The sequence below is a fragment of the Actinoplanes sp. NPDC020271 genome, from assembly GCF_044388125.1.
GTDB lineage: Bacteria > Actinomycetota > Actinomycetes > Mycobacteriales > Micromonosporaceae > Actinoplanes.
Window position 1 is genome coordinate 55,988 of sequence record NZ_JBIRWQ010000011.1, and the last position, 57,671, is coordinate 113,658.

Here is a 57,671-nt window from a genome sequence, read left to right on the forward strand (position 1 = left end):
ACGGCTGAGATGGAGGACGTGGATCCGGCCGTGCGTCGTCGGTGATCGACACCGGGACATCCCCCCTCAATGACCATGCCGCCATCACGATCGAACTACCCTCACACGGACCGTTCGGCCGAACTCACCAGGACTTCAGCAGAAACAGTCGATCAGAGGGATGGCCCACTCTACGAACCCGGCTGCCACCTGCCCAACTGCCGCGGTGGACGAGTCTCTGGACAAGCTGTGGACAGAAGCCCCGAAGCTGTGGGCAGGCCTGTGCACACCGTGTGGACAACTCTTGGGGAAAGAGCCTCAGCAGCACTTTTCCAGCCACATCCTGTGGAAGGCAGAAAAGCTGATAGATCTGCGAAAATACCGGGTCGGGTGAGCAAGCCGTCGCTGTGAGGCGTTGCGGTTCCGCCTCCGGCACGTCACCCTTTCCAGGTGGACCAACGGGAGTGGGACTACGGCGCCCGCATGTCGCGCGACAGGCGCGCTGCGGAGGCTTGGCCCGTTCCGGAACCGGAGATCGACGAGTCCGGCACCCGATGGTCCGCCTTGACCGATACCGGCAGCATGACACCGAGCCCCGAGGCACTCACCTGGCAGCGCCGGGCCGACGCGTGGGCGCAGCAGAGCGAGGTCGAGCCCTACTCCGGTGGTGGCCAGGCCGTCGAGCCGGCTAACCGCTGGTCCGACGTCGCCTCCACCGGTCGTCCCACCTTCCCGGCCGACGGCGCCGGCTGGCGCACGCAGACCTCGGAGTGGCGGGCCACCGGCGCGCGCTGGCGGCAGACCACCGAGTGGCGTTCCTCCACCGGCTCCCACGTCTGGCGCTCGACCACCGAGGCCTGGCGGCCGGAGAGCGAGGCAGCGGCCTCCGGCGACCGGTCGGGCACGCCTGACCGCCCGACCATCTCCGGCACCGCCTGGCCCACCCCGGCGCTGGAGTCGGGCCGGGAAAGCACCCGCGACATCTCGTCCAGCTGGTCGCAGACCCCGTCCTGGCAGCGGGACGCCGATCCGCCGGGCCGGGCCGCGACCACCCCGGTCGAGCAAACCTGGAGCAGTTCCAGCACCCCGTCGTGGCAGCAGTCCGGCCAGACCTCCTCGTGGCGGCAGCCGCCCGCCCAGACGCCGTCGTGGCAGCAGTCGTCGCCGCCGGCCCCGTCCTGGCAGCAGCGGCCGGCCGATTCCTGGTCCTCGTCCGAGCCCGCCAGCGGTTCCTGGTCCACGGACAGCGGCACCGCGTCCTCGTCGTGGGACACCGGCCGTCGCTCCCCGAGCGAGAGCACCAGCTGGGACACGGGCCGCCGCTCCCCGGGGGAGAACACCACCTGGGACACCGGCCGCCGAGCTGCGGGCGAGAGTGGCGGCTGGGACACCGGCCGACGGTCCCCGGGGGAGAACACGACCGACGTCGCCGGTTGGAGTCGTGCCGACGGTCCGGGCTGGCAGAGCGGCCCGCGCGACGACGGCCGGCACTTCGTCCGGGAGGACGACCGCGCCGCCTGGCGCCGCGCCGACGACGAATGGTCGACCCGCCGTGGCCGCCGCCGAGCCCCCGAGCCGGACGAGCAGCCTTCCGGGGGAACCGGCTGGTCCGGCACTCCTGACCGGGACAACTGGGCCGGTCACGCCGACACTGGCAACATTCTCGCGCCGGGCTCGCCCGCACCCGATCCGGGCCCGCCGGCGCCGTCCTGGGGCAGCCGGTCGCTGCGCCGTGACCCCGAGTCCGCCGACTCGCCCCGTCGCGGCTATGCCGCGGAGCCGCCCAGCGGCGCCTATGGCGAGACCAGCGGTGCCTACGGTGAGCGCAACACCGGACAAACCCCGATTCAGTTCGGCGTACGCCCCCCGTCCGCCCGCCGAGCGCCCGACGACGCCCCGCCGGCCGGTCCGAGCGGCTCGTTCGACAGCGCGGCCGCCTCCGGCCTGCCGGAGCGCCAGCGTGACCAGGACCAGCGTGGCCAGGACCAGCGCGACCAGGGCCGGCGCAGCCAGGACCAGCGTGATCAGGACCAGCGAGGTCCGGGCCGACGCGCCGCCCGCCGTCCGCAGCGGTACAACGCCAACCCGACGAACTGGCGCGAGGACACCTCCTCCTGGGATGCCGAGCCGGACACCAGCAACTGGACCCGCGACCCGGACACCGGCCAGTGGAGCCGCGGCGAGGAGGACCCGCGCGTGCTGGCCTGGCGCGCCGAGGCGGCCCGCCGTGAGCAGATGCGGTCACGTGCGGACGGTGCCGCGGCCGAGCCGCCCAGCGGCCCGAACGGCTGGGGCGGCGGCCGTCGTGGCCGTCGTGACGACGAGCCCACCGGCCCGGTCGGCGGCGTGCCCGGTGGCCCGCTGCCCGCCGACGGCATGCCGGACGGTCCCGGCGCCCGCCAGCGCAGTGCCATGCCTGCGCCGCGCAGTGCCATGCCGTCGCAGAGCAGTGGTGGCTGGTCGACCGGTGGGGCGATGCCCGGCCCGGCGACCCCGCGCAGTGCGATGCCCGGCGGCACCCCGTGGAACGGTGCGGACCAGCCCGACCCTTCGTCCTCCGGCCGCTTCCGGGCCGAGCCGTTCGAGTCGGGTCCCTATCCCGCTCAGCGCAGCGCTCCCGAGGCGTACCCGAATGGAAACGGCGGCCGGCGACGCGCGCCGGAGCCGGAACCCGAAGAGTGGCCGGGCCGTCAGGCCCGTCGTGACGACGACTATCCCGCGGAGGGCTGGCGGCAGGGCCCCACGCCGCCGCGTCAGCGTGAGCTTCCGGCTGGGCGTTCGGACTGGTCGGAGCCGGGTTACGGCGCTCAGCGCGAGCTGCCCGCCGGGCGTGAGCCGCGGTCGAACGGCTACCCCGCGGCCGAGCCGGAGAACTGGTCGGATCGCGCGCCCAGGTCGAACGGCTACGGCGGCCCCGAGTCCGACCGCGGCCCGCGGCAGAACGGCTACGGCGCTCCTGAGCCCGACCGTGCTCCGCGCTCGGGTGGTTACGGTGCTCCGGCCCCCCGTCAGGGTGGGTACGACGATGCGTCCTGGTCCGACACGCGTCAGGTGAGCGGCGCGCGGGAGCTGCCGCCCGGCGGTGCGTCCCGCGAGCCCGCCTACGGCATGCGTGAGCTACCGGCCGCGCCGCAGCGCCGGGACGCCGGCTACGGCGAGCAGGACTGGCGTGACCAGCGCAAACCCGCCTATGGCGCGCAGCGTGAGCTGCCGGGTGGCCCGGCCTCCTGGGCCGGGCAGGAACCGCAGGCTTCCGACGAGGAGACCGACCGGTACGGGGTTCCCCGCCGGCGGGATGACCGTGATGACCCCCCTTTCGGGGGTGGGGGCGGCGGACCCCGTGGCCAGGGTGATCGTCGAGCTCCGGAACCGCCGGCCGGGCCCTCGTGGAACGATGGTGGTGGCCAGGCCAGCAACGGCTATCGGCGCGGTGCCGCTCCGGACGGGCCGGGCTATCGCGGCGGACCGGCCGACGGCAGTTTCCGTGCCGGGGCGGATGCTCCCGGCGGTGACTGGCGGGCCGAACTCAACGGCGGTGCCGCCGCACCCACCTCGGGCGTTGCCGGCTATCGCACGGCTGCGGGCGGGGACTGGCGCACCGATCTGAACGGTGGTGGCACCGTCACCAGCGCGGCCCCCGTCTCGGGGTACCGCGCCACCGCGACTCCCGGCGGCGACTGGCGAGCCGAGCTCAACGGTTCCGCCGCTGTCGCGTCACCGGGGCTGAACGGCGCGGGAGTTGCCGGGCCGACGACCAACGGGTCGGCCCCGGCGATCGGCGCCGCACCCGCGTCCGGTGACTGGCGGGCCGAGCTGAACGGTGGTGCGCCCGGCCCGGCCCCGGTCTCGGGCGCGGCCGGCTACCGGTCCGGCGTGTCCACCGGCACTGCCCCGGTCTCCGGTGCCGCGGGCTACCGGCCCGGTGCGGCCCCCGAGACGGATTGGCGTGCCGGTCTCAACGGCACCGCCACCGCGCCCACGTCGGGCGCCGCGGGATATCGGGCGACTGCCGGCCCCGACTGGCGTACCGACCTGGGCGCTGCTCCGGAGGTCGCCCCGGTCTCCGGTGCCACCGGCTACCGCGCCACCACGACCGCCGCGCCCGCCGCCGACGACTGGCGGCGTGAACTCACCCGCGACGCCGCGCCCGCCGACAGCGGACCGCAGCGGTTCAGCACATCGGACTTCCCGTCGTTCCGGCCGAGCGGCTCCGCCACGGTCGACGGCGGTGCGAACCTGGCCCTGAGCGCCACCTCGGTGATCTCGACCCCGGCGGCAGCCACGCCCGAGGAGGACACGTCGTGGCCGCCTCGCCGCGGTGTGAGCAGCGCCCTCTTCGAGAACACCGGATCCTACGAGCGGCGCCCGGTCAGCAGCGGCGTGCTCTCCGGCCGGCAGAACGACTTGCTCGACCCGGACGACGAGGATGAGGACGAGAAGTCCAGCAGTCCGCTCGCCGCGGTCGGCTACACCATTGTCTGGTACGGCGTTCCGGTCGTCCTGTTCGTGATCGGCATTCTCCTGCTCAACGGTGGTCAGCGCGCGCACGCCCTGCAGACGCTCGCCAACGCGGCCCCGGAGTTCGGCATCTCGCTGGCGTTGAGCATCGTGGTCGCCTTCGGCCTGCGCTTCGCCACCACCGCGTGGAAGTCCGCCAGCGTCGGCCTGGCCGCCGCAGTGGTCGGCGGTGGGCTCGCCACGGTGCTGGCCTCCGCCATCACCGGCAACAGCCTCAGCTGACCCACCGTCCGGCATCGGAACGGCAAGGGTACGCAATGACGCCCGGGGTGCCGGTCTGGCTGCTCGACGTGGACGGTGTGGTGAACGCCTACCGTGCCGGGTGGTACGGCGCGCCCCGGGTCGTGCAGGTCCACTCGGCCGCGGACGCTTACGACTACCGGATCCGCTACGAGCCCCGGCTCGTGCGCGCCATCCACCGGATCCACGTCCGCGGCCGGGCCGAGGTGACCTGGTGCAGCACGTGGTGCAGTGACGCGGCCGGGCTGGAACAGGCGTTCGGTCTTCCGGAGCTGCCCCGGGCCTTCGACGAGCCGGTGACCGGTCCCGCGGCCTCGCAGGCCAAGCTTGCAGCCGCTCGCCGGGTGATCGCGTCGGGGCGCCGGCTCGTCTGGACCGACGACGTGGAGATCGACCTGCACGCCGCTGTCTGCGCACCGTGGGTCGCGACCGGCCGTGCCCTGCTGATCAGCCCGAACGCGACCCGGGGCCTGCGGAGCCGGCACCTGCGCCGCATCGAACAGTTCCTCGACCAGCCCTGACCTGGTTCGGTCGGATCCCGGAAAGCACGAACGGCACGCCGGACGAACCGGCGTGCCGTTGCGTGGTGGTGCGAGGACTTACTTGGCGCCGACGACGTTCACCGGGAACGTCGCGGTCACCTCGGGGTGCAGCTTGACCTGGACGTTGTACGAGCCCGTGGTCTTGATGTGACCGGGGAGCTCGAGACGACGACGGTCCAGCGAGGGGCCGCCGGCGGCCTTGACCGCGTCGACGATCTCGGCCGGGGTGATCGAGCCGAACAGGCGGCCACCGTTGCCGGTGCGCGCGCTCAGCGTGACCTTCAGGCCGGAGAGCTGCTCCTTGACCTCGGTCGCCTGGCCCAGGTCGCGGATCTCACGGGCCTCACGGGCCCGCTTGATGACGACGACCTGCTTCTCGGCGCCCTTGGTCCACTGAATGGCGAAGCCCTGCGGAAGCAGGTAGTTACGGCCGTAGCCGTTCTTCACCTCGACGATGTCGCCGGGCGTACCGAGACCGGAGACTTCCTGCGTGAGGATGATCTTCATCTGGGTGACCCTCCTCAGCGCGCCGTCGCCGTGTACGGCAGGAGCGCCATCTCGCGGGCGTTCTTGACCGCGCGGGCGATCTGCCGCTGCTGCTGAGAGGTCACCCCGGTGACGCGACGGGCACGGATCTTGCCCCGGTCGGAGATGAACTTGCGCAGCAGCGCGGTGTCCTTGTAGTCGATGTAGGTGATCCCGTCCTTGTCGAGCGGGTTCACCTTCTTCTTCGGCTTGCGAAGCGCAGCAGCCTTGGCCATTGCTCTTTAACTCCTGAACTCAAGAAAGCCCGAGGGCTTAGAAGGGAGGCTCGTCGTCGAACGAGGAGTTGTTGCCACCGCCGGAACGGTTGCTGGAAGCGGGCGCAGCCGTGGCCCACGGGTCGTCGTAGTCGTTGCTGTTGCCCCGACCACCACCACCGCCGCCACCATTGAACTGCTGCCGATTACCGCCGCCGCCACCACCGGAGGCACCGAAGCCACCACCGCCGCCGGAACGACTCGCCTTCTGCACCTTCGCCGTGGCGTAGCGCAGGGACGGGCCGATCTCGTCGACCTCGAGCTCCATGACGGTGCGCTTCTCTCCCTCCTTGGTGTCATACGTCCTCTGACGCAGACGGCCCTGCACGATGACCCGGGCGCCGCGCTGCAGCGACTCGGACACGTGCTCGGCGGCGTCACGCCAGATGCTGCACGACAGGAAGAGTGGCTCGCCGTCTTTCCATTCGCCCGACTGCCGATCAAGGGTCCGCGGGGTGGAGGCGATGCGGAATGAACAGACCGCCGCCCCCGATTGGGTGAAGCGCAGCTCAGGGTCGTTGGTCAGGTTGCCAACCACCGTGATTACGGTTTCTCCAGCCATGAAACTTCTCCTCGCCGCTCAAGTCGTTGACGCAAAGGGTCTCAGGACCCTCTGACAAAAACGTCTCAGCGGGTCTCGGGACGGATGACCTTGGTCCGCAGGATGGACTCGTTGAGCTTGAGCTGACGGTCCAGCTCGACCACGGCCTCGGGCGTCGCCTGCAGGTCGACGACCGCGTAGATGCCTTCAGCCTTCTTGTTGATCTCGAACGAGAGCCGGCGACGGCCCCAGACGTCGAGCTTCTCCACCGAGCCACCCGAGTTCCTGATCACGTTCAGGTACTGGTCGAGCGACGGGGCCACGGTGCGTTCCTCGAGCGAAGGGTCGAGGATCACCATGAGTTCGTAATGACGCAAGACATTCACCTCCTGTGGGCTATACGGCCACGGTCTCTCCGTGGCAGGAGGTCTTGTGTCGCACGCAGAAGAAAGCCGTGGGAGAAGGAACGCCCACGGCGAACAGTCTGCGAACCGAGCCAGCATACCCAGGCCGGGCGCTGTGTCCCAAAACGAAGACCCCGTCCGTGTGGACGGGGTCCTCGTTGCTGCAGAGCCGCGGGGCGTCCGGCCCGGTTCGTTGGGTGGGACCTGGGGAGGAACGACCACACCGATGAGGTGGGCACGGTCGCCCCGCGGAGCCTTACAAGGAAAACCTTACGCCAGATTTGCCCGGGATGCACGTTGCGACACGATTGCCCGAATAGCCGCTGTCAGCACACCGAGCATGCAGACGATCGCGGTCATACCGAGCAGCCCGATCGGTCGGCCGGTGCGCAACGGCCCGACCGCCGCGACCGGCTCGGCCGCGGGTGCGGCAACCGGCTCCTCCGACCGCGCGAGAGGGTCGGCGGCCGAGGACAGCGAGAGGGCATCGGCGCTGGTCACGCCGGGCACCGCGCCGTCCGCGTGCGCCTGCTTCCCGCGACCGCCCGGCGGCATGCCGGCAAAGGCAGGGTCACGAGCTTCGGCCGTACGGGCAATCCGGTCTTTGATCTGGTGGGAAGTCGCCCCGCCCGGCGCGGCGGAAGCGCTGCTGGAGGCACCTGTCCGCGCCCGCTGGTCGTCCTGGGCGTGGAAGCGGCCCTGTCCCGCCGTCTGCAGCGGGCGCACCCGCGGTGACCTGGTGTCCGCCCGCGCGGAGCCGCCCCTCGACGACTGCCCCGGGGCACCACCGACGCGCGACGGCAGCGTCATCCGGGACGAGTCGCCCGGCCGCGGGTCGGCCAGCGTCGCCGAGGCCGAGGGCACCGCGGTGACCAGCATCGGCACCGGGTCGTCGGAGCCCGAGCAGTCCGGCATGAGGATCACCGGCGTGATGCCGCGGCGGAACAGCACCTCCGCGGCACCGTTGTCCGGAATGACACCCCCGGGGCGGCCGGCCAACTCCAGACGCGCGTCGTGACCGGTGCGGTTGATCACGTGCAGGGTGCTCTCGGCGGGCACCGTCAGCTTCTCCACGTTCGGCTGGGAACCGCAGGAAAATCCCAGCATGCCGCCGTCGAAGATGATCCGGCGATCACCCGGCGCGAACTGGTCGGCGCTGGCCGTGCCGTTGGTGAGCAGCGGCACGCCGAAGATCAGGCCGCTGGCGACCAGCGCCGCCATCCGGTATCGGAACTGCCGCGACATGCACATCTCCCAGTTCGCCGCCGGACACACCGGCAATCGGTCAAACGTGATCGATGGGGCTAACGAGCCGGATCCGAGGCCGGTGACGCTTCCCGGAAAGTGTCGGACGGGCGTCGTAGGCTCGTCCCATGCGCATCGGAGCCCATGTCGATCCCGCCGACCCGCTGGCCGAGGCCGCCGCCCGCGGCGCTGAGGCGGTGCAGTTCTTCCTCACCGACCCGCAGAGCTTCAAGAATCCGGAGCCACGCGCCGACGCGGAGCGGCTGCAAGCGTCCGAGGTGGACGTCTTCATCCACGCGCCGTATCGATTGAATCTCGCGTCGACGAACAACCGGATTCGCATCCCGAGCCGCAAGCTGCTGATGACGCACGCCCGGGCAGCCGCCGCGATCGGCGCGAAAGGCCTGATCGTGCACGGTGGGCACGTCGAGGGCGGCGACCTGGACGCGGGCTTCGTGAACTGGAAGAAGGCGTTCGAATATGCGGCGAACGACGGCGGCTTCCCGCTCCCGATCCTGATCGAGAACACCGCCGGCGGGGACAACGCGTGCGCCCGCCGCTTCGACAACCTGGCTCGGCTGTGGGACGCGGTCGGTGAGTTCGGGGCCGGCTTCTGCCTGGACACCTGCCACGCGTTCGCCGGCGGGGAGGACCTGGTCGGCATCGTCGACCGGATCAAGGCGATCACCGGACGAATCGACCTGATCCACGCGAATGACTCCAAGGGTGGATTCGACTCAGGCCAGGACCGGCACGACAACCTGGGGAATGGAAAGATCGACCCCGAATTGGTGGTCGCCGCCATCCGCGCCTCCGGAGCCCCGGCCATTGTGGAGACTCCGGGCGGGGTGGAAGGGCAGCGCGCCGACATCGCCCTGCTGCGTGAGCGGTCGGGCGCCTGACGTCACTGGTCCGGGGAGAGTCATGACCGAGCAGCCGCAACCGCTCTCGACCAGATCGGCCGGTGACGCCGCGAAGACGCCGGAGCCGAGCCGGCCGAGGAAGAGGCGACTCTTCGGGATCTTCGGGTCCGGGAGGAGCGGTCGCCGGGGCGGTGACGTGGGTGCGGTGGCGCCGGTCAGTTCGGTGCCGTCAGCCGGCACCAAGCCGAGCACTGCGCCGCCGAGCGACGCCAAACCGCCGAGCGACGCCAAACCAGCGGACGACATCAAACCGTCGGGCGACGCCAAACCAGCGGACTACATCAAACCGTCGGGCGCGGTGAAGCCGTCGGGCGAGGTCAAGCCGTCTGCCTCTTCGAGCGGCGAGCGCGCTTCGAGTGGCTCGGCGTCGAGCGATGCGCCCTCCGGTAAATCGGATAAGTCCGGCGGTGAAGCAGCGAGCAGCAAGCCCGGCGCGGCCGACAAGGCCAAAGATGACAAGACCGCAACGAGGAAGGCAGCCGCCGATAAGGCGGAGGCATCGACCGCGGACAAACCTGCGACGGTGCTCAGCGCTTCGGAGAAGACCAAGGAAGAGCCGGCGGCGGCAAAGGGCACTGAAACCGGAAAGGGCCCGGCCAAGGATCCACAAGGGACCGCTGGCGGCGTGCGGGGCAAGCGGCGGCGCAGGGAACTGCCGGAGACCCGGCCGCCGGGCGTCCCGCAGGATCCCTGGGCCGCCTTCGCTGATGCCGCCGCCGAGAAGCCGCCGGGGCGGATCCGCCGCGCGTTCCGGGCGTTCGGCCGCGGACTCATCCATGAGTACTCGCTGGCGATCTACCTCTCATTGATCTTCGCGGCCGCCTTGAGCTGGCCCACGCTGCGGAACCCGCTGCACACCCTGCCGCAGGATCTCGGTGACCCGTCCCAGCAGGCCTGGCAGGTCTCCTGGCTGGGTCACGTGCTGCAGACCAACCCGGTCAAGCTGTGGCAGGCCAACGCCTACTTCCCGACCACGGACGCTCTGGCGTACGGGGACAGTTTGCTCGGCTACGCCCCGGCCGGCCTGCTCGGGACGGGGCCGGAATCGGCCGTGCTGCGCTACAACATCCTCTTCGTGCTGGCCCATGCGCTGCTGCTGTTCGGCGCCTACGCCCTGGTGCGGCAGCTCGGCGCACGACCGACCGGTGCGGCGGTGGCCGCGGCCGCTTTCGCGTATGCGCCGTGGCGCCTCGCCCAGGAGGGCCACCTCAACATCGTGTCGGCCGGGGCGATCCCGCTCGCGCTGGCGCTGCTGGCTCGGGGGCACGGCTGGTCCATCCGGTACGGCTTCCGGCCCGACCGCCGTAACTCCGCCTGGGCCGCGCTGGGGTGGTTGGTGGCGACCTGGCAGCTCAGTCTGGGCTTTGCGCTGGGGGTGCCGTTCGCCTATCTGCTGGGTGCGATCGTGCTGGTGCTGATGATCGTGGTGCCGATCCGGCGATTCCGGCAGTTCTGGCGGGCGTGGCGCGTGAAGTCCAAACAGGCTTCGGAAAAGCCCGACTTGAAGACGCAGGGCGCGGAGAAGAAGAGCTCCGAGACCACGAAGCCGGATGCGGCGCAGCCCAGCAGAGCGCCCCAAGAGGATAAGAAGAATGCTCTGGTCGAGGCGTTGAGCAAGCCAGGGCCAGAGCTGAGCAAGCCGGGAACTGAGCAGAGCGGGCCGGGCGCAGACAAGACCGGCAAGGACGACAAGGCTCCGGCCGACAAGAAGGCAGGGGACAAGACTGCAGGCGGCAAGGCTCTGGGTGGCCAGAGCCCGGCGGAGCCGGACGAAAAGGTCGGTCCCAAACCAGGACCCAAGTCGCCGGAAAGCGCGAACGCCGTCGCCAAGACCGAGCAGATCGCCGACAAAGCAACGCAGATCAAGAAGGCCGAGCCGAGCAAGGCCGAGCCGGGCAGCCCCGAGGCAGGCAGCCCCGAGGCAGGCAAGGCCGAGGCAGGCAAGGCCGAGGCAGGCAAGGCCGAGGCAGGCAAGGCCGAGGCAGGCAAGGCCGAGAAGAAGGAAGAGCCCGGCGCGGACAAGCCGACCGCAGAGTCCCCTGGCAAGGGCACTCCAGACAAGCCTGAGCAGGGCAAGACCGAGCCGGCCAAGGACGCCACCGAGAAGGACAAGCCCGGCAAGGACAAAGAAGAGAAGAAGGAAGCCGGCACGGACTCCACGGCCAAGACCGGACCGCGCGGCAAACGGCGCCCGGCCGGACGACCGGAGCGAACCCGGACGCGGGCGCGCAAGCCCCGCCGTCCCACCAACGCCGTGCTCGGCTGGCGACTGCTGCTCACCGACTACCTGGGCGTGCTCTTCTTCGCCGCCGTCGGTGTGGTGCTGGCGATCCCGTACGTGCGGGTGCCCGACATGAGCACCCGGGCCGAACAGATCAGGAGCTTCTCCCCGCCGCTGCGCAGCCTCCTGATCGGCCCGGCCGAGTCCCGGATCTGGGGCGCGGCACACGCCACCCCGCGGGCCTCCCTGGGCTGGGCGGCCTCCGAGATGTCGCTGCTGCCCGGTTTCATGCTGTACGCACTGGCGCTGGCCGGCCTGCTCTTCTCGATCTGGCGATGGCGGCAGCGGCTGTTCCTGATCGTCGGCCTGGCCGTCGCGGTGATCCTGACGCTGGGCACCACGTTCTTCGGCGGACGCTGGACGTACTTGCCGCTCTTCGGGCATTTCGGGGCCTCGTTCGGCCAGGTCGTCCCGGGCCGTCTGATGATCTGGGTGACGCTGATCCTGGCGATCCTGGCGGCCGGCGCGGTCGACGAGTTCGTACGCCGCACCGAGCACCTGGCGGCCCAGCGGACGCCGGCCCGTCCGGGCCCGTTGCTGCGGCTGGCGACGCTGCTGCCGCTGTTCCTGGTGCTCCTGGAGGGCTGGAGTGCGACCGCCCATCCGGTCTCGCCGGCCCAGCCGGAGGCGCTGCGCTCGGTGGGCGGCCCGATGCTGGTCCTGCCGACCGACTCGCTCCGCGACCAGACCGTGCAGCTGTGGACCACCTCGCGGTATCAGCAGGTGGCGAACGGTGGCGGCAACGTCGCCGTGGCCCAGCAGGCCGAGCTGCGCAAGCAGGTGCTGTCGTTCCCCGATCTGGCGAGCGTCTCGTACCTGCGCTCCATCGGGGTGGGCACGGTGGTCCTGATCCGTTCCGAGGTGGCCGGCACGCCGTGGGAGCAGGCCGGTGACCTTCCGGTGGACATCCTCGGCATTCGCCGCGAGGACCTCACCGACGCGGTGGTGTTCCGACTGAACTGAGGCCTGAACCGAGGGACTGAACGAGGCACAGGAAAGGGGCACACCGCGCGGTGTGCCCCTTTTCCGATCGACGTGACGCCCGGCGGTCCCGGCCGGATGATTCCGTCTAGACCTTGATGACCGCCGGCGGTTCCGGCGGCAGCGCAACCTCACCCAGCGTCGGCCGCCCGTAGCCGAGCGACCAGCGCAGCCGCTGCACCCAGGACGCATCCGGTCCGTCCAGCAGCCCGGCGTCCGGGTCCCGGTCGTCGTAGCTCTGCCGGACCACGTCCAGTTCCGGCCGCCAGATCTCCCGGATCACCAGCCCGCACAGGATCGCCACGGTGATCAGCCGCAGGGTCGAGGCCAGCACAAAGGTGCCTTCCGGGATCACCGCCTTGCCGCCGGCCCCGATCAGCTCGGCGTAGAAGGCGGTGAAGTACCCGATCTCCGCCACGGTCCACGCGATCACCGCGCCCCATTTCGGCCGGGCCAGCACGATCAGCGGGAGCAGCCACAGCACGTACTGCTGGGACCAGACCTTGCTGAAGATCAGGAAGAACGCCACCACCAGGAACGCCAGCTGGGAGAGCCGCGGTGGTTTCGGCGCGAGCAGTCCGAGCGCCACGAGGAAGACGCAGCCGAGGCCGAACAGCGCGTACGTCAGCGTGTTCAGCGTCGGAATGTGGTCGGCGAGCCACTGGAACGGCCCTTGGTCTCCGGCCGACCCGCTCTTCCATTTGCCGTCCAGGTACCGCCCGATGTACCAGAGCGTCCCCCAGTCCACCGGCCGCGTCGAGTTGAGCCGGAAGAACCGCAGCCAGGCCTCGTGGTGCCAGTAGTAGACCGGGAAATTGACCACCACCCAGGTGATCACCGTGCCGGCGGCCGCGCTCACGAACGGCCGGATCCGCCCGCTGCGCAGCGCCAGCACCAGCAGCGGCCCGAGGATGAACAGCGGCCACAGTTTGGCCGCGGCACCGAGCCCGAGAAAAACCCCGGCCCACACCGGTTGCCGTCGCACCCACAGGTAGAGGCCGATCGCCGCGAACCCGATCGCCAGGAAGTCCCAGTTGACCGTCGCGGTGACCAGCAGGATCGGCGAGAGCGCGAAGATCGCCGCATCCCAGGGCCGTCGTCGCCGCAGCGCGAGGATCACCGCCACGGTGGCCACTGCGAGCAGCGACAGGATCAGGGCGTTGAGGTTGTAGAACCAGGTGCCCTGGTTGATGCTGGTGTTCTTCTCGGTCCCGTACCAGTGGACGGGCAGGCCGAGCGCGCCCATGAAGTATCCGGTGACGACCGGGTATTCCACCTCGTGGTCGACGTACGGCACCTGGCCGTCGTTCAGCCCTTCGGCGTAGTAGAGGGCGAGGACGTCGGTGTAGCAGAAGCGCGTGTATTGAACGTTGTTCTGCCATTCGCCGGTGACGCACGGCGATTTCTGTACCCAGGAGAGCGCCAGGATCAGGCAGGTCAGCGCCAGCACGAACCGCGGGGCGGTCCAGAACCGGCCGGGCCGTGCATCGGGGCGGGTCGCGTGCGAGCCGAGCGGCCCGCCGATGAACTGCGACAGGCCCCGCACGAAACCGTCCGAGGTGGCGCTCGGGACGTCGGGCCGGTCGGTGGACGGTTGCGTGCTCATGTCTTGGCATCATGCCGCATGAACCTCAGAGTTCGGACGCCGCCCGCAGGCGGCACACCGATGAAAACCGGTGGAAAAAGACGGCGCCCACCTCGTCGAGGTGGGCGCCGTCGAGTTCGGGTCGAACGTCAACCGCCGTTGTTGTTACCGCCGCCGTCGTTGTTCCCGTTGTTGTTACCGCCGCCGTCGTTGTTGCCGTTGTTGTTACCGCCGCCGTTGTTGTTACCGGAGTTGTCGCCGGTGTTCCCGGTGTTGCCGGGGTTCAGTCCCGGGCAGAGTGCCGCGATCGCCGTGGGACCGTTGCAGACGGCGCTGTTGTCCTGCTGGACCGGCTGCTGGACCGGCAGAGCCTGCCCGTTGCCGAGCGAGTCGTCGCCACCCGGGATCCGGTCCGGGAACTTCGCCTTGTCCCAGTCCTTCTTCTTGGCCACGGCGTCGAGGAAGTCTTTCCAGATCTCCGCCGGGGTGTTGGACCCGAACATCTTCTTGCCGTTCGCCTCGGTCAGTGCGACGCGGTTGCCCTTGCCGCCGACCCAGACCGTGGCCGCCAGCTGCGGGATGCCGCCGACGAACCAGGCATCACCGTTCTTGTTGCTCTCTTTGTTGCTGAGTTCCCAGGAGCCGGACTTGCCGATCGCGTCCCGGCCGTTGGCCAGGGGGTGCTTGGCGTGGTCCGGGATCTTCTCCAGCACCGCGGTCAGGTCGGACATCTGCGCCGAGTCGAAGACCTTGGTGCCGCTCTTCGAAATCGTCTTCAGGCTGGTCAGCTTGCCGGTGGCCGGGTCGACCGAGGTGATCGACTTGATGAAGTGCGTCTGGTGGCGGACGCCCTGCGCGACGATCGTCGCGACGCCGGTGGCGTGGTCCAGCGGGAGGACGCGGAACTGGCCGAAGCCGATCTCGTCGCTGAAGTTCTTGGAACCCCACGCGGAGGCGTCGGTCTTGTTCAGGTCGATCCGCTTGCCGTCGTTGTTCCAGATGTAGTTGATGCCGGCGGCCTTGGCCGCCGCGACGACCTTGCTCGCGCCGAGCTGGTCGGCGATCCAGTAGAACGGGAAGTTGTACGACTTGACCGTGGCCTGCTCGAGGTCACAGCTTCTGATGTTGTGACCGCCGTCGTTACAGGTCTTGTCGTTGTCCTGACCGGCGTTACTGATCTTGCCGCCGCCGACGCGTTCCTTCTCGCCGTCCCACAGCGTCTTGAAGGAGTAGTTGGCCTTCAGCGCCGCGGAGAGGGTGTAGATCTTGAACGACGACGCGGGGGACTGACCACCGGACTCCATCACGCCGCTGCCGTCACCGGACATGTAACCGGCGTAGTCGATGCCGTTGGGATCGTCACCGCCGTAATAGCCGAGCACCTCACCGGTGTTGGGATCGATGCCGATCACCGCGGACTGGAAGTCCTTCGACCGACCGTTCAGCGGCGAGGTCTTGCTGCTCGCCGAGCCGGCCGCTTCCGCCGCCGCCTGGATGTCCTTGTCGATCGTCGTGACGATCGTCAGGCCACCCTTCTTGATCTGGTCGTCGGTGATGTTCAGCTGGTGCAGCTCGTTGGTGACGTGCCGCATGATCATGCCGACCGGCTTGTTGTCCGCGCAGGTGTTGCAGGCGGCGCTCTTCTTCTTGGCTTCCGGGTACTTCCGGGCGTCGTACTGCGCCTGGGTGATCGCGCCCATGTCGAGCATGTTCTTCATGGTGTATTCCCAGCGCTCTTTGGAAGCGGCCGGGTTGATCAGCGGGTCGTAGCCCTGGTGCGACGCCGTCGGGTACGGCTGCTTGATGATCGAGGCGATCACCGCGGCCTCGTACGGCGTGATCTGGGTCTTCGGGTCCTTCTGGTCCTTGATGATGGTCTTGCCGAAGTAGCCCTGAGCCGCGGCCTCCGCGCCGTACCGACCCTCACCGAGGTCGATGTAGTTCAGGTACAGACCCATGATCTGGTCCTTGGAGTACTTCGACTCCAGCTTGCGGGCGATCACCGCCTCGCGCAGCTTACGGCTGTAGCTGATGTCCTTCAGCTCGGCGACGTGCCGCGCGTACTGCTGGGTGATCGTGGACGCGCCCTGCTTGTCGCCGCCGGTGAAGTTGTTCCACGCGGCGCGGGCGATGCCCTTCATGTCGATGCCGTTGTGGTGGTAGAAGTTCTTGTCCTCGGCGGCCGCGACCGCGTCCGACATCACCTTGCTGATGTTCTGGTACGGCACGTTGATGCGGGGCTCGCCCTCTTTCGCGAGGATCTGGCCCTGAGCGTTCTTGATGACGTTCATCTGCTCTTCCGCCTGGGGCGTGGGGAGCTCGACGTCGTCGAAGAAGTAGGTACCGCCGACGATGCCGGCGCCGATCAGGATGACCAGCACGGCGGCCGCCGCGGTGAGGATGTTCGCACGACGATACTTCTTGTCGGCTTTGCTGCGCGGGCGCTTGCCCCCGCCACCGCCGCTGACGCCCCCGCCACCACCGCCGGAGCCGGGCGGCGGCACCGAGGCGCGGCCGCCGACTCCCGCAGCGCCGACCGAGGCCCGCGCACCGACCGAGGCGGCACCGACCGAGGCGGCACCCACCGAGGCCCGGCCGGGGCTGGCCGAGCCGACCGAGGCGCGGCCGCCGACCGGCGCGGCGCCCACCGACGCACGACCACCGACTGGGGCGGCGCCTCCGACCGAGGCCCGGCCGGGGCCGGCGGAGCCGACCGACGCCGAGCCCGCTGGCCGCCGGTAGGCGTCAGGGGCGGGACGGTCGTCATCGTCCGGGCCGGAAGCAGCGAACGACCCGGGCACTTGGGCCCGGGCTCGTGCGTTCTGCGGTTCGCCGTACGGATTCATTCCTTCACACCTACCGTTCGCGGGGGCGCGGCCGGGCTGTCCGGGATCGGATCCCGGCGACCGTGCCACGAGCGGGCGTACTCTTCGGATGTCTGAAATGACCGACTCCGGTGCTGGGTGCCCGACCCGGTCCTAAACGTGTCCACGTTAACGACATCGATCCGGTTCACCGTCGGCCCTCCCGGACGTGTGAATCCGAACCGGTCTTCCACTGCATTTCGGGCTCGTCCTCACCGAGCGCCTCCCGGCCGAGCACGTAGCGCTCGATCAGGTGGTTCCAGGAGCAGGAGCGGCACACCTCGACCACGAACACCTGGCACTCACGGAGCGTCATCGCGAGCACCGGCAATTCGGCCACCTTGTGGGCCTGGCCGGCCGACTGCTTGAGCTCGTCGCCATAGACGTAGTGCACGAGAGTCAGGTTGTCGCGACGGCAGATCGGGCATCGCTCGTCGGTCGGCTCGCCGTGAAAGGTCGCCGCGTTCTTCAAATACGGCGACGCATCACATACCTCAAGTGCACTGATGCGGCCATTGCGCACGTCACGGAGGACTGCCCGCCTTTGAAGCGAGTAGTCCACCACCTGTCGCTGCGTACGCATGGCGAAGAGAGTACGCGGTCGTCGCTCCCACGGCGACCGCCATCACACAGCGTGGCGCGGCGAACGCGCAGGATGCCGAGTTGCGTGCGGCCGCAACCCGATCTACGGTGACGATGTATCGGGCCGATACATCGGGGCACACACTGAGGGAGGGTCGAGGTGCTGGAGTTGGCGATCCTCGGGCTTCTGCAGGAAGCCCCGATGCACGGATACGAGCTCCGCAAGGAGCTGGCGTTGAAACTCGGCACGCTCCGTGCCGCGATCAGCTACGGGACGCTGTACCCGACTCTGAAGCGGTTGAAGCTCGCCGGCTGGATCAGCGAAGCCGAGGCGAACAACCACGAAATTGTTCCCCCGATGACCAGCAAACGAGGACGCGTTGTCTACAAGATCACGGCGGAGGGCAAGGAGCGCTTCGCCGAGTTGATCGCGGCTACTGGGCCGGAAACGTATGACGACGCCGGCTTCGGCGTGCACATGGCCTTCTTCTCCCGCACCGACACGGCCACCCGGTTGCGGATCCTGGAGGGCCGCCGCCGGCGGGTCGAGGAGCGCCGGGAGGGGCTGCGGGAGATTCTTGCCCGGGCCGCCGACCGCCTCGACGCGTACACGCTCGAGCTGCAGCGACATGGACTGGACGCGTGCGAGCGCGAGGTCCGCTGGCTCGAGGAGCTGATCACCAACGAGCGGTCCGGCCGCACCCCGGCCTTCCGCAACCGTGCCGGGCTGGCCGGCCCCACGAATCCCGCTCCCGCAGGTGGCGCGCCACCGTCGGGGACGGCACCCCCAGAATCACCGCGTCCGCACTCGGACCGGCCGTGATGAACAACAAGGAGGCAAACGCGATGGGTTCCGTCCGCGTCGCCATCGTCGGTGTGGGTAACTGCGCCTCGTCCCTCGTGCAGGGCGTGGAGTACTACAAGAACGCCGACCCCAACGACCGCGTCCCGGGTCTCATGCACGTGACCTTCGGCGACTATCACGTATCCGACGTGAAGTTCGTCGCGGCGTTCGATGTGGACGCCAAGAAGGTCGGCATGGACCTCTCGGAGGCGATCGTCGCCAGCGAGAACAACACCATCAAGCTGACCGACGTGCCGCCGACCGGCGTCACCGTGCAGCGCGGCCCGACCTTCGACGGTCTGGGCACGTACTACCGCGAGATCATCGAGGAGTCGACGGCCGAGCCGGTCGACGTCGTCCAGGCCCTCAAGGACGCGCAGGTCGACGTTCTGGTCTCCTACCTCCCGGTCGGCTCCGAGCAGGCCGACAAGTTCTACGCGCAGGCCGCGATCGACGCGAATGTCGCGTTCGTCAACGCGCTGCCCGTCTTCATCGCCTCGGACCCGGAGTGGGCGCAGAAGTTCACCGACGCCGGCGTGCCGATCGTCGGTGACGACATCAAGAGCCAGGTCGGTGCCACCATCGTGCACCGCGCGCTGGCCAAGCTGTTCGAGGACCGCGGTGTCGAGCTGCTGCGCACGTACCAGCTGAACTTCGGCGGCAACATGGACTTCATGAACATGCTGGAGCGCAACCGTCTGGTCTCGAAGAAGATCTCGAAGACCCAGTCGGTCACGTCCCAGATCCCGCACGAGATGATCAAGAGCGACGTGCACATCGGCCCGTCGGACCACGTGCCGTGGCTCGACGACCGTAAGTGGGCCTACATCCGCCTCGAGGGCCGGTCCTTCGGTGACACCCCGCTGAACGCCGAGCTCAAGCTCGAGGTGTGGGACTCGCCGAACTCGGCCGGCGTGATCATCGACGCCGTCCGCGCCGCGAAGATCGCGAAGGACCGCGGCATCGGTGGCCCGATCCTGTCCGCCTCGTCGTACTTCATGAAGTCGCCGCCGGTGCAGTACAGCGACCACGACGCCCACCAGGCCGTGGAGAACTTCATCAAGGGTGACGTCGAGCGCTGACCCACTGCGTGAAGGAAAGGCCGGCTCCCCTCAGAGCCGGCCTTTTTCACACCCTCACAACCCTTATTGGGTACGCCGTGAGCCCGCCCCCGGTTCACCCCCATGCGCGAGTCAACGCGACGCGCGCCTCCAGCTCCAGCAGTTTGCGTTTGCGCTCCAGCCCACCACCGAAGCCGACCATCTTGCCCCCGGCGCCCACCACCCGATGACACGGGACGATCACCGGCACCGGATTGTGGTTGCAGGCCGTGCCCACGGCCCGGGCGGCGCCCGGATCCCCCAGGGCGGTCGCGATCGCGCCGTAGGTGAGCATCTCCCCGTACGGAATCTTGGCGATCTCGCCCCACACCGCGCGCTCGAACTCGGAGCCGCCGCGCATCTCCACCGGCACCGTGAAGTCGGTGAGCTCCCCCGCAAAATAGCGCCTGAGCTGCTCGGATGCTGGATGTAGCGCATCCTCGCCGGCGCACGCGCCGAAGCGCACCCCGACCACGACGTCGCCCTCGACGACGACGCCGAGCGGCCCGATCGGTGACTCGACGACGAACATGCCCCAAGTGTGCCCCGGACCTATGACAGGAACTGACAGACGGTATAGCCGTCGGCCTCGTAGACCACCTCGGATCCGGCCATGGCCGCCGTCCCGTGCAGCGCGGTGAAGACCGCGTCCGCACCTCGTGGGCCGGAGCCGCGCATCAGCACCACGTGGGCGCCGACCGAGCGCGGCGACGCCAGGGCCTGTTTCCAGACGTTCTCGCGGCCGATCTTCGTACCGTCGTAGATGACCCGATCCAGGACGGGGAACGCGGCCCGCTCGTTGCCGACCAGGTCCAGCATGATCGGGCCGGTGGTGTGCCCCCGCAGGAAGTCGGCGACCCGCGCCTGGTCCTGCTGGGCCGACAGGTCCTCGGTCACCTCGCGGACGCTGACCAGGCCGTCCTGCCGGAACGCGGTGATCGAGAGCCCGGCCGTGCCGGTGACGACGATCACCGCGGCCATCGGGATCAGCCGTTTCGGGAGGCGGGACACGAGGTAGCCGGTCAGGATCGCCGCCGGCAGCGCGCCGATCAGGGCGAACCGGGCGTTGAGCAGGTACTCGTTGACCGGTGGCATGCCCATCGGCGCCTGTCCACGGTAGATGGTGGCGACGAAGAACGGCATGATCGAGCCGAGGACGAGCACCGGCAGCGACCGGGCCGAGAACCGCTCACCGATTCCGAGGACGAGCAGGCCGAGCCCGGCCACGACGATCATGGCGAGGCCGTGCTCGGCGAGCAGCGCGTTGCCGTACGCCAATAAGGTTTTTCCGAGGTGTCCGGTCTCGACGTCGGTGGTCCGCCGGGCCATCTGGTCGGCGCTGGAATTCGGCCCGGTGAGGAAGTTCAGTGGCGAGCCGGCAATCAGCTGGTTGTAGAGCATCCAGCCGGTCGACGACGTGAACAGGCCGAACGCGGCGAACATGCCGGTCAGGCCGCGGGTGTCGGGCCAGGAGCAGCCGATCCGCCGGGCGATCACCGGGACGGTGAGGGTGAGCATGCCGGCCAGGAACCAGCCCTCGTAGCGGCAGAGCATGGCGGCCATGCTGGCCAGTGCGGCCTGCAGCAGGAACGTCGGCCGCTCGGTGTCCGCCCAGCGGATCATGCCGTAGACCGCGGCCAGCGCGAACGCGTAGAACGGCAGCTCGTCCATCGGCGTCGACTGGTGGTGCAGCATGTTCGCGCCGAGCATGAACACGGCCGCGCCGGCATACCCGGGTGAGACACGGTCCGGGCTGTAGACGCGGATGATCCGGTAGATCAGCACCGCGCACGCGACGAACGCGATCATCGAGACGATGGAACCGGCCAGCCCGGTGGTGTAAAGCGTCGTGTTCCACGCGAGAAGCGACTGCAGGATGTGCGGCAGCGGCAGCCAGATCGCACCGAGCTGCGCGATGCCGGTCGTCCGGCCGACCAGGATCCGGCGGCTGATCTCCAGGTGGGAGTAGGTGTCGTGGTAACCGAGGAGGTGGCCGGTCCGGTAGAAGTACACGCACGCGACGACGCTCAGCACACTCGCCGCGACCGCGACGATGATCGCCCCGCGGTCGGCCCGATGCCGTTGCCGCAGCTCGTCCTGGCGGCGCAGGCGCATCACGTGCCGCAGCCGGATCTCCTGCGTCAAGCTGCCGACCGCATCGGCCCGGGTCCGGTTCGACGGGATCGTGGTCATCGGTCCGGCCAGCCGGACGCGAAGCATTCCTTGATCGCCTGGTCACCGCGGCCGATGAACGAGCCGGCGTTGTAGCCGCCGGCGTTCGCCGGATCGGCCCACGCGTCGAGCGTCCAGAAGTAGATGCCGGCCATGTTCAGCGACTTCGCGGCCGCGCACGCCCCGGCGAACCAGCGGATCTGGATCTGCGGCGTCAGGGTCTGCCCCTCGCTCGGCCAGCTGGCCGGCAGCCGGTAGGCGCCCGGGGTGGCGGCGATCCCGATCTCCTGGATGGTCGTCTTCGCCAAGCCGTCCGGGCGTTTCAGCAACCACTGCCGCCAGGCCGCGGCGATCTGCGCGACGGTCGCCGCGTCGCCGAGGCGGAGCTGGGGATAAGCGTCGAGGCCGGTCTCGGTGCCGGGCACGCCGGGACGACCGGTCGCCCAGACGCCCCAATTGTCGGCATAGGTCAGGCGGCCGGTGAAGGCCCGGCCCGCCGCGGCGACGGTCGTCCGCCACCAGTCCTGGTACTTGACCAGTGAGTCCAATTCGGATCCGACGACGAAACCGTCCGCTCGCGCCTCCTGGGCCGCGGTCAGATAAGGCAACAAGATTTTCCCGTACGACGTGAACCAGCCATCGACGTCGGAGGGTTTGATGGATCCGCGCCAGACCTTGCCGCTCTTGAGGTTCCCCTCGGCGATCAACGGCCGGACCAGGACGCGCAGCCCTCGTGCCCGCGCCATGCCGATCACCGTGCGCAGCGATCCCGGCGTCGGGGTCACACCGGCCGTCGTATAGACCCGGGTCGGCCTCGGGCCGTCGGTGTAGATCGGGAACGTGATGCCGACGCTGTTCGCGCCCAGCCCGACGATGTAGTCCAGCAGCCGATCGGCGTTGGCCCGCACCTGCTCCGGCGTGTTGACCTCGTGCCAGTAGATCTGCACGCCCAGTTCCGCCGGGGTGGTCTGCGCGGGCGCCGAGGTCGTCGGCGTGGCCTCCGGGGATGACGGCGTACCGGCCGGACTCCGCGGCCCCCCGGCCGGAACGTGCGGCGCGAGCGACCCGCACGCGGCCAGCTGGGTGACGACCAGCGCCAGCGCGACGATCCGCCTGATCACGGCACACCTGCAACGGTCGCTGCGGGCCGGCGCGGCTGCGGGATCGGCACGTCCGGCTCGTCGTCCTCGGCGTGCCCGTGCGGCGTCTTGTGCCAGCCACGCCGGCCGGTGACCAGCTCGAACACCGCGATGTAGGTGGAAACGCTCATCCACAGCCACATCACCTGGGCCAGGAACATGTACTTCAGGAGCCGGAGTTGCCCGCGCGTCCGCGGCGCCTCGACCAGCGTCGTCCGGACCAGCTCCAGCATGATCCCGAAGTTGCCGATCACCAGCAGCGCCGTGGCCGTGTAGTAGATCGGCGCCGGGAACAGATCCACGATCACCGGCGACCCGGTCGCGAACCAGGCGACGGTCAACCCGAGGAAGAGCGGGTTCAGCAGGAACGTCAGTGGCGTGCCGTAGGTCATCAGAAGAAAGGCAAGCCACCGATGTACGCCCATCCGCCCGGCCGTGCGAACCGGCCGGCGGCTGTGCACCAGCGCGGTCTGCAGGTAGCCGCCCTTCCAGCGACGCTGCTGCTTGTCCACCACACGGCCGGAGACCGGCGCCTCCTCCAAGGTCACCGAGGCGAGCAGGTCCACGCGATAACCGGCGGCGGCCAGGCGCGCGCCGAGATCGGCGTCCTCGGTGAGGTTGTGCGGATCCCAGACCAGCCCGCCGGGGAGGGCCACCTCCCGCAGCACGCTGACCTTGAAGTGGTTCGACGTGCCGCCGAGCGGGACCGGGAGCCCCAGCCGCACGAGGCCGGGCAGGAAGTGCCGGAAGTGGACCTTGTACCCGACCCAGTAGAGGGCGGACACCCAGTTGGTGTCGTCGTTCCAGAACACCAGCTCGGCCTGCAGGCACACGACGTCGCGCCGGGCGAGCCGGAACGTGGCCACGGCCAGCAGCAGCTGATCCGGGTCGGGACGGTCCTCGGCGTCGTAGATCGTGACGTAGCGGCAGCCGTCGGCGACGACCATCGGGAAGGCCACGTTCATCGCGTTCGGTTTGGTCTTCGGGCCTCCCGGTGGGATCACCACGACCACGACGTGGCTCAGCGGGCCCGACGCGGTCGTACCGTCGCCGTGCACCCGCAGCCCCATCGCCGCCGCGGCCGCGAGCGTCTCCGCGTCGTCCTGCTCGATCAACAGGTAGACGTGCAGCTTCTCCCGGGGGTAGTCCAGCCCGCTGACCCGCGTCACCAGCCGGCGCAGCATGTTCGCCTCGTGGTGCACCGGCAGCAGCACCCCGTAGTGCGCAAGCACCCGCGACGACCGCATCGGCGTGGTCAGGATCATCCGATGGCCGCGCCCGGCCGCCGTCACCACCAGCTTGAACAGCGCGAAGACGAGGTAGAAGGCGACGCTCGCACCGGCGATCACGGTGACGGTCAGCTGTGGAGTGACCACCAATCCATAACCGGTCGCAAGCAGCGCCGTTCCGCCGGTGATCCGCTGACCGGTGCCGAGCAGTTTCGCGGCCGTCCCGGCAACCTGTTCCGCCACGCCGATCGACCCCCACCCCGCCTAGTCCGCTTCACGCAGAACTGCAGGTTAGGAGCCTCTTGAAGGCCCAGGATCGGCCGTTCAGCCTGATCGAATTCAGACTGTTCCACCGAGTAATGTGGTCGATTCCTCGACGGCTGCCCGTTTAGGAAGGAAACAGGGATCACATTCCGTGACACCCATTTCGCTCTACGAGATGTGGCCCTGCTCGCGGGCCCACCGGAAGAGCTCCACCTCGGCGTCGTCGCGGTCCAGCGGCCCGCGGTCGAGGCGCAGCTCCTTCAGGTGACGCCAGGCGGCACCGACGATCGGGCCCGGCGGCACGCCGAGCAGCTCCATGATCGCGTTGCCGTCCAGGTCGGGGCGGACCTTGGCCAGGTCCTCCTCGGCCGCGATCCGGGCGATCCGGTCCTCGAGGGCGTCGTAGTCGGCGGCCAGGGCGGACGCCTTGCGCCGGTTGCGGGTGGTGACGTCGGACCGGGTCAGCTTGTGCAGGCGGGACAGCAGCGGGCCGGCGTCGGTGACGTACCGCCGGACCGCGGAGTCGGTCCACTCACCGCGCCCGTACCCGTAGAAGCGCAGGTGCAGCGCGACCAGCCCGACGACGTCGGCGATCACGTCCTTCGGGAACTTCATGGCCTTCATCCGCTGCTTGGTCAGCCGCGCACCGACCACCTCGTGGTGGTGGAAGCTGACCCGCCCGTCACGCCCGACCGCCTTGGTGGCCGGCTTGCCGACGTCGTGCATCAGCGCGGCCATCCGCAGCACGAAGTCGGGGCCCTCCTCGCCCTCGAGCCGCATCGCGTTCATCACCACGATCAGCGTGTGCTCGTAGACGTCCTTGTGCTGGGCGTGCTCGTCGATCTCCAGCTTCAGCCCGGCGATCTCCGGCAGGAAGCGGTCGGCCAGCCCGGTGTCGACCAGCAGCCGCAGCCCGGTGATCGGGTCGGCGCCGCAGAGCAGCTTGGTGAACTCGTCCCGGATCCGTTCCGCGGTGATCCGGTCGAGATCGGCGGCCATGTCCCGCATGGCCGCGACGACCGGCTCGTCCACAGCGAACCGGAGCTTTGCCGCGAACCGGGCCGCACGCAGCATCCGAAGTGGATCGTCGCCGAACGACGCCTGCGGGGTGGCCGGCGTCCGGATCACCTTCGCGGCCAGGTCGGCCAGCCCGCCGAACGGGTCGGTGAACTCGTGCCCCGGCAGCGACACCGCCATCGCGTTGATCGTGAAGTCGCGGCGGGACAGGTCGTCGAGCAGCGACGTGCCGTAGGACACCACCGGATTGCGGGTGACCCCGTCATACGCCTCGGCGCGGAACGTGGTGATCTCGATCCGCAAGCCGTTCTTCTGGATGCCGATCGTGCCGAACTCGCGCCCGGTCTCCCAGATCGCGTCCGCCCAGCCGTGCACCAGCGCGAGCGTCTGCTCGGGGTGCGCGTCGGTGCAGAAGTCGAGGTCGTCACCGAGACGGCCGAGCAGCGCGTCCCGCACCGAGCCACCGACCAGGTGCAGCTCGTGGCCGGCGGCGCCGAAACGGCGCCCCAGCTCGTCGGCGACGGGGGACACGCGGAGCAACTCGGCGACCGCGTTCTGCTGAGCGTTGTTCAACACAGACATGGGGTTACCAGGGTATCGGGCCGCAGGCCCGCTCCTGGGTAGCGGGTCGGGTGGTGGGACGGCGGCGTGGTCGTTCCGGAGCAATGCGGGCAGGATGGGACGCGTGCCGCTTTCTGAGGCGCTGCGTCGGCTGAGCCTGGATCCCGGGTTCTGGGCAGGCGAGTTCAGCGACGCCGACTTCCTCCCCGACCTGCTCCGGGTCTCGTTTCCGGTGGTGGACGGGTATGCCCTGATCCTGGAGATCGAGGTGCCCTCGGGCGAGCGGACGCTGGGCCTGCGCCGCCCGGCCGCCAGCGAGCCGGTCCAACTCGGCTGGGCACCGGCCCGCGGGCCGTACCCGGCGTCGCTGCGCTGGTGGGAACTGGAGGCGTGCGCCCGGGTGATCGCCCTCGCCGATCCGACGCTGCCGCACCCCGGGCTGGTGATCGCGCTGCTGTCACCGTTCGCGCCGGTCACCGGGGACGACGACGCGCCGGCCGTCGCCGCGATGCGCGAGGCGGCCTACCGGTCGCTGCGCCGCGAGGTGCCGCCGCCCGCGCCCTCCGGCCCCGACCAGGCACCGCTTCCGCTCTTCACCGACGAGCGCTGGTGGCCGGCTCCTCCGGCGCCGTCACCGCAGGTGCTGAGCGAAGCCGCGATCGCCGAGCTCAGTTCCCCGGCCCAGGCGATGGACCAGGTCCGCGCGGACAAACGCTTCCCCCACGAAGACCTTTCCGATTTGGTACGCCGTGCCGACGCCCGTCTGGAACAGCTCCCCGGCCAGGACTGTTACTCGGTGGGCGGCCCGCTGGCCCGCACGATCGCCGGCTCGGGCGACCTGACCCGTCTGCCCGATCTGGTCCGCGCGCTGACCGAGGCCGGCTGTGACCACCCGACGGTCCTGGATGCGCTGAGTGAGCCCCTGGTTCCGCTGGAGGCATGCTGGGTCGTCGAGACGCTCGCCGGGGTCGAGCCGGGCACCCTCCTGCGGCACCACGTCTGAGCTTTTCTTCTATGGTGACTCCAACATCGGCACGGTCCGGGAGGCAAGGGTGAACGGCGGCCTGTACCGCAGCACGCACGCGGCGGACGGCGACCCGCGCCCGCAACCGGGTGTCACGGTCGTCTCGGTCGACGAGCAGTCCGCCACGGCCAGCGGCGATCAGGCCCTGCCGCCGGAGCAGCTGCCGGCGTCGTCCGGCGAGAGCGGCGGGAGCACCGCCGGCCAGAGCGCGATCATGGCAATCGGCAGCCTGGTCAGCCGGATCATCGGCTTCGTCCGCACGGCCCTGATCGGTGTGACGGTCGGCACCGTGGTCGGTGACGCATACACCAGTGCACAGTTCCTCCCGAACCAGATCTATGAGTTGCTGCTCGGCGGCATCCTCTCCAGCGTCCTGGTGCCACTGCTGGTCCGGCGCCGCAAGAGTGACCCGGACGGCGGCCAGGAGTTCACCCAGAAGCTGCTCACCTTCGCGGTGGTTTCGCTGGGCATCGCCACCCTGCTGGTGGTCTCGCTGGCCTCGGCGATCACCGCCATCCAGTCCAGCAGTGACAGCACCGCGGCCTACAAGGACCTGGTCACCCATTTCGCGTACCTGATCCTGCCGATCATCTTCTTCACCGGCCTGTCCGGGCTGGCCGGCGCCGTGCTGAACGTCCGCGGGCACTTCGCCGCGCCGATGTGGGCACCGATCCTCAACAACGTCGTGGTGATCGCCACCTGCGGCGTCTTCATCCTGGTCTACGGCACCCGGTCGGAGCTGACCCCGGAGAACATCACCGCTGCCCAGATCGCCCTGATCGGTGGCGGCACGCTGCTGGGCATGGTGGTCCAGGCTCTCGGCCTGCTCCCGGCGTTGCGCAAGGTCGGCTTCCAGTGGCGCTGGAAGTGGAACCCGCGCTCGCTCGGGCTGCGCGAGATCGGTCAGCTGGCCGGCTGGATGCTGCTCTACGCCGGCGCCAATCAGCTGGCCATCTTCCTGGTCGTCCGGATCCTGAGCTCGGTCACCGGCAGTGCCGACAGCGCCAGCATTCTGGCCTTCAACTACGTCTTCCTGCTGACCATGATGGCCCACGGCATCGTCGGTGTGTCGGTGATGACGGCCCTGCTGCCGAAGATGAGCGCGGCCGCCGCCGAGGGACGGTTCGACGAGGTGAGCGCCGACCTGAGCCGCGGTATCAAGCTCACCTCGGCTGCGCTCGCCCCGATCGTCGTCATCTACGCCGTGCTGAGCGCGCCGATCGCGGTCTTCCTCTTCCAGGGCGGCCGCTTCTCCAACGCCAACGCGCTGGCCACCGGCTCCGTCCTCACGGTCGCCGCGTTCGCCGTGCTGCCGCTGTCGATCAGCTACCTGTGCACGTACGCGTTCTACGCGCTGCAGGGCAACAAGACCGTGGCGCTGATCAACCTGGGTGTCGTGGCAGTCCGGATCGGTGCGTACTTCCTCTTCGCCGAGACGCTCAAGCAGTCGATGCTGGCCGCCGGGATGACCGCCGGCAACGCCATCTCGTACCTGCTCTCGGCACTGATCTCGCTGGCCGTGCTGCGCCGCCGGCTCGGCCGGCTCGACCTCGGCTCGATGCTCAGCGGGTTGATCCGGGTCGCGGTCGCCGCGGTGGTCGCCGCGGCACTCGGCTACCTGGTGATCAAGCTGCTGCCCGGTGCCGGTGAGCCGGACGGCCGGATCCAGTCCTTGATCCAGCTGATCGTCGGCGGCGCCGTGATCCTGATCGCCTATCTGGTCGCCGCGACACTGCTGCGGGTCCAGGAGGTCAGCCAGGTCGTCGGCATGGTGCGTCGCAAGATCGGCCGATAAACGCGCGGTCCGGATGCCGGGCCTGCCCTGAACAGGACCGCTTCAACCGGACTGACCGGAAAACCACCCGTTCGTACGGGGCCGCGCCGATGCCGCGCCGGGGGACGACCTGCCGGAGCGTGGCCGAGTGCGGGTATGGTCGTTGTCGGCATGTGCTCGGGAGCACCTTGCCCCCGAGCACCGAGGTATGCACCACCGAGGGAGGACTGGTGACCCAGGTCGGCGAAGGCCACGAGACCGCGGCCGACGAGGGCGGACCGGTCTTGACCTTCGGTGAGCCCACCGCTGGTGAGATCCTCGCCGAGCGTTATCAGCTCGAGCAGCACGTCAACGACGACAGCGCCGGCCGACAGGTCTGGCGCGGGATCGACGTGGTGCTGCGACGGCCGGTCGCGGTCGTTCTCCGGCACCCGGGTGGCGACTCCGCCGCCGAGATGCTGCAGGCAGCGGTCGCGGCGAGCCGCGTGCTCCACCCCAATCTGGTCGGTGTCTACGACGCCATCGACGAGCAGCAGCGGGCCTACGTGGTCCGCGAGTGGGTCGACGGCGAGTCGCTGCGCGACCTGGTCGCGGCTGAAGGCCCGCTGGACCCGGCCCGGGCGATCGCGATCGCGCACTCGGTCGCCGACGCCTTGGCCGCCGTGCACGCCACCGGCATGATCCACGGCAACGTGCACCCCGGCACCACGCTGATCGGCGACGACGGGCGGGTCGTCCTGGCCGACGCACGCGCCGACGCCGCGGACAGTGTCGAGGCCGACGTCCGCGCGGTCGGCGGCCTTCTCTACTTCGCGCTCACCGGCCACTGGCCGCACGCCGAGCTCGGCCGTTCCGCGCTGCCGGACGCGACGCGTGACGGCAACGGCAGCCCGGCGGCGCCCCGACAGGTCCGGGCCGGCATCCCGGCCTATCTCGACGACCTGACCATGGATCTGCTCGACCGGCGGGTGGCCGCACCGGCCGCCGAGGCGATCACCGCCGAGCTCAGCCGGCTCGACGCCGCCGCCGAGGACGAGGAGTTCGAGGATGTCGGCCCACTGCGCTTCACGCAGGCCGGCGGCGCTCCGAGCGAGCCCGGCCGCAGCGCGAAGAAGATCCTGCTCGGTGTCGGCGCTTTGGTGGTCATCGCGGTGGTCGGCCTGATCTTCGGCATCCGGGCGATCAACGACTCCAGCAAGCCGGACGCGTCGGCGTCCACCCCGGCTCAGGCCGACGCGGATGCCGGTGCCGCGCCCAGCGACGCCGGCGCGGCCAGCGGCGCGCCGCTCGGCAACCCGGTCAAGATCCCGCTGACCGCCGACATGGTGCGGATCGTCGACCCGCCCTCGGGCGGCCGTAAGGACAAGGGCAAGGCGGCGTACACGGTCGACAAGGATCCCCAGACCGTGTGGGATCTGTCCTGGTACAAGTCGGCGGACTTCGGTGGGCTGAAGGACGGCATGGGTGTGCTGATCCACCTGGACCAGCCGCGCCAGCTCTCCGACGTACGCGTCTCGTTGTCCGCCCCGGGCGCGGTGATCGACCTCCGGGTCGGCAACCAGGACCCGGGCGACAGCTCGGACGGTGACAAGGCGATCCTGAGCACCTACACCAAGCTCAGCGATGCCGACGGCGCCGACGCGAACACCGGCGACAAGCAGATCCTGAACGGCTTCGACCCGGACACGAAGTATCAGTACGTGCTGGTCTTCCTCACGAAGCTGCCGCGCAACGAGGACACCCCGGGCTACCAGGTCGACGTCAACGACATCGAGCTGTACGGGTACTGATCGCACCCACGAAGCGCACAGAAGGGCCGGTCCGGATGGGCCGGCCCTTCTGCCGTTCCCGGTCCGGCACACTCAGATTGAACTCAGACGATCGTTATCGCGCCGCGTCCACCGGCGCCACGGGACCCGGACCCGATGGCTTACTTTGTTGACGTGGCATTCCGGGACGTGACACCCGGCGGGACCGGCTCGGACGGCTCCGCGCCGAGCGACGCCGAGCTGGTGCGCGCCCACGTGGCCGGTGACCCGGAGGCCTTCGGCGAGCTGGTCCGCCGCCACCGGGACCGGCTCTGGGCGGTCGCCCTGCGCACCACCGGCGACCGGGAGGAGGCGGCCGACGCGGTGCAGGACGCGCTGCTCTCGGCGCACCGCGCCGCCGCCGGTTTCCGTGGCGACTCGGCCGTCACCACCTGGCTGCACCGCATCGTGGTCAACGCCTGCCTGGACCGGATCCGCCGCCGCCAGGCGCACCCGACCGTGCCGCTGCCCGACGGCAGCCTTTCCGGCGACGACCGCGGGACCGGCCCGGAACCGATCGCCCCCACCCCGGATCAGGACACCGTGCTGCTCGTGCGGCAGGCGCTGGCCGCGCTGCCGGTCGACCAGCGAGCCGCGATCGTCCTGGTCGACATCGAGGGGTATGGGGTGGCCGAGGCCGCTGAGATGCTCGGCATCGCCGAGGGGACGGTGAAGAGCCGGTGTGCGCGCGGCCGGGCCCGCATGGCACTCGCACTGCGGGAACTGCGTGGCGGCCCGAGTGAGCCGGGCCACGACGGGAACCGTACGGGTGAGCGGGACGTCTCATCCAGGTCGGGCGACACGGTGACGTCGTCGCCGGCCGGGCGGGAACGGAGGGACCAGCGGTGACGGGCGCCGAGTTCCATGGGGTCGACATCGACCTGCTGGCCGACTATGTCGGTGGCGCTCTGGACGGCACCCCCGAGTCGGAGCGGGTGGCCGCGCTGATCGCCGACGACCCCGCCTGGCAGGAGGCGTACGAGGTGCTGGCGCCGGAGATGGCGACGGTCGGTGCGCTGCTCGGCGGCCTGCCGGCGGAACCCATGCCGGACGACGTGGCGACCCGGCTGGACGTTGCCCTGGGGGCGTCGGCGGCTGGTGGCGAGCGGGCCGGGGGCGGACCGGGAAGGGCCGCGGAGCCCACGCCCGACAAGGCCGACGCCGTACCGCAAATCGTCTTGGATCTTGATGAGCGGCGCCGGAAGCGCGGCAACCACCGCTGGGTCCGCCTGGTCGCGCCGATCGGCATCGCCGCGGGTGTGGCGGGCGTCGTGGGCTACGGATTGCTCGCCGCGGGCGACTCGGCGTCGGACAGCGGCTCCTCCACGGTCGCGGCCGAGGGCGCGCGTGGCCCGATGGTGGTCGCCGCGTCACCGGCGACGCAGGCCAGCGGCTTCGACTACACGCTGGGCACGCTGGCGCAGGAACGGAACCGGATCACCGCCGACACCCAGTCCTCTCCGATGAGCCAGACGAACCTGGCCGGCGGGGAGACCTTCGGGTTGGACCGGCTGACGGCACCGGGCGCGCTGGCCGATTGTCTCGCCGCGATCGCCCGGGAGAATGCCGGCGGCACGATGACCGTCTCCTCGATCGATTACGCCCGGTTCGACGGCAAACCGGCGCTGGTGGTCCGATTCACCGCGTCGAACGGCGAATGGGCCTGGGCCAGCGGCGTCGACTGCGGGTTGCCCGGTGGCGGCGCGGACACCCTGGGCTCGGTCCCGGTACGCTGAGCAGCACCCGCGGCGTGAGGTCGGACACGAGCCGGACCGGGGGGAATGGTGAATGCCTAGCATGGCGTTCTACCGGCGTGGACACAAACCTTGAGGAGTCGGCAGTGGACGAGGTCCGCAATCTGATCATCATCGGTTCCGGGCCCTCCGGTTACACCGCGGCGCTCTATGCCGCGCGTGCCGAGCTCAAACCCCTGGTGATCGAGGGTGTGCAGTCCGGCGGTGCGCTGATGACGACCACCGAGGTGGAGAACTTCCCCGGTTTCCGGGACGGGATCATGGGCCCCGAGCTCATGGACAACATGCGCGCCCAGGCCGAGCGCTTCGGCGCCGAGTTCCTGACCGACGACGTCACCCGGGTCGAGCTGACCGACAAGCCCACCGAGGCCGGCACCGAGGGTCTGAAGACGGTGTGGGTCGGTGACAAGAAGTACTTCGCGCGGGCCGTGATCCTGTCGACCGGCTCGGCGTGGCGCCCGATCGGCGTGCCCGGTGAGCAGGAGCTGCTCGGCCACGGCGTGTCGGCCTGTGCCACCTGTGACGGCTTCTTCTTCCGCAACCAGCACATCGTGGTGGTCGGCGGCGGCGACTCGGCGATGGAGGAGGCCACGTTCCTCACCCGCTTCGCCGAGACCGTGACCATCGTGCACCGGCGTGACTCGTTCCGGGCCAGCAAGGTCATGCAGAAGCGCGCGCTCGACAACGAGAAGATCAAGGTCGAGTGGAACTCGGTGGTCGAGGAGATCCTCGGCGCCGACGGCAAGGTCTCCGGCGTCCGGCTGCGCAACGTGGAGACGAACGAGACGAAGGTCCTCGACGTGACCGGCGTGTTCGTGGCGATCGGCCACGACCCGCGCAGCGAACTCTTCAAGGGCCAGATCGAGCTGGACGACGAGGGCTACGTGAAGGTCGACGCGCCCAGCACCCGGACCAACATCTCCGGCGTCTTCGCCGCGGGTGACGTGGTCGACCACACGTACCGGCAGGCCATCACCGCGTCCGGCACCGGCTGTGCCGCCGCGCTGGACGCCGAGCGCTTCATCGCTTCATTCGTAGAGCTGTAAGACCGGGAAAGGGGTCCTCGTGGGAGCAACCAAGGCGGTCACCGAAGCCACCTTCGCCAGCGATGTGCTGCAGTCGAAGAAGCCGGTGCTGGTGGATTTCTGGGCTGAGTGGTGCGTGCCCTGCAAGAAGGTCGACCCGCTGCTGGCCGAGATCGCCAACTCGGAGCTGGGTGAGCAGGTGGAGATCGTCAAGGTCAACATCGACGAGAACCCGCAGATCGCACTGACCTACCAGGTGATGTCGGTGCCGACCCTGGCCATCTTCAAGGACGGCGAGCGGGTCAACCTGCTGACCGGCGCCAAGCCCAAGAGCGTCCTGGTCAATTTCATCGAGTCGGCCCTCTGATCGACTTCTGAGGCCCCGCGTCCGGACTGGGACGCGGGGCTCCCTTTTGTCATCCGGAGTACGCTCCGGAAGGTCGTCCCATCTCGCCCCTAGGGAGTCGTGAGTGCGGTCCATCCGACGCGGAGACACCGGTCCAGCCGTTTCCGAGATCCGGTCGATTCTGGTCGGCCTGGAGTTGCTTGTCGTTGCGGCGCCGGCGCTCTCCGACGAGGCCCTGCCCGGCGCGGCCTCGTCCGCCGTGGCCCAGTTCGACTCGGCTGTGTTCGACGAGGGTCTGGAGGACGCGGTCCGCGCCTTCCAGCAGAGCCGCGGCCTCGGTGTGGACGGCATGGTCGGCGACGAGACGTGGCGCGCGCTGGACGGCGCCCGCTGGCGGCTCGGCTCGCGCACCCTGTTCCACTCCGTGCCGGATGCGCTGACCGGTGAGGACGTGCGCGCCCTGCAGGAGCGCATGCTCGAGATGGGGTATGACGCGGGTCGCCCCGACTCGATCTACGGCGCACGGACGGCTCGGGCGGTCGCCCAGTTCCAGCGCGAGGTCGGCCTCACCCCGGACGGGTCGTGCGGGCCGCAGACCATGAAGGCGCTGCGCCGGCTCGGCCGCAAAGTGGTCGGCGGGCGTCCGCAGTGGCTGCGCGAGGCCGAGGCGTTCCGGCAGTCCGGGCCGAACCTGGTGGGCAAGACCATCGTGATCGATCCCGGTCACGGCGGTGGTGACGATTCCGGCGTGGTGGTGCCCGACGGTCCGTTGCGGTGGACCGAGGCGGACCTCGTCTTCGACCTCGCGACCCGCCTGGAGGGCCGGCTCGCCGCGGCCGGCATGCGGGTGCACCTCACCCGTGGGCCGCAGCCCGCCGCGCCGATGAGCGGGGCGGACAGGGCCGCCCTGGCCAACAGCCTCGGGGCCGACCTGCTGATCTCGCTGCACCTGGACGGGCAGGAGTCGGCGGCCGCGGAAGGCGTCGCGACGTATCACTACGGGACCGGCAGCGGGCTCAGCTCGACTGTCGGCGAGCGGCTGGCCAACCTGGTCCAGCGGGAAATCGTGGTGCGGACCGGGATGCACGACTGCCGGACGCACGCGAAGACCTGGGACCTGCTGCGCCTCACGCGGATGCCGACCGTCCGGGTCGACCTGGGCTACCTGACGTCGCCGGTGGACCGGGAGCGGTTGATCAACCCGATGTTCCGGGAGCAGATCGTGGAAGCGATCCTGGCCGCGGTGCAGCGGATGTACTTCCCGGTCGAGCGGGACGTGCCGACCGGCTCGATCGACGTGCGGCAGCTGCGGATGGCGCTCGCCGACCGTACGTAAATCGGTCTGTGATCCTTGGGTCCGGCTCAGTTCTCCATGGAACTGGTGGCGGGCATCGGGCGGAGAAGCTTCTCCGGGCTCATCGAGCCGAGGAGCTTCTCCAGCGCGTATTCGACGTCCGACTTCCAGGACAGGGCGGTGCGCAGCTCGAGGCGCAGCCGCGGATAGCGCGGGTGCGGGCGGACCGTCTTGAAGCCGACGGACAGGAAGAAGTCGACGGGCGCGACACATGCGCCCTCCTTATCCTCATCCGGCTTCGCGTCGCCGAACGCTTCGATCGCCTTCACCCCGCGCTTGGTCAGATCGCGGGCGACCCCCTGCACCAGCATCCGGCCCAGACCGCCACCGGCGAAGGCGGGCACCACGTTGGCCGTGGTCAGCAGAGCGGCGTCGGCACTGACCGGGGACGTCGGGAACGCCATCGAACGCGGGACGTAGGCGGGCGGGGCATACATCACGAAGCCGGCCGGCATGCCGTCGACGTAGGCCAGCTTGCCGCACGAACCCCACTCCAGGAGAGTCTGAGAAACCCACGCCTCCTTCTCCAGCCCCGGGCTGCCGGAGGCGCAGGCGCGTTCCGCGGAGACCGGATCCAGCTCCCAGTAGACGCACTGACGGCAGGGACGGGGCAAGTCCTCAAGGGTGTCGAGGGTGAGATTGACCAGGCGTCGCGACATGGCGAACCCCCTGCGCTGGCGGATGGACAACCGGACCGGCGCTGGCCGCGCCCTGGAAATCGTACGTCGCGGCACCCGTGAACGGGAGCAGGTCCAGCAATGGGTGACTCCTCCTCGATGCGTCCGGCGATTAGGCTGTCGGCAGATCACTTTTCGAGATTCGTCTTTCAAGGGGTGAGAACCGCATGACCGGTACTACTCAGGACGACTACACCGATCGTTATGCGCGGCGCGTTCGCGGCATGACGACCTCCGAGATCCGCGCGCTGTTCGCCGTGGCCAGCCGGCCCGAAGTGGTGTCGCTGGCCGGTGGTTCGCCGTACATTGCCGCGCTGCCGCTCGACGCGGTCGGCGAGATGCTCAACAAGCTCGGCTCCGAGCAGGGCGCCACCAGCCTGCAGTACGGGATCGGCCAGGGCACGATCGAACTGCGCGAACAGATCTGCGAGGTGATGAGCCTGTCCGGCATCACCGGTGCCTCCCCCGACGACGTGGTCGTGACCGTCGGCGGGCAGCAAGCCCTCGACCTGCTGGCCCGGCTGTTCCTGGACCCGGGCGACGTGGTGCTCGCCGAGGGGCCGACCTACGTCGGCGCACTCGGCGTTTTCCAGGCCGCCCAGGCACAGGTGCGGCACGTGGCGATGGACGCGGACGGTTTGATCCCGGCCGCACTGGAAGAGGCCATCGCGGAAGGAGTCGCCTCCGGCCGTCCGGCGAAATTCCTCTACACGATCCCGACGTTCCAGAACCCGGCCGGTGTGACCCTCTCCGAGGCGCGCCGCGAGGAGATCCTCGACATCTGCGAACGGGCCGGGCTTCTCGTGATCGAGGACGACCCGTACGGGATGCTCTCCTTCGAAGGCGACGCGCCGCGCCCGCTGCGGGCCCGGCGCCGGGAAGGTGTCTTTTACTGCAGCACGTTCTCCAAGACGTTCGCGCCCGGGCTGCGCGTCGGCTGGATCCTCGCCCCGCACGCCGTCCGCGACAAGCTCGTCATGATGAGCGAGGCCAACGTGCTGTGCCCCAGCGCGTTCGCCCAAGGCGCCGTCACGCAGTACCTGACGACCATGCCGTGGCGCGAGCAGATCAAGGTCTATCGGGAGATCTACCGCGAGCGCCGGGACGCCCTGCTGAGCGCCCTCGAAGACCTCATGCCTGCCGGTACGTCGTGGACCCGCCCGACCGGTGGCCTGTTCATCTGGGCGACCCTGCCCGACGGGCTCGACTCCAAGGCGATGGTCCCGCGGGCCATCGCGGCGCGCGTCGCCTACGTGCCCGGAACCGGCTTCTACGCCGACGGAACCGGGCGGAACAACATGCGGCTCAACTACTCGTTCTCCACGCCGGAACGCCTCCGCGAAGGGGTGCGGCGGCTCTCCGGCGTGATCGAACAGGAACTCGCCACGCGGGCCGTCTTCGGCGCATCCGCCACGATCTCGTCGCCGCGCCGCCGTGGCCCGGCCGCCGCCGACACCCCGGGCCCCGACTTGGCATGATCAGGCCCATGGAGTTACGGGTTCTGGTTTTGGCGGGCGGCCTCTCGTACGAGCGGGACGTCTCACTGCGGTCCGGTCGTCGCGTCCTCGACGCCCTGCGGTCCACCGGGATCGAGGCCGAACTGCACGACGTCGACGTGTCACTGCTGCCGGCGTTGCAGGCCGATCCGCCGGACGCCGTGGTGATCGCGCTGCACGGGGCGACCGGTGAGGACGGGTCGCTCCGCGGAGTGCTCGACCTGTGCGGGGTGCCGTATGTCGGCGCGGACGCACGGACCGCGCGACTCGCCTGGGACAAGCCGTCCGCGAAAGCGCGACTGCGGGAGGCCGGCATTCCCACCCCCGACTGGGTGGCGCTGCCGCACGACCGGTTCTCCGAACTCGGGGCTGTCGCCGTCCTCGACCGGATCGTGTCACGCCTCGGACTGCCCCTGATGGTCAAGCCGGCCCAGGGCGGATCGGGGCTCGGCGCGGCGGTCGTCCGGGACGCGGCTGACCTGCCGGCAGCGATGGTGGGGTGCTTCGCGTACGACTCGACGGCGCTCGTCGAGCAGTACGTGACCGGGACCAGCCTGGCCGTTTCGATCATCGACCTCGGGACCGGGCCGTCGGCGCTACCCATCGTGGAGATCGTGCCGCGGGACGGGGTGTACGACTATGCGGCTCGGTACACGGCTGGATTGACCACCTGGCATGTGCCGGCTCGGCTGTCGGACGACGTGGCGTCGCGGGTTACCGCTACGGCGCTGGCGGCATACCAGGCGCTCGGGTTGCGGGACCTGTCCCGGATCGACGTGATCGTTTCTGAGGATGGGGAGCCTCAGGTGCTCGGATGCAACGTGTCTCCTGGGCTTACCGAGACTTCACTGCTGCCGTTGGCCATACAGGCGGCCGGGGTTGACCTCGGGGCTGTGGTGGGGGCGCTGGTGGAGCGGGCGGTGGGGCGGGCTCGGCGGGGCTAGCTCCTGCACTTGTGGGTGCGTGAATCGGTGGTGCACTGCGGGCGCGACTTCTTCGGAGTCGCGCCCGTGCTGTTTGCAGGCAGTGCCATCGGGGCCCGTTCCAGTGGGTGCCGTTCCAGTGGGTGCCGTTCCAGTGGGTGCCGTTCCAGTGGGTGCCGTTCCAGTGGGTGCCGTTCCAGTGGGTGCCGTTTCACCGGGCGCCGTTTCACCGGCGCCCTTCCGCTGGGTGCGGTCCACTGGGTGCCGTCCAGCTCCGCGCACCGCTCCAGCGCCGACCGCTCTACCGCAGACGTTCCATCGCCGCCCGTCTCACCGCACGTCGCTCTGATCCAGGCCGTACCGCATGCTGTTCTGATCGCGCCGTTTCACGTGAAACATCGGATCTCACAGGGAAGCGCTACTCACCTTCGCTCCCGGCTCCGGCAGCGGAACTGGCGGCGCCGGTGCTCAAAACGCCCGTGCCGGCAGGTCCGCCACGACCCGTACCCGCGGAATTCTCGTTGCCGTTCGCGCCCAGCGTCGTCTCGGTCGGCTCATCCGCAGCCGGCGGCCCGGTGGGCACGGAAACCACCTCTTGATCGGTTCCCCGGGTTTCGGCGGCCGAGATGCTCGGCTCGCGCTCCGCCGTCCCACCTCCGACGGAATTGCGATCCGGGGCGTCAGGCGCGGCTGAAGCGGCGCTCTCGGCGGGGCCGGTCGTCGGCACTTCTTCGGCGAAACCGGAGGGGGCTGAGTGCTGACGTGGGATCACGGCCACTGCATCCGCGAGGGGGCCCGCTAACGGTGGGCTGCCGGCCGACGGGGAGTCACTGTGCCGTACCCAGGAATCTGCGGAACTCGCGCCGGCCTGGATGTCGCCCAACGTTGCGGGACGACCGGAATCCTCGCGATCTGTCGCCGGGTCGGCACCCGGAACGTTCAAGGTCGCCGGCGACTCCCACTCGATGTGGGCGGGCTCGGCGATCGCCCTGCCGCCGAAGTCGGCGAGCCAGGCGGCGACGAGAGCAAGGTTCTCCCGCCACTTCTGCTCGGGGATGACCGGCAGGATGTCGTCCCAGAGCGAGAGGAACGTCCCGCGCAGTTGCAGCCGCCCATACGGCCGGGCCAGGAACCACATGTGCAGGTGCGCCGAGCCGTCGCCCCACCGATTCACGTGGACGCGGGCCACGTCGTCGAGCGACCGGATCGCACGCTCGAGCCGAACCGTCATCACGCCGAGCTCGGCCGCCAGGAGGTTGGGCAGATCCCCCAAATCGAGATGCGACCGGCACTCCAGAATCAGGACCATCGGAAGTCCCGTCGGTCGGTCCATCGCCCTGACTCGCCAGCGTTCCGAGACCCAGATGTACGCGTCATCGGGCGTCCCACAGGCCACACAATCCGACCCGTCCTCCCCGCTCCGTGGCGGCTCGACCTCCACGGGCGGCGCGAGTTTCTTGACCCGCATGTCGCCCTCGAACGGGAACGACGGCCAGCGGGTGAAGTCGGGCAGCGAGGCGCTGTTCTCGGACACGACGTGACCTTAGCCCAGGTCAGGACGGGCTGTCCCGGGTCAATTTCGCACGATCGGGGGGATGGCGTGGAACGGCCCACGACGGCCCCGAAACTGATCTACCTCCGGCGTTCGAGACGCCCGTACGTCGACCGACATCAGCGCGTGTTTCTCCACACACCGAGCCTCAAGTTATCCACAGAAGTTATCCACAGCCCCAGCAGTTTCACGTGAAACGCGACGTAGAACGCTTGCGCGGCCTGTGGATAGTGCAGTGGACAACTCCCAAGCCATTAACGCTGTTTCACGTGAAACGGGCGAGCGGTCCTGGTGTTGATGCACTCTCCACACCCTGTGGATAGTGGCCCTGGCCCATAAAGCGCATCGACTTCAGTCCCAACCTGTTGCCGCTCTTAGTCATCACGTGAGTGATGGTGGGTGCTGCGGCCAGAAGACGGCAGCTCCCTTCCTAGGGCTCCTGGCAGAGGTCTCGGCCGGCGCAATTCTGTGTGGCAGTCAGCTCCACTAGAGACGGCTCAACCGGGCTGGACCGGGAGCTGTCCCAGGAGGCGGCAACTGGCCCTGTCGACAGCAGTCGGGGCAGGGTGCGGCTTCGACTGTCGAGTCCGGCACAGCTAGCCATGCTGATCGTTCGGGCGGGCGAACAGGAGAGCCCGGCTGCGAGCTTCGGACTCCGAAGTTCGCAGCGTCCCGGACTACTGCCTCCCGAGCTCGGGCGTACCAGGATCCCCGGCCTCTGGGTCCTGGCTCCCGGGCTTCGAGCTCGCAAGGCTGTGACTACGCACGTTCGCGGGCCGGCGGTCTGCGGGTCGGCGATCCGCGGGTCAGCGGTCAGCGGATCGGGATCCGCGGGTCAGCGGATCGGCGGTCCGCGGTCCGCCGATACCCCAGCCGGGCGATCAATCCGCGCATATGCAAGCCGCACAGGACAGCTCGTTTCACGTGAAACGAGGCAGACGCGCTATTCCCTCACCGGCAAGCGTGGCGTCCAATACCGCACCCGCGGAACCGCGCAGACGCGGACCGCGCACTCCCGGAACCATGTAACCCCGGAACCATGCAGTCCGGGAATCATGCAGTCCCGGAACCACGGCGGAGCCACTGCCTTAAACCGAGCCGTCTTGGTGTTCTCCCTTGATGCCAGGGCTGGGAGTCCGAGGCGGATGCATGGCCGCTTCGACGGTCACTGAGCCGCCGGGAACTCTCCCGGCGGCATATCCAGCGGGCGGCGTGGGAACCACGGCGAAGGCGCAAGACCGCACCGGAGCGCGGAGCGGGAGGCCGCACAGACACCGGACACCGGGCACCGGGCACCGGGCACCGGGCACCGGGCACCGGGCACCGGCGACTCTGCCCGGTCTGCTGATGCAACGAGGTCGGCTGACACACGCACAGCGCCTTGAACGCTCGAACATCCGGATCGAGTCGGCTTACCGGTTTCACGTGAAACGCTGCCCAAGGGGCGCACTAGGACGGAACGCTCATCGTCATGGTGAGACCATCGCAGAGGCTGCGGAAGCCGACTCATCAGCTGAAGGAAGCGACTAAGACCGGCGAACGTCACCAACGGTCCCGCACCTGGAGACGCGAAGGTGCGCCGACTCCTTGGAGCCGGCGCACCGTTTCACCGCAATCCGAACCCACCGATCAAATCCTTAGGCGTTCACCAACTCGGGAACCGCCGCCTTCGCAGCAGCGGCCTTACGCGACCCGATGAACCGAGCGTTCCATCCGATCAACAAGGTGAACGTCATGACAGTCAGGACCGTGGACAGCCCCACCATCACCTCCACCGGAAGCAGGTACACCAGAACAACGCGAACCGCCGCCTCGATCAACAGCCCACCGCCCCACACCACCGAAGCGATCTGGTGGCCCCGCTGCACCTCAGGGTTGCTCGCATACGCGGCCGCGATCTCCGCCGCTTTAGCCGGCACGAAGCTCTGCTGAGCCGAGAGTGTCAGCGGCTTGCTCCCACGGAACGCAGTGATCAGGAACAGCACGCCGATAACCGCCGACATCACCGAATGCTTGATCAGAAGGAAGCGCGCGTCCCCGGTCAGCAGAGTGAAGATCAGCCCGACCCCGAAGACCGCACCCATCACCATCGAGAAGTAGCTGACCGTCCGGCTCCGCACCGCAACCCAGATGAGGCGTGCGCCGGCCGCGAGCGTCCCGGCAAGCAGAGCGGTGGTGTCGTCGGCGCCGAGAGCGTGCAAACCGTAGTAGGTCACCACGGGCAGACCGAGGTCTGCGGCCATCGAGCGGATCATGGCGGTTACACCGGCGTCGAGTCGCATCGCGGGATCTCCTTCAAGCGGGGCTGGGCGGCTGATGAACAAATCTTCGCCGCTTCGGCACCTCGCATGGGACGACCGAGCCACGGAGTCCGGCTGTCAACCACTCGGTGGACACTCTCGCCGTCGTATCCGGCAAAACGGCCATTCCGAACCGCTTCAATCGCGTGTCGGACGCAACGAGAAATCCCAGGAGAATGGCTCTGAGAGAAGCCCGAAAACGAGAAAGGCGCACGTTCGAAAACGCGCGCCCTCAGAACCCGTCCGACTCACTCTTCAGTGTCGGCGCGAGCCCCTTCTTCTTCTACCCCGATCATGCTCACTATCCGTTCGAGGTCGTCGACGGTCGCGAACTCGATCGTGATCTTGCCCTTGTTCCGGCCGATGTCGACCTTCACCCGGGTGTCGAACCGGTCCGACAGCCGATCGGCGAGATCGTTCAGTGCGGGGGCGTGGACCTTGGCCCGGCGGGCCGGAGCCGCTTTCTTCACTGTCGGCCCGTCCAGCTCGGCGAGCTTCACGATCTCTTCGGTCGCGCGGACCGAGAGTCCTTCGCCGACGATCCGCTTGGCGAGCTCTTCCTGGGCCTCGGCCCCGGGCAACCCGAGCAGCGCCCGAGCATGACCGGCTGAGAGGATTCCGGCCGCGACCCGCCGCTGTACCGCGGCCGGCAGGTTCATCAGCCGGATGGTGTTGGAGATCTGCGGCCGGCTGCGCCCGATCCGCCGAGCCAGCTCTTCGTGCGAGACGCCGAACTCTTCGAGCAGCTGTGAGTAGGCCGCCGCCTCTTCGAGCGGGTTCAGGTTCGCCCGGTGGATGTTCTCCAGGAGCGCGTCCCGCAGCATGGCGTCGTCGGGTGTGTCCCGGACGATCGCCGGGATAGTCTCCCGGCCGACGGCCTGGGCCGCCCGCCACCGGCGTTCGCCCATGACGAGTTCGTAGCGACCGTCGCCAAGCTCACGCACCACGATCGGCTGCAGAAAGCCAATCTCCTGGATCGAGATCTTGAGCTCTTCGAGCGCTTCCTCGTCGAAGACGTGCCGCGGCTGCTTCGCGTTCGGCTCGATGGACCCGACAGGAAGCTCGGCGAACCTGGCCCCGGGCACGGGCGCGAGCTCGTTCTCGATGGCAGGCGCGGGTGCCGGCGCGGGCGCGGGGGCCGGGGTGGGCGTGGTCACTGAAGTGGAGGGCAGTCCGTCGGGCGCGACGGCCACCGCCACGCTCGGAACGGCTGACACCGGGGCGAGCTCCGAGCCGTTCTCGACCGGCTCGGCGGCAGGTGCCGTGGGGATCAGTGCACCCAGGCCTCGGCCCAGGCCTCCCCGCGGACGGTTCTTCATGCCGTGCCTCCCGTGTTGACCCCACGCACCGCGATCTCCAGAGCAGCTTCGAAATAACTCGTTGCGCCCCTTGATCCCGGATCGTAGGTCATCACCGACTGGCCGTAGCTCGGAGCCTCCGACACTCGCACGTTCCGGGGAATGACCGCGTTCAGAACCTTGGTTCCGAAGTGGTTGCGGACGTCCTGCTCGACCGCGTCGGCCAGGCGGGTGCGCCGGTCGTACATGGTCAGCAGGATGGTGGAGACGTCGAGCGTCGGGTTCAGGTGCTGCCGCACCAGGTTGATGTTGTTGATCAGCTGATTCAGCCCCTCCAGCGCGTAGTACTCACACTGGATCGGAATCAGCACCTCCTGCGCCGCGCACAGCGCGTTGACCGTCAGCAGGCCCAGTGACGGCGGGCAGTCGATGAAGACGTAGTCGAACTTCTCCGGATGGCCGGCAATCGCACGGGCCAGGCGGGACTCCCGGGCCACCACCGACACGAGTTCGATCTCGGCACCGGCCAGGTCGATCGTGGCCGGCACGCAGTAGAGGTTCGGAATGCCCTCGACCTGCTGAGCCACCTCGGCCAGCGGCACATTGTCGATCAGGCAGTCGTAGACATCCGGCACACCAGCGTGGTGTGGCACGTTGAGACCGGTGGAGGCGTTGCCCTGCGGGTCCAGGTCGACCACGAGCACCCGGTTGCCGTGGAGCGCGAGCGCCACCGCCAGGTTCACCGTGGTGGTCGTCTTCCCGACGCCGCCCTTCTGATTGGCGACGCAAATCACCCGGGGGTGGTCCGGGCGCGGCATGATGATCTCGCCGCTCGGGTTGAGGATCTGCACAGCTCGCAACGCTTCCATGGCCAAGGGCGGATCGTCCTCATCCCCGCCCGGCGTTTCACGTGAAACATGCTCGTCGGGCTGAACAGAGGCACCAGAAGTGGGGACAGTGGTCGAAGTCGGACTGGCGGCACCCTGCCCGACCGCCGGAACACCCGAACGTGGCGATGGTGCGGGACCACGGAAGTCGTCCGGCTGGCCGGGCGTAGGCATGCCGTATCCATAGGTCGTTCCGGAGGCCGTCGGTTGGTAGCCACCGGGGCGAGGCTGAGGAACACCCTGCTCACCGGCGCGCATTCCACCTGCGTTCACTCCCGACGACCGGTCGATAGGCGACTCGGTTTCACGTGAAACACCGTACTCATGCACCGCTTTATCCCTGTTGGCTAGGAACGGGTCGGCCGGCGAATCGTGCGTCCCGGCGGGAGAAATCCGGTCCACACTATCGACGCTTGGCCAGCCTACGGCCGCCGGGCGAACGTCGCTATGTTCGTGCACAGGATGAGTCGAGCGCAACGTCGCATTGTTGTCCACAGGGGCGTTGACAAACATCATCACGCCCGACACAAGCCGCAAATCACCGCCGTAGCCCGAGACCGCCAACCCGTCCCGGTCATCTCGCTGCTCAAGATCTACATCAAAAGACTGATTCCCCGTACGGCCGTTGTCGTCCCCCACCGCCGCGGGAGACGTTCCTTCCCGCACCTCACCGAGCACACGCCCCCGTCCATCCCGCGCGCGACGACGCGACTCAGCCGCGCCCGGAACCACGGCCGACGGCGTGCCACCGCGAGCATTCTTCCCGCGGTCCACCGCCGTACCGGATGCGAATGTTTCCCGTGAAACATCGCCTCCCGCTGAAGCACGGACGCCCGCTCGGGAGGACCGGACGGGCGTCGACGCGTCGGAAATCGGCGAGTGATTGTCACCCTTATCGGCACCACGCCCCGCCACCCGAGCGTTGTCGGCCTCCGGCTGCGGGGCGACGTCACCACCGATCTTCGATGATCCAACAGGACGAGCGTTGCCACGCCCGGAACTTTCTTGGGCAGGGTACTGCTCCGGACGTACGTCCAAAGCTTTTGATGGGTTAGGGCGCGCATTGCGCGCAGTCCGCTTCTTCGCACCCCGCCGGCCCATCTATCCCCTCCGTGGGTTCCTCCGTCCGCCGCCGCGACCGTCATCAGACGCCCCGCCACCGGACCCTCCAGCCCGGCCACCTTGACCGGACCGACCGTCGCCGCTGTTACCCCGACGACCCGAGCCACCGCGACCGCCGGCACTGCCCGGGCCACCCTTGCGCCCTGATCCGCCGGCCCGCCCCTGCGGTCCGGGTCGTGCGACTTCCCGCTCCTTGACGATCTCGACGACCGTCGCCGGCGGGTCGATCAACCCGACACCGCAGAGGCGGATCTCCGGCTGCCCGCCACCGATCCGCTCGATCGCGGCCCCGTGCTCACCGATCTCCTCCTCCGCCGACGCCCCCTTCAGCGCAAGCAGCCTGCCCCCGACCCGGGCCAGCGGCAGGCACCACCCCGCCAGCCGGTCCAGGGCGGCCACCGCCCGCGCCGTGACGATGTCCGCCGCACCGACCTGGTCGAGCACCTCCTCGGCCCGTCCACGCACCACCGTGACGTTCTCCAAGCCCAGCTCGTCCACCGCTTCGGTGAGGAAGGCGGTACGCCGAGCCAGCGGCTCGACCAGCGTGATCCGAAGATCAGGTCGGGCCACAGCCAGCACGATACCGGGCAAACCAGCACCGGAGCCGACGTCAACCACGGAAGCCCCGAAAGGGAATAAAGAGGACATAACTCCGCAGTTGACCAGGTGTCTGTCCCACAGCCGAGGCGTCTCGCGCGGACCGATCAAACCGCGGACCACGCCCTCGGTCGCGAGCAGCTGGGTGAACCGTCCGGCCAGCTCCAGCTGATCGCCGAACACCTCCTGCGCGACGGCAGCGCTCTCGGCCGGCGGCCGCCTGACATCCACTGTCGCAACGTCCAGCGGCACGGCAGCACCGGGAGCACCGGGCGACAGCCCCGGACGAGACGCATACGAGCCGACGGACGAGCCGCCAGGCGCCGAAGAGTCGGCCGACTCCATGGACGAGGACACGTTTACCTCCGATGAAGCCGCAGGTGAGCGAAACCACGCGGCGAAACAAGACGATCAGACGAACGATCCGGCCCGCCCGGAAGAGCAGAGCCGGCACGACAAGCCGAGACGACGACCAAGGCCGAGAAAGACGACGGCCCGGGCGTTGAGCCGCCCGGGCCGAGGTCACCCACGCCGAAGCGCGGATCCGTCATCTCAATCCGCTACACGAACCACGATGCGCCGGTTCGGCTCGACACCCTCGGACTCGCTCTGCACGCCCGGGATCGCGTTGACCACGTCGTGCACGCACTTACGCTCGAAGGCCGACATCGGCTCCAGGCGAACCGCGTCCCCGTGCTCCTTGACCTTCTCAACGGCGTTACGGGCCACCGCGGCGAGTTCCTTGCGCCGGGCCGCCCGGTACCCACCGATGTCGAGCAGCAGTCGGCTCGGTGACCCGGTGGCCCGGAAAATCGCCAGACGGGTCAGCTCCTGCAGCGCCTCGAGCGTGGCACCGCGCTGGCCGACCAGCGGCTGCAGCCGACCGCCGACCACCTCGACCATGGGCCGGCCGGCCGAGACCAACTCGTCGATGTCACCGTCGTAGTCGAGGATGTCCAGCAGACCCTCGACATAGTCCGCGGCGATCTCACTCTGACGGAACAGGTCGCTGTCCGAGGCGACGCTCTCCGACTTCTTCGCCTCCGTGGCGGTCTCCTCCGACGGCGTCGCCGAGGCAACCGATTCCGTCACCGGAGCGGAGGAGTCGGAGGCAGGGGGAGTACTGGTGTCGGTCACGGTTCATCTCCGTTGTCACTCGGGCCGGACCGAAGTCGGTCCGCTGTTTCCCGCGCCGCCGACGTACGCACTGGTCGCGGGGAGGTCTGTAGCAAGGGGAGCGCGCGGAGCCCGGTGCCGGGCCCCGCGCCGCGATCATCCCTTGGGTTTGTTCGCCGGCCGGGCGCCCTTCTTCGGATTCACCGGTTTGGCGCCGGGCTTCGGAGCGAGCGCCTTGGTGTCAACGACCGGGACCGGCTCCTCGACCGCGTTCTTCTTGCCGAAGAGTCCACCGCTGCGACCGGGCTGCACCGGGCTCTTGGGGCCACCTGCGGTCGTGCCGGCCGGGCGGGCGCCGGAGCTGCTGGTCTTCGCACCGGCCATCTGCGGCGGCGGGAACTTGCGCAGCACCCACTGCTGCTGGCCCAGGGTGAACAGGTTGTTCGTCACCCAGTAGATGACCACACCGATCGGGAACAGCGAGCCGGAGATGAGCAGCGAGAACGGGATGCCGTAGAGCATCAGCCGCTGGATCATCTTCTGCTGCGGGTCCTCGGCCCAGCCGGTCTTCAGGATCATCTGCCGGCTGGTGAGGAACGTGGTCGTCATCATCAGCAGGATCAGGACGGCAGCCAGGATCTTGACCGTGGTGCCGTTCGCGCCGAGGGCGGCCAGCTCTTCCGGGGTGGAGCCGAACTTGGCGCTGATCGGGGCGTTGAACAGGTGCGCCCCGGACGCGCTGGTGAACTGCTCCAGCGACCAGCCGTAGATCGTCTTCAGCCGCTCAGGCAGGTTCGGGTTCAGGTGGCGCAGCACGTGGAACAGACCCAGGAAGACGGGGATCTGCAGGACCATCGGAAGGCAGCCCATCAGCGGGTTCGCCTTCTCGGTCTTGTAGAGCTCCATCATTTCTTTCTGGAGCGTCTCCCGGTCACCCTTGTGCTTCTCCTGCAGGGCCTTGACCTTGGGCTGCAGCGCCTGCATCGCACGCTGGCTCTTGATCTGCTTGACGAAGACCGGGAACAGGATGACGCGCAGCGTCACCACCAGGAAGAAGATGGAGAGGACCCAGGACCAGTTCGTGCCGAGCACGCGGTCGTCAGGGATCCCGATCGCGTCCCACAGGGCATGCCAGCGGAGGAGGATCCACGAAATCGCGTAGTAGATCCAGTCGAGACTCAATCTAATCTCCAGTCACATCGGCAGGACGGTGACGGATCGGGTCAGGCACCGGGTCGTACCCGCCAGGGTGGAAGGGATGACAACGCAGGAGCCGCCAGATCGCCAGGCCCGTCCCTCGCAGTGCACCGTGACGCGCCAGGGCCTCCTGGGCGTACGCGCTGCACGAGGGATAGAACCGACAGCGGGCCGGCAACGCCGGACTCAAGTATCGACGGTACGCGACGACCACGGCGGTCATGAGCCGGGCAGCCGGGCTCATCGCGGCCGCCGGGGACGACGGGCGGACGCCAGCGCGCCGGTGAGATCGGTGTCGAGCTCGGCGAAGCCCGCCTGAGCGGCCGGTGGCAGCGCCCGCACCACCAGGGAAGCTCCTGGTGGGAGGTCGGCCAGCAGCGGCCGGACCAGGTGGCGCAACCGGCGCCGAACCTTGTTCCGCACCACCGCGTTGCCCACGGCTTTGGATACGACGAAGCCGGCGCGCGCCGTGGAGGCGTGCGCCGGCTCCTCGATAAGCAGGTGGACGACCAGGGTTCCGCGGCCGACTCGGCGGCCACCGCGGATCGCTGCGGCGAACTCCGCGCTACGCCGCAGTCGCTGCGTCGCGGCCAGCACGGCTACCTGGACATTCCGGCCCGGCTAAGCGGTCGGCTCAGGCCGACAGCGTGCCGCGACCCTTGGCACGGCGGGAAGAGAGGATGGCGCGGCCGGCACGGGTGCGCATGCGCAGCCGGAAGCCGTGGGTCTTGGCGCGCCGGCGGTTGTTCGGCTGATAGGTGCGCTTGCTCACGTCAGAACTCCGTCTTCAACTACGTCAGGGGGCATCCGCTGCAAGACGCCACTTTATCAGAGCGCGGCGGAGCAACCGCCCAACCCTACGCACGGCGGTTGCAGCGGTCAACCATATCCTGGGTCGGCACGCCGACATGCAGGAACCCCGGAACGACCAGCAGGTCTTTCCACGCACAAAGTGAATCTTTTCCTGCGAACGGGCCGCGCTCGCCTGGGACAGCGGTTGTAGTCCCCGGGCTGGCGCTGTTAGCGTGCGCGGTTGCTGGTCTTTACCCGGCCGTTCGCATACCGCGAAGCGGCGGCCAAAACCGGACAAGCAGGTGGATCGTTCGCCTTGGTGAGCCTGTTTCAAGCCCGCGCCACTACAGGCTCCGGTGAATCTGCCGACCATCCGGCCGGGAGCGCCATCGGCACCTTCACGGGTTGTGGATAACCTGTGGACAGCCGGTGGCGCCGTGCGTGTTCAGCGCGTTGACTGTGCTGGGTCGGGGGAGCCGATCGGTTGCCTGCACGGGCGCCGACAGGCACAGAGGAAGGCCGGACACAAGGTCACCGGGGGTCGGTGGCGATGGGGGTGGCGCGGCGGTGGCCGATCAGGTCGACCTGGGCAAGCTGTGGCAGGACACGCTCAGCGAATTGTCCGAGGAGATCGCTTCCCGGCAGCAGCGTGCCTATCTCCGGTTCACCCGACTGCGGGCGATCGTCGAGGACACCGCACTGCTGTCGGTTCCGGACGCGTACACCCGGGACGTGATCGAGCTGCGGCTGCGCCCGGCGATCACCGAGGCGCTCACCCGGCGGCTGAACCGGCCGATCCAGGTCGCCGTCACGGTCCGCCCGCCGGAGGACGGGACCGGCATGCCCGGCACTGTCTACGGCACCCCGGTGGAGAACGAGTCCGCACCGCCGCCCCGCGAGGCGCAGCCGATGCACTACGCCGACCCGCCGCGCACCCCGGACCCGCGGCCCTACCAGCCCGAGCTCCCGGCCTATCCGCCCGAGCCGCCGTCGTACCAGCAGCCCGCCTTCGGTCCGCCGGACCGCGCCCCCGAGCCCTACCCGACGGGGTCCGCCCAGCACACCGGGCCCTACGGTCGTAACGGTGCCACCGCCCGCGACGGCCAGGAAGCCCTCTTCGCCGACCCGATGCCGGCCGCACCGCAGGTCAACCGGCCGGCTCCGGCCCGCACGCCGGAGAAGAGCCCCGAGCGCGAGATGCCGTCGGCGCCGAACGAGGCGGCCGCGCTGCGGATGCCTACCGACCCGGCACAGCTACGGGAGAACCAGCGTCACCTCGACGACCGCCGCGACGACACGATGCCGATGCGCGGCGACAACGGCCCCGGCCGTCCACAGGCGGACCTGCGTGGCTCCGGCGCCTCGCCGCGCCCGGGGGGCCAGGACGGGAACCGGCTCAACCCGAAGTACATGTTCGAGACGTTCGTCATCGGCTCGTCCAACCGCTTCGCGCACGCGGCATCGGTCGCGGTGGCCGAGTCGCCGGCGAAGGCCTACAACCCACTGTTCATCTATGGCAGCTCCGGGCTGGGCAAGACCCACCTCCTGCACGCCATCGGTCACTACGCGACCACCCTCGGGCACGCACGCTCTGTGCGCTACGTCTCCACCGAGGAATTCACCAACGATTTCATCAACAGCCTGCGGGACGACAAGACGCAGGCGTTCCAGCGCCGTTACCGGGACGTCGACATCCTGCTGATCGACGACATCCAGTTCCTGGAGAACCGGGAGCGGACGCAGGAGGAGTTCTTTCATACCTTCAACACGCTCCACAACGCGAACAAGCAGATCGTCATCAGCTCCGACCGCTCGCCGCGCCAGCTCGCGACGCTGGAGGACCGGATGCGCACCCGCTTCGAGTGGGGTCTGCTCGCTGACATCCAGCCGCCCGACCTGGAGACACGCATCGCGATCCTCCAGAAGAAGGCCGCTCAGGAGCGCATGTACGCGCCCGACGACGTGCTGGAGTTCATCGCGTCGCGCGTCTCCAACTCGATCCGTGAACTCGAGGGCGCCCTCATCCGGGTGACCGCGTTCGCCAGCCTGACCCGATCGCCGGTGCAGCTCTCACTGGCCGAGGAGGTCCTGCGCGACTTCATGCCCGACGGCGCCGGCCCGGAGATCACCGCGGACCAGATCATGGTCTCCACCGCCGACTACTTCGGCGTCTCCCTGGAGGATCTTCGCGGACACTCCCGCAGCCGGGTGCTGGTCAACGCGCGCCAGGTCGCCATGTACCTCTGCCGCGAGCTCACCGACCTCTCCCTGCCCCGGATCGGCCAGGCCTTCGGCGGGCGGGATCACACCACCGTCATGCACGCGGACCGCAAGATCCGTCAGCACATGGCCGAGCGCCGCTCTCTCTACAACCAGATCGCCGAGCTCACCAACAGAATCAAACAAAACACCTGATTGGGTACGGCGTAAGCACCGTCCCGCAGCATCACCACAAGCGCTGCCGAGCCTCCGGGCCGGCAGCGCTTCGTCGCCCACCGGCCGTCCACCGGCCGTCCACCGGCCGGTCAGCACGTCGGCCTCCGGCTGACCGGGACCACACCCCGCCGTGCACCGGCTCGGGGTGAGCCATGCCCGCGGCGGGCGTGTGCGACGCGGATGCCGGGTGTGGACAACTGAGGCCGTACGCGGAAATCGGGGTTTTGCACCTGAACAGCGCCTCGCAGCGGGAGCCCGGTTTCCCACAGGCACCTGACAACGGCTCTGACCTGCGACAACGCTAAAGTCCACAGGCTTATCCACGACTTTCACCGAGTTGCCCACAGATTTATCCCCAGATCTGCGAGCGACCTGGGGAAATAGACATTAATCCATGTCAACTTTTTTGTGCGGTCGGACGGAACTTGTCAACGTCGGAACGGTTCAGTTTCGTGCCAACGTTGTCCACACTCATCCACAGGCATCCACAGGCTCTCTCCCCAGGCGGTGGATATCTTTTGCGCCGTTAACCACAGATGTGGACAACTCCTGGGGAAATCGATGTGGACAGACACGGAGAGTTACCCGTTTGTCACGTGCCTGTGGAGGAGTGTGGATTACCTGTTGAAGGATCTGGGGACAACGCGACGGTGGCGTCGCGGCGTCGTCCACAGGTCGGGGGACAAACCCGGTGGATTACCGGTGGATAGCCTGTGGATACCGGTGGACAACCCTGTTGAGGGAGACCGGCTGTGGACAGGAAGCCAAGTTAGTACCCCGGTTACCCACATGTGAATCACCGGTGGATAACCCTCTGACCAGCGAAAACTCGGGTTCTCCACAGAATGCACAGGACCTATGAAGACGACTAGATATTTCTCTAATAGATCAAAAAGAAATCATCAGCGTGTGGAAAGGCTGGCTGGCAGGCTTCCGGACCGCTGAGGGCAGGGTCGGGAAGGGCAGCACCGAGAAGCCAGGTACCCCGGCCGTGCCGGCAGGCTCGCCCTCAGCCGCACGTTCGGGACCGCACCGAGAAGGTGTAGACGAGCCCTTCCGGGTCGGTGAAGAGTTAGCACCCATGAGCGTCGCTGCCTCGCCGCGCGCTCGCACCGGACTCCAGCACCGATCGGAGCCGGCGCTCCCGTCCCCGCGGTGTCCCGCCGGCCCGCATTCAGTCGGAAGAGCGTCAGCACCGGAAGGTGTCGGCATTTCGCTTCTCCGGCACAAGCAAGGCAAGGTGGGTCAGTGCCGTCAGGCCCGGCCGGTCCTGCCTGCCACACCCGGGGTCGGGCACACGTGTGCACGGTCAGCGCCATAGAGTTCCAGTGGGCTCCACGCCCCGTAGAGGAAGCATCGCGGAGGACAGCATGAAGTTCCGGGTGGAGCGAGACTCGCTCGCCGAGGCCGTCGCCTGGACGGCCAAGAGCCTGCCGAGCCGGCCGTCAGTGCCGGTGCTCGCCGGTGTCCTGCTGCGAGTGACCGATGGCCGCCTGCAGGTCTCCGGGTTCGACTACGAGGTCTCCAGCCAGGTGTCCGTCGAGGTCCAGGCGGATGCGGACGGGGCCGCGCTGGTCTCCGGCCGCCTGCTCGCCGAGATCACCAAGGCGCTCCCCGGCAAGCCGGTCGACATCGCCGCGGTCGGCGCGCACCTCGAGCTGGTCTGCGGCAGTGCGCGTTTCACCCTCCCCACGATGCCGGTGGAGGACTATCCGACCCTGCCGGATATGCCATCCAGCGCGGGCACCGTCGACGCCGCTACGTTCGCCTCAGCGGTTTCCCAGGTGGCCATCGCCGCCGGGCGCGACGAGACGCTGCCGATGATGACCGGCGTGCGCATCGAGCTGAACGGCACGACGATGGCGATGCTGGCCACCGACCGCTACCGGCTGGCCATGCGCGAGATCGAGTGGAACCCGGACGACCCCGAGATCAGCCTCAACGCGCTGGTCCCGGCGAAGACCCTGAACGACACGGCGAAGGCGCTCGGCCCGGCCGGTGGCTCGGCCACCCTCGCCCTGGCGCAGGGCAACGCCGGTGAGGGCATGATCGGCTTTGCCGGCGGTCAGAAGCGTACGACCAGCCGCCTGCTCGACGGGGCGAACTACCCGCCGGTCCGCTCGCTCTTCCCCGCCTCGCACAACGCCGAGGCCCGGATCAGTGTCTCCGCCTTGGTCGAGGTCGTCCGAAGGGTCGCCCTGGTCGCCGAGCGCACCACGCCGGTGCTGCTCAGCTTCAGCGAGGACGGTCTGGTGGTCGAGGCCGGCACCACCGAGGAGGCCCGCGCCAGTGAGGCGATGGAGGCCGCGTTCACCGGTGAGGCACTCACGATCGGCTTCAACCCGCAGTACCTGATCGACGGTCTGCAGAACCTCGGCGCCCCGACTGCGGTCTTCTCGTTCGTCGACGCGTTCAAGCCGGCTGTGATCTCGCCCGCTAGCGAAAGTGGCGAAATCATCCCGGGATACCGCTATCTGATCATGCCGATCCGGGTAACGCGCTGATACTGAGCGAGGAACATTCGCACTTCTAGGGGGAAGACCATGCAACTCGGCCTGATCGGTCTCGGCCGCATGGGTGGCAACATGCGGGAACGACTCCGTGCCGCGGGGCACGAAGTCGTCGGATTCGACCAGAACCTGGACATCAGCGACGCCAGCAGCCTGGCCGACCTGGCGGGGAAGCTGGCCGCTCCGCGCGTGGTGTGGACCATGGTGCCGTCCGGCAAGATCACCGAGGACACCATCGACGCCCTCGCCGAGGTGCTGTCGCCCGGCGACATCATCATCGACGGTGGCAACTCGAAGTTCACCGACGATGCCCCGCGGGCCGAGCGTCTCGCGAAGAAGGGCATCAAGTACATGGACGTCGGCGTTTCCGGCGGCGTCTGGGGCAAGACCAACGGGTATGCGCTGATGGTCGGCGGTGACAAGGAGACGGTGGAGCACTGCCTGCCAATCTTCGAGGCGCTCAAGCCGGCCGGTGAGTTCGGCTTCGCCCACGCGGGCGGCCCGGGCGCCGGCCACTACGCCAAGATGGTGCACAACGGCATTGAGTACGGGTTGATGCACGCCTACGCCGAGGGGTTCGAGATCCTCGAGGCGTCGGAGCACGTCGACAACGTGCCGGCGATCATCAAGAGCTGGCGTGAGGGCAGTGTCGTCAAGTCCTGGCTGCTCGACCTGCTCGACCGGGCCCTCGACGAGGACCCGAAGCTGGCCGGGATCAAGGGTTACGCCGACGACACCGGCGAGGGCCGGTGGACGGTCGACGAGGCAGTTCGTCTCGCCGTGCCGGCGCACGTCATCTCGGCGTCGCTGTTCGCCCGGTTCGCCTCGCGGCAGGACGACTCGCCCGCGATGAAGGCCGTGGCGGCGCTGCGCAACCAGTTCGGCGGCCACGCCGTCAAGCGCTGATCCATGCACGTACGCCGGGTCGAGCTCGTCGACTTCCGTTCCTACGGGCGGGTGGCCGTCGACCTCGAACCCGGCGTCTCCGTGCTGGTCGGTCAGAACGGCATGGGCAAGACGAACCTCATCGAGGCTCTGGGCTACGTGGCCACTCTGGACAGTCACCGGGTGGCCACCGACGCGCCGCTGGTGCGGTTCGGAGCGGCCTCGGCGGTGATCCGCTGCGCGATCGTCCACGATGGTCGGGAGCTGCTCGTCGAGCTGGAGATCGTGCCGGGCAAGGCCAACCGGGCCCGGCTCAACCGGTCGCCGGTGCGGCGCCCGCGCGAGGTGCTCGGCGCCCTGCGGATGGTGCTCTTCGCCCCCGAGGACCTGGAACTGGTCCGCGGTGACCCGTCCGAGCGGCGGCGCTACATCGACGATCTGCTGGTCGCGCGGCTGCCGCGATTCGCCGGGGTGCGGGCCGACTACGACCGGGTGGTCAAGCAGCGCAACGCGTTGCTGCGGACGGCGTACCTGACCCGCAAGGTGGGCGGGACCCGCGGGCAGGACCTGTCGACCCTCGAGGTCTGGGATCAGCACCTGGCCTATCACGGTGCGGAGCTGCTCGCCGGACGGCTGGAACTCGTGGCCGCTCTCGGGCCGCATCTGACCAAGGCGTACGACGCGGTGGCGGCCGGGAAGTCGGCGGCGTCGATCACGTATGCGTCGCGGCTGGGGGACGACGTGACCCCGGACCGCCCGGCCCTCGAAGCGGCCCTGCTCGCGCGCATGAAGGAACGGCGACCGGCCGAGATCGAGCGGGGTACGACGCTGGTCGGCCCGCACCGCGACGACCTGGCCCTGTCGCTCGGTGAGCTGCCGGCCAAGGGATATGCGAGCCACGGCGAGTCGTGGTCGTTCGCGCTGGCCCTGCGCCTCGCGGCGTACGACCTGTTGCGGTCGGACGGGATCGAGCCGGTGCTGGTCCTGGACGACGTCTTCGCCGAGCTGGACGCCGGTCGGCGGGAACGGCTGGCGGCGCTGGTGTCCGACGCTGCCCAGTTGCTGGTGACGTGCGCGGTGCCCGAGGACGTGCCGGCGTCGTTGAGCGGCGCCCGCTTCGACGTGACCACCGGGTCGGTGACCCGTGTGCCCTGATGCCGGTGGCCTCACCCACAGCCTGTGGACAACGGCTGTGGTGTTTCGTGGGGAAAGACCGCATTTGGTCGGTGATCGCTCAGCGCCGCGCCCGGATCAGGGGTGCGGGGCCGGGGCAGAATGCCGTTTGGCGGGCCTCAGCGTGCCGTGGGGCTTCCCGGAGTGTTCGGCGCAGGGTCCAGTGTGGTCCGACGGCCTCGGCGGTGCTGACGCGAGCATGGTTATCCACAGGAGGTGGCAGCGTGCCGCGTGACGTGAGCGGGGCGGGCGGCGGTCGGCGGACTGCGCGGCCCGCGGCCGGTGCGGAGCAGTCGGCGACCGGCGGCAGGAACGCAGGCGGCGGGCCGGCCGATGCCGGCGCTGGTGCTGGTCAGGGCGGTGCTGGTCAGGGCGGTGCCGGCCAGGGTGGCGCGGGTCAGGGCGGGGCCGGGGAGGCCGGGAAGGCTGGTCCGGAGCTGGCCCGGGCGGTGCTGGATGCTGCGCTGGCGAAACGGCGGGCCGCGGCGCAGCAGCCACGGCGGCGCACCGGCGGCAAGGGCGGCGAGAAGCGGCTGCGGGGATACTCCGGGCCCGGGCCGGACCCGCGGGACCCGCAGCTGTTCGGCGCCGTGCTCGAGCGGCTGATGAAGGCCCGTGGCTGGGAGCGCCCGAAAGCCGAGGCGACCGTCTTCGGGGCGTGGGAGAAAGTGGTCGGGCCGGACATTGCCGCGCACAGCCGGCCGGTGAAGCTCGACGGTGGGGTGCTCACCGTCGAGGCCGAGTCGACCGCGTGGGCCACCCAGTTGCGGATGCTGACCGGGAGGCTGCTGCGGCAGATCGCCGGCGAGGTCGGGCATAACGTCGTGACCAGGATGAACATTCACGGGCCGGCGGCGCCGTCGTGGAATCGGGGGCCGCGGCGGGTGCAGGGCCGGGGGCCGCGCGACACCTACGGCTGAGGGAGCGGCGGGCTCGGTCGTCAGGCTGACCGCGCTGTCACGAACGGGCGACACTCGGTGAAAGTTGGTTGCCCGTGCAACCGTGGCGCGTTTTCCGGCGTCTTAGCCTGCATGGTCCTTCGTCGATTGCTGGCTCTGTCCCTGATCGTGCCGGGTCTGCTCGCGGCCGCGGCGAGTCCGGCCTGGGCCGCGGCTTACTACGGCGGCTCGGTGCGCGACGGCATGCGCTGGTCGCTGTTCCTGGGCACCGGGATCGGGTTGCTGCTCCTGGTGATCCTCGGCGAGATGTGGTGGCTGGGCCGGCAGGATGCCGGGTTTGCCGGCCCCGCTCCGCTCCGCGGCAAAACGCCTGATAACCGGTGAGGGGGCAGGTGATTTTTCGCCGTTCGCGAACCCTGCGACCGTCGGAGGATCACTTGCCTCCTCACCGGCGGCGTTTTGCGTGAGAGGGCTGCCCCGCGATGGCGAGTGGGACGGTTGAAGCGCAACCGGCCACGGACGCCGCCCTTTCGGGGCGAGCGTTCAGGGCGCGCCAGCGCCCTGCTCGGCCCGGAAGGGTCCCCGCGGGAGCGGCGGCCCGGACCACCCACTCACATGGGACAAGAAGAATTTGATCTTCGATCTTGGCGGTCCTGACCGGAAATGATCGGTCAGTAGTCGGCGAAGATCGCGAAGCCGCGCTCGGCGCAGCGGCGGTAGAAACCGGCCAGCACCGCAAGCTCGGTGCGGGCGAAACTCCAGTGCGGCGCGTTGCCGGCGTCGTCGCGCAGCGCGGCGAGCCGATGGTCGAGCCAGCGCAGCTGCTGCTCGGCGAGGCGGCCGCCGGCGATCGCGGTCCGCATCACCTCGGCGACCGTGTCGAAGGTGACCAGGTCGCCGAACTTCTCGTGCCCC

General features: G+C 69.2%; 48 protein-coding genes and 1 pseudogene (2 of these 49 running past the window's edge). 22 read left to right on the forward strand and 27 right to left on the reverse strand.

Features of this window, described 5'->3' with window-relative positions:
- Positions 1-52, reverse strand: the 5' portion of a protein-coding gene (gene dnaB / locus ACH442_RS24050; RefSeq protein ID WP_396340338.1) for a replicative DNA helicase. The gene continues 1,382 nt to the left of window position 1, outside the view; 52 of the gene's 1,434 nt are visible here — the first part of the coding sequence; it begins with the start codon at positions 50-52; its stop codon lies beyond the left edge, outside the window.
- Between the two features lie 377 nt (positions 53-429).
- Here dnaB and ACH442_RS24055 point away from each other — a divergent pair, with 377 nt between their 5' ends.
- The gene (locus tag ACH442_RS24055) at positions 430-4,719 is read left to right on the forward strand and encodes a hypothetical protein (protein WP_396340339.1); all 4,290 of its coding nucleotides are present in this window, start codon (positions 430-432) and stop codon (positions 4,717-4,719) included.
- 35 nt (positions 4,720-4,754) lie between these two features.
- A complete protein-coding gene (locus tag ACH442_RS24060; RefSeq protein WP_396340340.1) occupies positions 4,755-5,258 on the forward strand; it encodes a hypothetical protein in 504 nt (167 codons plus the stop codon).
- Between the two features lie 78 nt (positions 5,259-5,336).
- Here ACH442_RS24060 and rplI read toward each other — a convergent pair whose 3' ends face one another.
- The 5 genes from rplI to ACH442_RS24085 form a co-directional block, all read right to left on the reverse strand.
- Positions 5,337-5,786, reverse strand: coding sequence for a 50S ribosomal protein L9 (gene rplI, locus ACH442_RS24065; protein ID WP_396340341.1), 450 nt, complete (start codon positions 5,784-5,786; stop codon positions 5,337-5,339).
- 14 nt (positions 5,787-5,800) lie between these two features.
- On the reverse strand, positions 5,801-6,040 hold the full coding sequence (rpsR, locus tag ACH442_RS24070; RefSeq protein WP_007073789.1) for a 30S ribosomal protein S18: 240 nt from the start codon (positions 6,038-6,040) through the stop codon (positions 5,801-5,803).
- Positions 6,041-6,077: 37 nt separating this feature from the next.
- On the reverse strand, positions 6,078-6,641 hold the full coding sequence (locus ACH442_RS24075; RefSeq protein ID WP_396340342.1) for a single-stranded DNA-binding protein: 564 nt from the start codon (positions 6,639-6,641) through the stop codon (positions 6,078-6,080).
- A gap of 65 nt (positions 6,642-6,706) precedes the next feature.
- Complete coding sequence (gene rpsF / locus ACH442_RS24080) at positions 6,707-6,997, reverse strand: 30S ribosomal protein S6 (RefSeq protein WP_396340343.1); 291 nt, start codon at positions 6,995-6,997, stop codon at positions 6,707-6,709.
- Positions 6,998-7,294: 297 nt separating this feature from the next.
- Entirely contained in the window at positions 7,295-8,269 is a 975-nt protein-coding gene (locus ACH442_RS24085; protein WP_396340344.1) for a hypothetical protein, read from the reverse strand.
- 128 nt (positions 8,270-8,397) lie between these two features.
- Between ACH442_RS24085 and ACH442_RS24090 the strand changes: the two genes are divergently transcribed.
- Positions 8,398-9,171 (forward strand): deoxyribonuclease IV, encoded by a 774-nt coding sequence (locus ACH442_RS24090; RefSeq protein ID WP_396340345.1) that lies wholly within the window; start codon positions 8,398-8,400, stop codon positions 9,169-9,171.
- Between the two features lie 297 nt (positions 9,172-9,468).
- Here ACH442_RS24090 and ACH442_RS24095 read toward each other — a convergent pair whose 3' ends face one another.
- A complete protein-coding gene (locus tag ACH442_RS24095) occupies positions 9,469-9,705 on the reverse strand; it encodes a hypothetical protein (protein ID WP_396340346.1) in 237 nt (78 codons plus the stop codon).
- A gap of 10 nt (positions 9,706-9,715) precedes the next feature.
- Here ACH442_RS24095 and ACH442_RS24100 point away from each other — a divergent pair, with 10 nt between their 5' ends.
- A complete protein-coding gene (locus tag ACH442_RS24100; RefSeq protein WP_396340347.1) occupies positions 9,716-12,436 on the forward strand; it encodes a hypothetical protein in 2,721 nt (906 codons plus the stop codon).
- 106 nt (positions 12,437-12,542) lie between these two features.
- On the opposite strand, the gene ACH442_RS24105 is transcribed toward ACH442_RS24100, so the two are convergent.
- From ACH442_RS24105 to ACH442_RS24115, 3 genes are all read right to left on the reverse strand, one after another.
- On the reverse strand, positions 12,543-14,060 hold the full coding sequence (locus ACH442_RS24105) for a glycosyltransferase family 87 protein (RefSeq protein WP_396340348.1): 1,518 nt from the start codon (positions 14,058-14,060) through the stop codon (positions 12,543-12,545).
- A 128-nt stretch (positions 14,061-14,188) separates the two neighbouring features.
- Entirely contained in the window at positions 14,189-16,687 is a 2,499-nt protein-coding gene (locus ACH442_RS24110) for a transglycosylase domain-containing protein (protein WP_396340349.1), read from the reverse strand.
- Positions 16,688-17,051: 364 nt separating this feature from the next.
- Complete coding sequence (locus ACH442_RS24115) at positions 17,052-17,486, reverse strand: DUF5318 domain-containing protein (RefSeq protein WP_396340350.1); 435 nt, start codon at positions 17,484-17,486, stop codon at positions 17,052-17,054.
- 159 nt (positions 17,487-17,645) lie between these two features.
- On the opposite strand from ACH442_RS24115, the gene ACH442_RS24120 reads away from it, so the two are divergent.
- A complete protein-coding gene (locus ACH442_RS24120) occupies positions 17,646-18,308 on the forward strand; it encodes a PadR family transcriptional regulator (RefSeq protein WP_396340351.1) in 663 nt (220 codons plus the stop codon).
- A 23-nt stretch (positions 18,309-18,331) separates the two neighbouring features.
- A complete protein-coding gene (locus tag ACH442_RS24125; RefSeq protein ID WP_396340352.1) occupies positions 18,332-19,411 on the forward strand; it encodes an inositol-3-phosphate synthase in 1,080 nt (359 codons plus the stop codon).
- Positions 19,412-19,505: 94 nt separating this feature from the next.
- Here ACH442_RS24125 and ACH442_RS24130 read toward each other — a convergent pair whose 3' ends face one another.
- The 5 genes from ACH442_RS24130 to ACH442_RS24150 all read right to left on the reverse strand — a co-directional run bounded on the left by ACH442_RS24130 (position 19,506) and on the right by ACH442_RS24150 (position 25,832).
- Positions 19,506-19,961 (reverse strand): methylated-DNA--[protein]-cysteine S-methyltransferase, encoded by a 456-nt coding sequence (locus ACH442_RS24130; protein ID WP_396340354.1) that lies wholly within the window; start codon positions 19,959-19,961, stop codon positions 19,506-19,508.
- 20 nt (positions 19,962-19,981) lie between these two features.
- Positions 19,982-21,649 (reverse strand): hypothetical protein, encoded by a 1,668-nt coding sequence (locus tag ACH442_RS24135; protein ID WP_396340355.1) that lies wholly within the window; start codon positions 21,647-21,649, stop codon positions 19,982-19,984.
- Positions 21,619-22,722 (reverse strand): glycoside hydrolase family 113, encoded by a 1,104-nt coding sequence (locus ACH442_RS24140; protein WP_396340356.1) that lies wholly within the window; start codon positions 22,720-22,722, stop codon positions 21,619-21,621. The genes ACH442_RS24135 and ACH442_RS24140 overlap by 31 nt, the downstream gene beginning before the upstream one ends.
- A complete protein-coding gene (locus tag ACH442_RS24145; protein WP_396340357.1) occupies positions 22,719-24,212 on the reverse strand; it encodes a glycosyltransferase family 2 protein in 1,494 nt (497 codons plus the stop codon). The genes ACH442_RS24140 and ACH442_RS24145 overlap by 4 nt, the downstream gene beginning before the upstream one ends.
- 189 nt (positions 24,213-24,401) lie before the next feature.
- Positions 24,402-25,832 (reverse strand): CCA tRNA nucleotidyltransferase, encoded by a 1,431-nt coding sequence (locus tag ACH442_RS24150; RefSeq protein ID WP_396340358.1) that lies wholly within the window; start codon positions 25,830-25,832, stop codon positions 24,402-24,404.
- A 94-nt stretch (positions 25,833-25,926) separates the two neighbouring features.
- Here ACH442_RS24150 and ACH442_RS24155 point away from each other — a divergent pair, with 94 nt between their 5' ends.
- The 8 genes from ACH442_RS24155 (at position 25,927) to ACH442_RS24190 (ending at position 34,878) form a co-directional block, all read left to right on the forward strand.
- Complete coding sequence (locus ACH442_RS24155; protein WP_396340359.1) at positions 25,927-26,814, forward strand: hypothetical protein; 888 nt, start codon at positions 25,927-25,929, stop codon at positions 26,812-26,814.
- A gap of 49 nt (positions 26,815-26,863) precedes the next feature.
- Positions 26,864-28,630: a murein biosynthesis integral membrane protein MurJ gene (murJ, locus tag ACH442_RS24160; RefSeq protein WP_396340361.1), complete on the forward strand. Its 1,767-nt coding sequence runs from the start codon at positions 26,864-26,866 to the stop codon at positions 28,628-28,630.
- 209 nt (positions 28,631-28,839) lie between these two features.
- The gene (locus tag ACH442_RS24165) at positions 28,840-30,399 is read left to right on the forward strand and encodes a protein kinase family protein (protein WP_396340362.1); all 1,560 of its coding nucleotides are present in this window, start codon (positions 28,840-28,842) and stop codon (positions 30,397-30,399) included.
- Positions 30,400-30,567: 168 nt separating this feature from the next.
- Entirely contained in the window at positions 30,568-31,266 is a 699-nt protein-coding gene (gene sigM / locus ACH442_RS24170; RefSeq protein WP_396340523.1) for an RNA polymerase sigma factor SigM, read from the forward strand.
- Positions 31,263-32,153, forward strand: a complete 891-nt coding sequence (locus tag ACH442_RS24175) for a hypothetical protein (RefSeq protein WP_396340363.1) — start codon at positions 31,263-31,265, stop codon at positions 32,151-32,153. The genes sigM and ACH442_RS24175 overlap by 4 nt, the downstream gene beginning before the upstream one ends.
- A 104-nt stretch (positions 32,154-32,257) precedes the next feature.
- Positions 32,258-33,217, forward strand: a complete 960-nt coding sequence (gene trxB, locus ACH442_RS24180) for a thioredoxin-disulfide reductase (protein WP_396340524.1) — start codon at positions 32,258-32,260, stop codon at positions 33,215-33,217.
- Positions 33,218-33,236: 19 nt separating this feature from the next.
- Positions 33,237-33,563 (forward strand): thioredoxin, encoded by a 327-nt coding sequence (gene trxA, locus ACH442_RS24185; protein ID WP_396340364.1) that lies wholly within the window; start codon positions 33,237-33,239, stop codon positions 33,561-33,563.
- Positions 33,564-33,666: 103 nt separating this feature from the next.
- Positions 33,667-34,878: an N-acetylmuramoyl-L-alanine amidase gene (locus ACH442_RS24190; RefSeq protein WP_396340365.1), complete on the forward strand. Its 1,212-nt coding sequence runs from the start codon at positions 33,667-33,669 to the stop codon at positions 34,876-34,878.
- Between the two features lie 26 nt (positions 34,879-34,904).
- Here ACH442_RS24190 and ACH442_RS24195 read toward each other — a convergent pair whose 3' ends face one another.
- On the reverse strand, positions 34,905-35,555 hold the full coding sequence (locus ACH442_RS24195; protein WP_396340366.1) for a GNAT family N-acetyltransferase: 651 nt from the start codon (positions 35,553-35,555) through the stop codon (positions 34,905-34,907).
- Positions 35,556-35,740: 185 nt separating this feature from the next.
- Between ACH442_RS24195 and ACH442_RS24200 the strand changes: the two genes are divergently transcribed.
- Both ACH442_RS24200 and ACH442_RS24205 read left to right on the forward strand, forming a co-directional pair.
- The gene (locus ACH442_RS24200; protein WP_396340367.1) at positions 35,741-37,051 is read left to right on the forward strand and encodes a PLP-dependent aminotransferase family protein; all 1,311 of its coding nucleotides are present in this window, start codon (positions 35,741-35,743) and stop codon (positions 37,049-37,051) included.
- Positions 37,052-37,059: 8 nt separating this feature from the next.
- Positions 37,060-38,013 (forward strand): D-alanine--D-alanine ligase, encoded by a 954-nt coding sequence (locus ACH442_RS24205; RefSeq protein ID WP_396340368.1) that lies wholly within the window; start codon positions 37,060-37,062, stop codon positions 38,011-38,013.
- 397 nt (positions 38,014-38,410) lie between these two features.
- Here the strand turns inward: ACH442_RS24205 and ACH442_RS24210 are convergent, their stop codons facing one another.
- The 10 genes and pseudogenes from ACH442_RS24210 to rpmH form a co-directional block, all read right to left on the reverse strand.
- Positions 38,411-39,505, reverse strand: coding sequence for a hypothetical protein (locus ACH442_RS24210; RefSeq protein WP_396340525.1), 1,095 nt, complete (start codon positions 39,503-39,505; stop codon positions 38,411-38,413).
- A 1,676-nt stretch (positions 39,506-41,181) separates the two neighbouring features.
- The gene (locus ACH442_RS24215) at positions 41,182-41,826 is read right to left on the reverse strand and encodes a VC0807 family protein (RefSeq protein WP_396340369.1); all 645 of its coding nucleotides are present in this window, start codon (positions 41,824-41,826) and stop codon (positions 41,182-41,184) included.
- A gap of 266 nt (positions 41,827-42,092) precedes the next feature.
- Complete coding sequence (locus tag ACH442_RS24220) at positions 42,093-43,163, reverse strand: ParB/RepB/Spo0J family partition protein (RefSeq protein ID WP_396340370.1); 1,071 nt, start codon at positions 43,161-43,163, stop codon at positions 42,093-42,095.
- On the reverse strand, positions 43,160-44,320 hold the full coding sequence (locus tag ACH442_RS24225; RefSeq protein WP_396340526.1) for an AAA family ATPase: 1,161 nt from the start codon (positions 44,318-44,320) through the stop codon (positions 43,160-43,162). Before ACH442_RS24225 ends, ACH442_RS24220 begins: the two co-directional genes overlap by 4 nt.
- A 966-nt stretch (positions 44,321-45,286) precedes the next feature.
- Positions 45,287-46,093, reverse strand: a pseudogene (gene rsmG, locus ACH442_RS24230) (16S rRNA (guanine(527)-N(7))-methyltransferase RsmG); the annotation flags it as partial.
- A 207-nt stretch (positions 46,094-46,300) separates the two neighbouring features.
- Positions 46,301-46,885, reverse strand: a complete 585-nt coding sequence (locus ACH442_RS24235; RefSeq protein ID WP_396340371.1) for a protein jag — start codon at positions 46,883-46,885, stop codon at positions 46,301-46,303.
- Positions 46,886-47,020: 135 nt separating this feature from the next.
- Entirely contained in the window at positions 47,021-48,046 is a 1,026-nt protein-coding gene (gene yidC, locus ACH442_RS24240) for a membrane protein insertase YidC (RefSeq protein WP_396340372.1), read from the reverse strand.
- Between the two features lies 1 nt (position 48,047).
- On the reverse strand, positions 48,048-48,305 hold the full coding sequence (yidD, locus tag ACH442_RS24245; RefSeq protein WP_396340373.1) for a membrane protein insertion efficiency factor YidD: 258 nt from the start codon (positions 48,303-48,305) through the stop codon (positions 48,048-48,050).
- The gene (rnpA, locus tag ACH442_RS24250) at positions 48,302-48,658 is read right to left on the reverse strand and encodes a ribonuclease P protein component (protein WP_396340374.1); all 357 of its coding nucleotides are present in this window, start codon (positions 48,656-48,658) and stop codon (positions 48,302-48,304) included. Before rnpA ends, yidD begins: the two co-directional genes overlap by 4 nt.
- A gap of 37 nt (positions 48,659-48,695) precedes the next feature.
- Positions 48,696-48,833 carry a 50S ribosomal protein L34 gene (gene rpmH, locus ACH442_RS24255; RefSeq protein ID WP_067702010.1) on the reverse strand — a complete coding sequence of 46 codons (138 nt, stop codon included), beginning with the start codon at positions 48,831-48,833 and terminating at the stop codon, positions 48,696-48,698.
- Between the two features lie 587 nt (positions 48,834-49,420).
- Between rpmH and dnaA the strand changes: the two genes are divergently transcribed.
- The 6 genes from dnaA (at position 49,421) to ACH442_RS24285 (ending at position 57,140) form a co-directional block, all read left to right on the forward strand.
- The gene (dnaA, locus tag ACH442_RS24260; protein WP_396340375.1) at positions 49,421-51,268 is read left to right on the forward strand and encodes a chromosomal replication initiator protein DnaA; all 1,848 of its coding nucleotides are present in this window, start codon (positions 49,421-49,423) and stop codon (positions 51,266-51,268) included.
- 1,391 nt (positions 51,269-52,659) lie between these two features.
- Entirely contained in the window at positions 52,660-53,793 is a 1,134-nt protein-coding gene (gene dnaN / locus ACH442_RS24265) for a DNA polymerase III subunit beta (RefSeq protein ID WP_396340376.1), read from the forward strand.
- Between the two features lie 39 nt (positions 53,794-53,832).
- Positions 53,833-54,705, forward strand: a complete 873-nt coding sequence (gnd, locus tag ACH442_RS24270) for a phosphogluconate dehydrogenase (NAD(+)-dependent, decarboxylating) (RefSeq protein WP_396340377.1) — start codon at positions 53,833-53,835, stop codon at positions 54,703-54,705.
- A 3-nt stretch (positions 54,706-54,708) separates the two neighbouring features.
- The gene (gene recF, locus ACH442_RS24275; protein ID WP_396340378.1) at positions 54,709-55,839 is read left to right on the forward strand and encodes a DNA replication/repair protein RecF; all 1,131 of its coding nucleotides are present in this window, start codon (positions 54,709-54,711) and stop codon (positions 55,837-55,839) included.
- A 455-nt stretch (positions 55,840-56,294) separates the two neighbouring features.
- Positions 56,295-56,777, forward strand: coding sequence for a DUF721 domain-containing protein (locus tag ACH442_RS24280; protein WP_396340527.1), 483 nt, complete (start codon positions 56,295-56,297; stop codon positions 56,775-56,777).
- Positions 56,778-56,888: 111 nt separating this feature from the next.
- A complete protein-coding gene (locus ACH442_RS24285; RefSeq protein ID WP_396340379.1) occupies positions 56,889-57,140 on the forward strand; it encodes a hypothetical protein in 252 nt (83 codons plus the stop codon).
- A 287-nt stretch (positions 57,141-57,427) separates the two neighbouring features.
- Here ACH442_RS24285 and ACH442_RS24290 read toward each other — a convergent pair whose 3' ends face one another.
- On the reverse strand, positions 57,428-57,671 hold the 3' portion of the coding sequence (locus ACH442_RS24290; RefSeq protein WP_203743602.1) for a hypothetical protein. The gene runs 323 nt beyond the window's last position; the window shows 244 of its 567 coding nt (coding positions 324-567); its start codon lies beyond the right edge, outside the window — the gene reads right to left on this strand; the stop codon is at positions 57,428-57,430.

What these genes read in the sequence shown, in the direction of transcription:
- recF (WP_396340378.1), top strand. Translation starts at nt 54,709, where the DNA reads ATGCACGTACGCCGGGTCGAGCTCGTCGACTTCCGTTCCTACGGGCGG.
- ACH442_RS24205 (WP_396340368.1), top strand. Translation starts at nt 37,060, where the DNA reads ATGGAGTTACGGGTTCTGGTTTTGGCGGGCGGCCTCTCGTACGAGCGG.
- ACH442_RS24150 (WP_396340358.1), bottom strand. Translation starts at nt 25,832, where the DNA reads ATGTCTGTGTTGAACAACGCTCAGCAGAACGCGGTCGCCGAGTTGCTC.
- ACH442_RS24130 (WP_396340354.1), bottom strand. Translation starts at nt 19,961, where the DNA reads ATGTTCGTCGTCGAGTCACCGATCGGGCCGCTCGGCGTCGTCGTCGAG.
- ACH442_RS24105 (WP_396340348.1), bottom strand. Translation starts at nt 14,060, where the DNA reads ATGAGCACGCAACCGTCCACCGACCGGCCCGACGTCCCGAGCGCCACC.
- ACH442_RS24115 (WP_396340350.1), bottom strand. Translation starts at nt 17,486, where the DNA reads ATGCGTACGCAGCGACAGGTGGTGGACTACTCGCTTCAAAGGCGGGCA.
- ACH442_RS24075 (WP_396340342.1), bottom strand. Translation starts at nt 6,641, where the DNA reads ATGGCTGGAGAAACCGTAATCACGGTGGTTGGCAACCTGACCAACGAC.
- yidD (WP_396340373.1), bottom strand. Translation starts at nt 48,305, where the DNA reads ATGAGCCCGGCTGCCCGGCTCATGACCGCCGTGGTCGTCGCGTACCGT.
- ACH442_RS24135 (WP_396340355.1), bottom strand. Translation starts at nt 21,649, where the DNA reads ATGCTTCGCGTCCGGCTGGCCGGACCGATGACCACGATCCCGTCGAAC.
- ACH442_RS24200 (WP_396340367.1), top strand. Translation starts at nt 35,741, where the DNA reads ATGACCGGTACTACTCAGGACGACTACACCGATCGTTATGCGCGGCGC.
- rpsR (WP_007073789.1), bottom strand. Translation starts at nt 6,040, where the DNA reads ATGGCCAAGGCTGCTGCGCTTCGCAAGCCGAAGAAGAAGGTGAACCCG.
- ACH442_RS24215 (WP_396340369.1), bottom strand. Translation starts at nt 41,826, where the DNA reads ATGCGACTCGACGCCGGTGTAACCGCCATGATCCGCTCGATGGCCGCA.
- dnaN (WP_396340376.1), top strand. Translation starts at nt 52,660, where the DNA reads ATGAAGTTCCGGGTGGAGCGAGACTCGCTCGCCGAGGCCGTCGCCTGG.
- ACH442_RS24195 (WP_396340366.1), bottom strand. Translation starts at nt 35,555, where the DNA reads ATGTCGCGACGCCTGGTCAATCTCACCCTCGACACCCTTGAGGACTTG.
- ACH442_RS24060 (WP_396340340.1), top strand. Translation starts at nt 4,755, where the DNA reads ATGACGCCCGGGGTGCCGGTCTGGCTGCTCGACGTGGACGGTGTGGTG.
- rplI (WP_396340341.1), bottom strand. Translation starts at nt 5,786, where the DNA reads ATGAAGATCATCCTCACGCAGGAAGTCTCCGGTCTCGGTACGCCCGGC.
- ACH442_RS24285 (WP_396340379.1), top strand. Translation starts at nt 56,889, where the DNA reads ATGGTCCTTCGTCGATTGCTGGCTCTGTCCCTGATCGTGCCGGGTCTG.
- ACH442_RS24155 (WP_396340359.1), top strand. Translation starts at nt 25,927, where the DNA reads ATGGGACGCGTGCCGCTTTCTGAGGCGCTGCGTCGGCTGAGCCTGGAT.
- ACH442_RS24220 (WP_396340370.1), bottom strand. Translation starts at nt 43,163, where the DNA reads ATGAAGAACCGTCCGCGGGGAGGCCTGGGCCGAGGCCTGGGTGCACTG.
- ACH442_RS24085 (WP_396340344.1), bottom strand. Translation starts at nt 8,269, where the DNA reads ATGTCGCGGCAGTTCCGATACCGGATGGCGGCGCTGGTCGCCAGCGGC.
- ACH442_RS24125 (WP_396340352.1), top strand. Translation starts at nt 18,332, where the DNA reads ATGGGTTCCGTCCGCGTCGCCATCGTCGGTGTGGGTAACTGCGCCTCG.
- gnd (WP_396340377.1), top strand. Translation starts at nt 53,833, where the DNA reads ATGCAACTCGGCCTGATCGGTCTCGGCCGCATGGGTGGCAACATGCGG.
- ACH442_RS24090 (WP_396340345.1), top strand. Translation starts at nt 8,398, where the DNA reads ATGCGCATCGGAGCCCATGTCGATCCCGCCGACCCGCTGGCCGAGGCC.